This window comes from Phycisphaeraceae bacterium, from assembly GCA_019636655.1.
Lineage (GTDB): Bacteria > Planctomycetota > Phycisphaerae > Phycisphaerales > UBA1924 > JAHBXB01.
Genome location: JAHBXB010000004.1, coordinates 171,689 through 228,254, shown reverse-complemented (window position 1 = coordinate 228,254; position 56,566 = coordinate 171,689). Strand labels below are relative to the sequence as shown.

The window sequence follows — 56,566 nt, the reverse complement described above, 5'->3', positions numbered from 1 at the left end:
TTGGGGCCGCAGTCTACCGAAACCCTGCCGGCCCCTCGCTGGTCCCGGTACACTCTTCTGGCCGAATTAAGACCTCACCAGCACCGGCCTTCTCACCCAGGAACACCCATGTTCAGAACCAACAATCCCGCCCTGCGATCCGATGTCTTCGCCAAGCCCGCGACCTGGGACTCCTTTATGGGTTCCCAGGCCGTCGCCCCCGCCGCCGCCCGTCCGAACACGATGACCGTCGCCGGGACGGCCAGAGCAACCGGGGTCCTCCTGCTTCTCTGCATCGTGGCAGCGGTCGGCGCCTGGACTCTTATCGACAAGAACCCCGCCATGCTGAGCCCCTCGTTATGGGGCGGCATGTTGATCGGCCTTGGTCTTTCGCTCGTCATCGTGTTCAAGCCCCAATCCTCCCCGTACATCGCACCGGTGTACGCCATCGCCGAGGGGGTCTTCGTCGGCGCCATCTCCGCGCTCTACGCCTCTCTCTCCGTCCAGCGTGGATGGTCAACGCTCACCGGAACCGGCATCGTCTTCCAGAGCGCCCTGCTCACCTTCGGCATCGCCGCCGCCCTCCTGGTGGTTTACGCCACCGGCCTCTACAGGCCCGGCCGCCTCTTCCGCACCGGGGTGATAGCCGCCACCGGCGGTGTGTGCCTGTTCTTCGTCGGCACCATGCTCCTGAGCCTCTTCGGCATCAACTTCCCCTCCCTCTGGAGCTCGGGCCCCCTGGGCATCGGCATCGCCGCGTTCATCGTCGTCCTTGCCTCCGCCAACCTCGTCCTCGACTTCGACCTTGTCGCCGTTGGCGCCCGCAACGGCGCGCCGCGCTACTTCGAGTGGTACGGCGGGTTCGCCATCCTCGTCACCCTCGTCTGGCTCTATATCTCCCTGCTCCGCCTCCTCGCCCTCCTCCAGGACCGGAGGTAGTCGTGGCCCAGCGACACAAAGTCGTCGGCGGCAACTGGAAGATGAACACCAACCTCGCCGCGGCGAAGGATCTCTCCCGTGCCGTCTGCGAGGCCCTGCGCGACTCCCCAACCCAGGTCCACCTCTTCCCGCCCTTCCCCTACCTCCTCCCCGTCGCCGGCGTCATCGGCGACGCGGCCAGCCCCGTCCTCCTCGGCGCCCAGGACGCCTTCTTCTCCCCCAACGGCGCCTTCACCGGCGAGGTCAGCGTCGACATGCTCATCGATTGCGGCGTCCGCGCCGTCCTCACCGGGCACAGCGAGCGACGCCACGTCATCGGCGAGTCCGACGACATCGTCAACGCCAAGACCCTCGCCGTCCTCGCCAAGGGCCTCACCTGCGTCCTCTGCATCGGCGAGACCCTCAACCAGCGCGAACGCGGCGAGACCGATTCGATCAACGCCGCCCAGCTCACCGCCGCCCTCGCCGGCGTCCCCACCGACCACCTCTCCCGCCTCGTCATCGCCTACGAGCCCGTCTGGGCCATAGGCACCGGCAAGAACGCCACCCCCGACGACGCTCAGGACGCCCACCACAAGATCCGCGCCCTGCTCCGCACCCTTTTCGGTGCCCCGATCGCCGACGCCACCCGCATCCAGTACGGCGGCTCCGTCAAGGCCTCCAACGCCCGCGACCTCATGGCCATGCCCGACATCGACGGTGCCCTCGTCGGCGGCGCCTCCCTCAAGGCCGACGAGTTCGCCCAGATCGTCCGCGCCTGCGGGTCGTAACTTCACCGCAGAAAATGCCCCGGCACGAAACACAACAACCCCAGGGCTAGACTTCGCCCCGGCTCCCTCTCACCCATTAGGGCCATGATCGGGAGGCCCTCCGAACGCTCCTGGAGCTACCGACGGATGTTCATGACCCTCGCCGCCAACTGGGGACTCATCTGGACCGTGATCGCCACCCTGGCGTTCCTGCTCCTGAGCGTCCTGATGATCCTCGTCGTCCTCATCCAGCGCCCACAGGGCGGCGGGCTCTCCGGCGCCTTCGGCTCCGGTGCCGGCTCCGGTCAGACCGCCTTCGGCGCCAAGACCGGCGACGCCCTCACCGTCGCCTCCATCCTCATCTTCGTCCTCTGGCTCCTCGCCGCCATCGCCCTCAACTACATGATCCGCCCCGGCTTCGCCGCCGAGCAGCCCGCGGTTGCCACCCCCGCCGAAACCCCGGCCCCCGCCCCCACCGGCTCAACCCCCGACTCCACCCCGCCGGTGAGCGCTCCTTCCACCACTCCCCCCTCCACCTCCCCTCCTCCAGCCACCCCGCCCGCCGATCCTCAGCCCCAGCCCGAGCCGCAGCCCGAAGAGCCCGCGCCCAACCGCGCGCCCGGCGCCGGCGACACCCCGCAGGGCCACTGATGCGTCCCTTCCCTGCATCAGGTACAACAATCCATCATCCTGATCCCGACCGCATCACCGGCCGGCGCACAAGGAGCCGCGCGTGATCCGCAGCATGACCGGGTTCGGCGACGCGTCCATGACCGTTGGGTCCGGCCCCCAGGGTTCCCCCGGCGGCGTCCACTACTTCATAGAAGTCCGCTCCCTCAACAGCAAGTACTTCAAGGCCATCATCCGCCTCCCCGAGCAGTTCCAGGCCCTCGAGGCCGAGATCGAGAGCGAACTCCGCCGCCGCCTCGGCCGCGGCAGCGTCTTCCTCTCCGCCCAGTGCTCCGATTCCTCCGGCGAGACCGGCTACACCATCAACGACAAGGCCCTGAGCGCCTACATCGAACAGCTCAAGCGCCTCCCCCAGGTCCAGTCCGGCCAGGTCAAGGTCGATCTCGGCCCGCTCCTCGCTCTCCCCGGCGTCCTCCTCCCCCCGGCCAACGAGGAAGAACGACTCGAACGCGCCCGCCAGGCCCTCACCAAGCTCCTCGCCCAGGCCTGCGACCGCCTCATCGCCATGCGCGGCCGCGAGGGCGCCGCCCTCCGCACCGACCTCCTCCAGCGCCGCGACGCCATCGCCGACCGCCTCCGGCACATCTCCGCCCGCGCCCCCGATACCCTCCTCGAATACGAGCGCCGCCTCAAGCTCCGCATCGACACCATGATTAACGAGGCCGGCCTCAAGGTCGAGCCCGCCGACGTCGTCCGCGAGATCGCCGTCTACGCCGAACGCACCGACATCACCGAAGAGATCACCCGCCTCTCCGGCCACATCGAGCAGTTCACCCAGCTCCTCGAACGCGACGACGGCAAGCCCGTCGGCCGAACCCTCGATTTCCTCTCCCAGGAAATGCTCCGCGAGGCCAACACCATCGCCTCCAAGTGCGCCGACTCCGAGATCTCCCGCCACATCGTCGAGGTCAAGGGCGAGATCGACCGCATCAAAGAGCAGGTCCAGAACGTCGAGTAGCCCCCGGAGCCGGCGCCGATGACCAACCGCTCCGAGCGCATCGCGGCCGGCGAGGCCGCCGTCGTCTGCTCCCATTACGACCTCGGCGTCGTCGAAGAAGTCCGCCGCCTCTCCCGCGGCTCCAGGCACACCCCCAAGGTCATCCTCCGCACCACGCAGGGCCTCTTCCTCCTCAAGCGCCGCGGCGGGCCCGGTGCCCGCACCGACGCCCGGCGCGTCGCCCTCAGCCACGAGACCCAGACCTTCCTCGCCCGCGCCGGCTTCCCCGTCCCCCGCCTCCTCAGCACCAGGGCCGGCAACCGCTCCATGGTCGAACTCGGCGACCGCGTCTACGAGGTCTACGAGGTCGTCCCCGGCGCCGGCTACGACCGCTCCGTCACCTCCACCCTCGAAGCCGGCCGAATCCTCGGCGTCTTCCACCGCCTCCTGGCCGACTTCCACCCCACCATCCAGACCCACACCGGCGGCTACCACGCCCTCAAGGACGTCGGCGCCCGACTCGTCCGCGAGTGCGAATCCCGCGATGCCGGCCGCGTCGCCCGCCGCCTCGCCAAGGACCTCGCCGACGAGTACCAGCGCGCCGCCGCCAAGGCCGATGCCATCGGCATCCGCTCCCTGCCCGAGCAGGTCATCCACGCCGACTGGCACCCCGGTAACCTCGTCTTCCGCGGCCACACCGTCGCCGGTGTCGTCGATCTCGAGACCGTCTGCCTCTCCTGGCCCATCCTCGATGTCGCCAACGGCGCCCTCCAGTTCTCCATGCGCCGCGCCGGCGAACAATCCCCGCCCTCGACCGACACCCCGGCCCCCGCTCCCCCCCTCCCCTCCACCCCCGACGCATGGCCCGTCCAGCCCGATGAAGCCAGATTGTCCGCTTTTGTGCATGGCTGGACCGCCGGTTCCGGTAGAACCCTGAGCGCGGCGGAGTCCGATGCCCTCGCCTGGCTCATGATCGAGGCCCTGGTCGTCGAAGCCGTCGCCGCCGTACGCGGGCTCGGACGCTCGCACCTGCTCGATCCGGCCGGCCTCCTCGCCATGGTCATGGGCAAGGCCGTCTGGCTCCGTGACAACGCCCGGCGCGTCTCCGGGCTATCGTGAGAGGTCCCGTTTGCCCGCCGATGGCGCCGGGCATCTGCCCCTTCGCCGGGGTGAATACAACGCGACGGACCGCGGTTCAGTAAGGGCGGTGGTCACCATGAGCGCGAAACATCCTGTCCTTGCCATCGTCCTCGGCACGGCACTCGGTTTCGTCACCGTCACGACATCTCACGCCCAGGGCCAGCCCTCCCCGGTCGCCGCTTCCCCCGCCGACGGCCCCATGCCCCGCCTCGTCGCCCTCCTCGACGATCCCAGCTACCAGGTCCGCCAGGACGCCAGCGCCCAGCTCGTCGCCAGCACCGACATCACGCTCCCGATGATCGAGGCGACCCTCGCCAACGCAGCCTCTCTCTCCCCCGAACAGCGCGAACGCCTCATCTCCGCGGGCCGCACCCGCTTCGAGCGATCGCCTCGCGGCGCCATGGGTATCCGCCCCATCCTCACCGGGCTCCTCCGCGACCGCATTATCATCGACCAGACCGTTCCGAACTTCCCCTGCGCTCGCCTCCTCGAGGAAGGCGATATCCTCGAATCTGCCGATGGCGCTCGCCTCGTCGGCCCCGAAGCCTGGGAGCTGCTCCGCGCCCTTATCATCGCCCACGAGCCCGGCGAAGTCCTCAGCGTCGTCGTGCTCCGCGGCAAGGATCGTCTCGCTCTCGATATCCCCCTCGGTCGCTACGCCGATCTTGAGGGCGGCGGCGTCGATGCCCGTTCGATCCCTCGCGCCTGGAACCTGCGGGCCTCCCGGCTGCTTACCCGGTCCGAGCCCCCGATCCGCTCCGGCATTACAGCAGCAGACTGGCGGGAGACCGACGCACTTGTCCGCAGCCGCCAGGCCCAGATGATGGCCGACCGGGTCACCGGAAAGTCGCCCCGTTCGCTTGTGGAGAGCGGCGGCAAGCCGCGTGCCGTCATCAGTGAAGAGGCCGCGATGGCCCGCTGGAACATCAACCAGCAGCAGGCCTTCCTCGGCGGCCCCCAGCGGGCGGTCATGTTCAACGGGGTCGTCAACGCCGAGGGTTTTTTCCCGACGATGACCCCCGAAGAGGAACTCGCCGAACTCCAGGCCTACATCGAGGTCATGAAAAGCCAGCTCGATAAGAACCGGGCCGCCGGCGCCGATCCGGTGAACCTCAAGCGAGCGGGCAACGAGTTGGTCGCCGGCGAGGTCGGCGCCGCCCGCCAGATCCGCATCGCCCAGAAACTCTCCGAGGCGATCAAGGCGCACGCTCTGCAGTCGGACGCCGAGGCGCCCCAGCAGCAGTAGCTCCTTTCGAAACCATCAAACAAGCCAGCAGCCCGGATTGACTACCGACGGCGCCGACGCGCGCCCGCCAGCAGCATCCCGCCGGCCAGCATCGCGCCCGCCGCCGGCGCCGGCACGATGATGACCTGATCCTGGAAGTCCGGGTGCGTCAGCCCGCGCAGGTTGCCGATCGGTGTATTGGTCCCAATGAACCCGCGCAGCGTATCGAAGACCAGCACCACATCGGCCGGCGCCGCGAACAGCACCGTGCCCGTGTTCACATCAACGCTCGCGGCCGAGCCGTTGTAGTCGTACACGATGTCCCAGATGAGCATCTGCACCGCCGCCGCGTACTCGTTCGACGTGAACTGCTGCCCCGCCGCGCCGTACCAGATATCCGCGATCGCCTGCGCCTTGAGCGGCCCCATCGCCGGCCCCGGCAGCGGCGCCGCCATCAGCGGAACGATCTCGTACGTCTCCCAGTTGTACGACGACTCCTGCTCCAGATCGGTGCAGAATACCGGCAGGATGCCGTTCAGGCCCGCGCCTTCCCCCGTTCCATTGCGGAAATCATGGGTCAACTGACCCACCAGGAACGTGTACGAACTGCCGACCTGCGAACCATACAACTTCAACGTTCGCCCCAGCCCCTCGCCGACGCGCACCATCTCAACGGTATCGCCAACGGCCGCACCAGCCGCAACAGCCACCACCGCCGCGCACGACAGCATTACTCGCTTCATCTCTCTCACTCCGCGTTAATCGACGCCGCCGGGGCGTGTCGCCTCGCTGACCTGAAGAACCATTCTGATGGCTTCGCGTCGTGGCGCGCCGGTACGCCGACGTCCGATACAGCGCGGGACGTCACCCCCAAATTACCCGCGGCCGATGGTTCTGCAAGCCCAAAGTTGCAAATAGAGCAGCAGCCGTACCGCATCCGAATCATGAGATGAATGTAACCGCTGACTTCGGCTCGCGTTAGCAATCGCGACCGTCCGCGGTCACTCCGGCGCCGAAATCTTCACCTTCGTCGGCGCCGCCCCATGCTCCTCGAACAGCATGAGTTCGCTCGGCCCGGTCCGTCCCAGCATCGACCGCGGGATGTGGTACACGCTCTGTGTCCCGAGCGTCTTGCCGTTCGGATCCGCCACGAAGTACCGCCCGAGGTGCTGACCGTTCACGTAGATCTGCCCCTTGGTCATTCCCGTGAGATCAAGCAGCAGCGGCAGCGCCGAATCATCCGGATTGAACGGGCAGCGCCACCACTTCGGCTGGTGCGATCCCTTCCCCGGCGACTTGGTCCCCGGCTCGTACGCATCGCGCGTCGGGGGCTCCCACTTCGCAAACGCCCACTCGGCCGTCCCGGTGGGGCCGATGTCCTTGACCGCCCCCTTGCCCTTGCCGCGGCTCGGCAGCGACTTGGGGTCCGGCAGCGTCAGGCACTCGTCCCCATCAAACAACTCCACCGCCTCGGTCACGTGCTTCAGGTTCGCTTCGGCCACGCCGTGCCCACCCAGCAGCGCCAGCTGCAGCGAGTTGTTGCCGCGAGAGAGCGACTCGGCGGGAATCGTGTACACCCCGAGCCCTGCTTCGTCGAATGGCTTGAGAGGCACATCATTGAGCACCAGCACCCCGCGAACCGGCATCGGGCCCATCCGCACGAACACAGGACCCTTCGACCGGTGCTGGAACGTCCACGTCGGCCGCATCGGGTCCGTCGCATCCGAGCGGTGAACATTCCAGAGCGGCACGAACGACCCCAGCGGCTCGATCGGTTCGCCCGTCACCAGCTTCGGCGCCCCCGCCTTCAGCGGCGATACCGCCCACAGGTGGTCGTACAGCCCGACGCGGCTCCCCAGCCGCAAACCACCTGAGAACCGTCCGAGGTTCTCCGCCAGGACCACCAGCGTGTGCTCCCCTTTCTTCAGCGACAAGGAGACATCCGGGACCGCGCCCGGGCCGTGCCCTACCACGCCGACGATCTCGCCGTCGAGCGTCAGGTGCAGCCGGTCCGCCGCGCCCGGGAACAGGATCCGCCGCTTCCCCGGGCTCGAGGAGCGGAACTTGATCCGGTACCACCCGTACCCGACCGGCGCACCGAGCGAGTCCAGGTCCGCCGGACCCGCGATCGACGCGAACCGCGCCGAAACCCCGTCCGCGTACTCCTTCGCCGAAGCACCCGACCAGTGGTTGAGCACCAGCCGCGGACCCGGATCGATCTTGCGGACCGGCTCGGGCGCCGTCCCCTTCTTCGCCGAGGCCTTCCCCTTCCCCTTGGCCTTCGGCGCGGGCGCCGCCGGTTCCGGCGCTCGCTCCACCGGCGGCGGCGGCGACGCCTTGTGCGTCGTCACCGCGCCCGTCCCCGTCACGCGCGTGTACGTCTTGTATGTGCCATGCGGGATCGGGTGCGACGAAGCGCCCGCCGCATCCACCGACGCGAGCCCCGATACACCCAGGTACAGCGTGTCGTCGTCCACGTACGCCGCATCGATCTGCTCGGAGGAGCAGACGACCACGACGATCCCCTCGTGCTCGACGATCGCCGGCGTCAGCCCCGTCGGCACGTCGACCTCCAGCCGCGAGCCGTTGATCGACAGCACCCCCCGCGTCCCCGCCGGGCCGAAGCACACGAACACGCGCCCCAGCACGGCGAACGCCGAGAGGTTGCAGTAGTCCAGGTTCGTGCGCCCCGTCAGCCTCGCGTCGAAGAGGCACCACACCACCGACAAGTCACCCAGCGGCACCGGCAGCGTCGTGCCGTCGGGCAGGAGCAGCGTCGTCGAGTCCGGCTCGTTGCGGCCCGCCTCGTCCGCGAACACGAACGCGACCGATCCGTGAATGCCCGTCGCGTACACCACGCTCGGCAGCGACGCCGATGCCTTGGCCTTCGGCGCCGACGGCTCCGGCGACGGGTGCTGCACCACCTGGTGACGCCGCGTCTCCAGGTTCGCCAGCACGCGCGCAAACCGCGATGCGAACATGCACAGCCGGCGCGTCGTCGCGTGCGCCGGCGTCGGCCGCCCCAGCGCATCGATCAGCGCCCCGTGCTCCGTCGTCGTCGCGTAGAACCCGTCGGGAACAAGCCCCTCCCGGCCCGCGGCGAACCCGGGGTTCGCGCCCCCGGCGAACGGCGTCAGGTTGAACTGCCCCCCCGCCGCCACCACCTCCGCCAGCCGCCGCACCACCTGCCCCGGCTCAGGCGGCGCCGACGCCGAGCGCCCCCACTGCAGCGGCTCGCCAAGTTTGAAGTCGATCACGATCCGCGGCTGGTCCGGGCGCACCTCAGCCAGTTGCCGGAGCGTCGCCAGCAAATCCCCGTACCCCGTCCAGCAGTCGATCTGCCCCTCGATCCCCTGCCAGAGCTGGTTCGCGTTGATCGTCGGCACCGTCAGCCCCGCCTCGCGGTAGTAGCGGTTCAGTTCGCCGAGGTAGGCGTGCGCCGCCTCGTCGTGCCCGCAAGTCCACCCCGACTCGTTCTGCACCAGCAGCACCGGCCCACCCTCGCCGGGCGAGGTCACCTGAAGATCCCGGACCTGCTGCGCCACCGCAGTGATGTACCGCGAGCAGGCCTCGAGAAACGCCGGGCCCGCGACCCGCAGGCGGATGTCCGGCAGCGCGAGCAGCCACGACGGCAGCCCGCCCATGTCCCACGCCGCACCCACGTACGGCCCCGGCCGCAGGATGCAGTACATCCCCGCCTGCTGCACCAGTTGGACGAAGTGCCGCAGGTCGTTCTCGCCGGTGAAGTTGAACTGACCCTGCCGCGCCTCGTGCCGCGACCAGATCACGTGTGTCTCGACCGCGTTCAGCCCCGCCAGCTTGGCGGCACGGATCCGCGCCGCCCACTGGTCCCGGGGAATCCGCGCAAAGGGCACAGAGCCGCTGACGACCCAGATCCGACGCCCATCGATCATGAAGGACTGACCGTCGTAGGTGATGGAAGCCATAAGCGAAGATCGCTCCTTGTTCGGGCCCCCTGGAACCCTGCGACACGGTCACTGCGGCGGAAGGCGGTCGAGAAAATATCTGCCGTGGCGGGTCATTTGGTCACTCGCCTCGGCTCGATTATTCGTATACTGTAAGGGCATCCGTACCGGTGTCGGGAGTCGGCGGAAGGATATGGCTGTGCAAACGCACTCGCAACAAACAAGGCGTTCGGTCGGTAGCATCCCGCGAGAAACGCATGCATAGACGATTGATATTCGATAATTGTTTGGACAACATTGACCGGCTCAAGGGGGCATGTCGTCGGGCGTCGGCAACCAGTGTATTTTTGATAGTATTGTGTTCTGGTTGTGCCGACCTGAGTGACATCGACTCCCGAACCGACAGCCTCCTGCGCTCCCGGATGGCCGCCCTGGGGAAGGACACCATCTCGCCGCGGATCACCTCCCCAAACTCCCTCCCCGGGGAGAACAACCCCGCCAACGTCGCCAAGTCGCTCCCCACCACCAACCCGGACGCCGCGGACCTCCCCTTCCAGGCTCAGCAGCCCAACTTCGAAGCCGACGCCGTCGACCGGCGCCTCACCACCATGCAGGAGGCCGTCTCGCAGGGCGCCCGCGAACTCAGCCTCGAGGGCGCCCTCCAGCAGGCCCAGCTGACCGCCCGGGAGTTCATCACCGCCGAGGAGGACTACATCCTCTCCGCGATCCGCCTGCTGAGCGAGCGCCACCTCTGGGACCCGATCCTGACCAACGAAACCACGGCCTCCGTCTCCGGATCGTGGGAACAGGGCCAGCCCGCGTCGGCGTTCAACGTTCTCAACGAACTGCGGCTGGCGCAGCGCCTCCCCTTCGGCGGCCAGGTCGCCGCCCGCTGGCTGTGGAACGCCACCGAGAACCTGCGCGAAACCGCCACCGGCTCCTACACCCAGGCCTCGAGCATCGTCGTGGACGCCAACGTCCCGCTGATGCGCGGCGCCGGCATGATCGCGCAGGAGGGGCTGATCCAGTCGGAGCGCAACCTGATCTACGCGGCGAGGGACTTCGAGACCTTCCGCCGCCGGTTCCTGGTGGACATCTGCCGCGACTTCTTCGGCCTCGCCCAGTTGAAGCAGTCGATCGGCAACACCGAGAAGCGGTACCTCTCCCTGCAGCGCGAGCAGCGCCGCAAGGAGGCCCTGTACGAGGCCGGGCGAGTCGCTCAGACCGAAGTGGCGATCGCCAAGAGCGACGTGCTGCAGGCGGCGTCGAGCGTCGCGGCGCAGCGCGAGTCGTACATCCTGGCGCTGGACCGGTTCAAGATCCGCCTCGGGCTCGGCGTGAACGAGCGGATCGCGGTGAGCGACAGCGCCCTCGCGGCCCTGGACCTCCCGCTCCCCGAGACGACGATGGTGCAGGCCGTGGAGCGGGCCCTGACCTACCGGCTCGACCTGCAGAACCGCCGCGACCAGATCGACGACTCGCAGCGTCAGGTCGCCAACGCGCGCAACCTGATCCTGCCGGAACTCAACGCCGTCGCCAGCGTGACGATCCCCACCGACCCGGGGGACGACGTGGGCGGGATCTACTTCAGCCCTGAGAACTCGGCGTACTTCGCCGGCCTGACCTTCAGCATGCCGCTGGACCGGGAACGCGAGCGGCTGGCGCTGCGGCAGTCGATCATCTCCTTCGAGCAGGCCAAGCGCGAGTTCGAGCGCTTCCGCGACGACCTGATCGTGGGCGTGCGATCGGACGTCCGCGAAATCGAGCGGGCCAAGTACGCGCTGCTGCTGGCCGAGGACTCGGTCAAGACCAACGAACGCCGCAAGCAGGAGCAGGACCTCAAGCCGATCGAGACCACCTCGCAGCAGATCGTGGACACGGAGAACTCGCTGCAGTCGGCCCGCGATGCGCGGGACCAGGCCGCGACGGACCTGCGGCTTGCGGTGCTCAACTACCTGCTGGACACCGGCCAGTTGCGCGTGGCCCGCGACGGGACGTTCAAGCCCCTCGCCGGGATGGTGCTGCCGACGGGCCCGGACCAGCCGGCCGACCCGCCGGGCACGGCCCCTGCCGGCGCGCCCTAGGCCCGGAGCAGGGCGAGGTACACCGGCCGGTGCTCGCGGGCGAGTTTGGCGTACATCTCGTGGTCGCGCCAGTCGCCGTTAATCTTCAGCATCTCGCGGGCCAGCCCCTCGTGCCGGAGCCCGACCCTCGCGGCGAGCGCGATCGAGCGAGTGTTCTCCGGGCGGATGTTCGCCTGCACGCGGTGCAGGGCCAGGCCGACGGGCTCGGGGGCGAAGGCGAGGTCGAGCAGCGCGGTGAGGGCCTCGGTCGCGAGGCCCCGGCCGGTCGAGTCGGGGGAGAGCGACCAGCCGGCGTCGGCGTTCTGGAAGACGCCGCGGACGATGTTATTGAGATTGAAGAAGCCGGCAATGCGGTCGGGGGATTCGCGCGGGGCGGCGACGAGGCGGAAGCCGGTGCCGTCGGCGGCGGCCTCGGCGCTGCGGTCGAGTTCCAGGTCGAAGAAGTCGTCCGGGGTTTCACCGGGCGGGCGGGCGGGGAGCCACCGGGCCTCGCGGGTCCGGAGCGTGGAGACGGTGCGGATGAACTCGGCGCGGTCGTCCGGCCCGAGGGGGCGCAGGACGAGTCGCTCGGTGAAGAGGGGCAGGGCGGAGGGGTTCATCGGTCGCTGAGCGAGTGCACGGCGTCGACCGGGTCGGCCCGGCGGATGTGGCCGATCTGCTCGGCCATGAGCAGTCGCTGGTGGATCGGGAGGAGTTTGAACTCCAGCAGCGGCTCGGGCGCGGCGGGCTCGAGGGGGGCAAAGAGGGAGTAGAGGTCGTGGTCTACGGGGCGGCCGCGGATGTCGAGCGGGAGGCGCAGGGCGGGGGAACGTGGGGCAAAGCCGGCGCAGGTAAGGATCCGGCGCGAGGCGGAGTTCTCGGGGCAGACGAGGGCGTCGAGGCGGTGCAGGCCGAGGCCGCCGGGGTCATGTCCGGTGGCACGCAAGTCGGTGAAGGCGAAGCGGGTGATGGCGGCAACGCCCTCGGTGGCGTAGCCCTGGTTCTGGAACTCGACGCTGACCCAGAAGGTGAGCTCGGCGCGGAACTCGAGGCCGCGGCTGATGGTGTTGAGGTTGAAGGCACCGACCATGCGGCCGTCGTGGGCGAAGGCGGCGCGCCGGAAGTTGGGCCCGTGGGGGATCGGGGTGGTGAGCCGCATCTGACGTGTGAAGACGCGGAGGCTGGATTCGCCGTCGCCGACGATGGGGAAGAACCGGGCGAGGGGGCGGTGGTTGAGGCGGACGACACGGAGGAACTCGACGCAGTCGCCGCTGAGCAGGGGGCGGAGGATCATCCGGTCGGTCGTGATTACCGCTCGGTCGGCGAGGGTGCGGGGCTGAACCGGCACGCGGGTGGCGAAGAGTGAGCGGATGGGTCCTTGCCCCGGGGGGCGGAGCGGCGGCGTGTGCGCGCGGGCGAGGCTCGCGGCGAGGCCGAGGCGATCGAGGTCAGCGATGGAGCGAGTTGGGGGCATTGTGGGTCGGGCGTGCGGTCAGGCGCTGACCTGCGGTCGCTTGGGGTCGGGCCAGTCGAGGTGGAAGAACGTGCCGCGGGGCTGGTCGGTGCGCTCGTAGGTGTGGGCGCCGAAGTAGTCGCGCTGGGCCTGGAGGAGGTTTGCGGGGAGGGTGGAGCAGCGGTAGGAGTCGTAGTAGGCGAGGGCGGAGGCGAAGGCGGGGACGGGGAGGCCCTGGACCGCGGCGCGGGCGACGACGGCGCGCCAGTGCTGCTGGGCCTTGTCGATGACGGAGGCGAAGTAGGGATCGAGCAGGAGGTTGGGGAGATCGGGGCGGCGGGCGTAGGCCTCGGTGATCTTCTGGAGGAAGCGGGCGCGGATGATGCACCCGCCGCGGAAGATGGAGGCGATCTCGCCGAGGTTGAGGTTCCAGTGGTGCTCGCGGCCGGCGGCCTGCATGAGGGCGAAGCCCTGGGCGTAGGAGCAGATCTTGGAGCAGTAGAGGGCGTCGCGGACGGCGTCGATCCAGTTGTACTCGCCCGAGCCGGTGGAGTGGGAGTTGGGGCCGACGTGGGCGGCGGCGAGGATCTTCGAGGCGGCGACCCGCTCGTCCTTGAGGGCGCTGATGTTGCGGGCGTAGACGGCCTCGGCGAGGGTGGCGGCGGGGACGCCGAGGTCGAGCGAGGCGTTGATGGTCCACTTGCCGGTGCCCTTCTGGCCGGCGGCGTCGAGGACGACGTCGACGAAGGGCTTTCCGGTGACGGGGTCTCGCTGGCGGAGGATGTCGGCGGTGATCTGGATGAGGAAGGAATCGAGGTCGCCGTCGTTCCACTTGCCGAAGGTGGCGGCCATCTCGGCCGGCGCGATGGCGAGGACTTCGCGCATGAAGTGGTAGGCCTCGCAGATCATCTGCATGTCGCCGTATTCGATGCCGTTGTGCACCATCTTGACGAAGTGGCCCGCGCCGTCGGGGCCGATGTGGGCGGTGCAGGCGACGGCGCCGGGGGCGGTGATGGGCTTGCCGGGGGCGCCGCCCTCGATGGGGCGGCCGGACTTGGCGTCGACCTTGGCGGCGATGGACTCCCAGACGGGCTTCAGGATCTCCCAGGCCTTGGCGTCGCCGCCGGGCATGAGGGAGGGTCCGAAGCGCGCGCCCGTTTCACCGCCGGAGACGCCGGAGCCGACGAACAGGAGGCCCTTGGCGGAAAGGGCCTTCTCGCGGCGGACGGTGTCGGACCAGAGGGCGTTGCCACCGTCGACGATGAGGTCGCCGCGCTCCAGGAGCGGGGAGAGGGAGTCGATGACGGCGTCGGTGCCGGGGCCGGCCTTGACGAGGATGACGATGCGGCGGGGGCGCTTGATGGAGGCGACGAAGTCCTTGAGGTCCGCCGCGGGAACAAGGGCGCCACCGGGCCCGATGACCGAGGGGGGGTTGTCCTTGATGACCTGCTCGGTGACGGAGGTGGTGCGGTTGTAGACGGCGACCTTGAAGCCGTGATCGGCCATGTTGAGGGCGAGGTTGGTGCCCATGACGGCGAGGCCGACGAGGCCGACATCGGCGGAGTTGGGCGCTGGGGGCGTGAGGGGCATGGCGGGCTCCGGGATGGGGGATATCGGTCCTTGGGGCGGTGGGCGCGTGGAATCGCGACCGGGCGACCGCCCGGATGACATTATCGGGCATGTCGAGCCCCGGATGCGGGGAGGGATCTGACCACTAGCGGGGTGGGGCGCGGCCAGCGGCGGACCCTCGGGCAGCGCGCGCGACCGCCTGGCAGACGGCCGTGGCGATGGCTTGAGGTGAGGACACGGGACTTGTGTCGGGGCCGGCGAGACGGGGCCCGAGGCCGTCCCCGAATCCATCAAGGAGATCGGAGATCGAGTACGGAGTGGCGGCCGCGCGTGGTGGCGGGGCAGTGCGGGGTTGCGGGTTTGGGGCCGTCGGGGTGCTGGTTGTGGACGAGGGCGGGAGAGACGGCGAGGTGGTCTCGGCGGCGGGGATCGCGTCGAGGACGGCGACGGCCGCGAGGCGGGCCTGGTGGAAGTCGCCCTTGGACTCCGCCGCGGCGGCGATGCGGTAGAGGAGGCTGAGGGCGGCGGCGCGTGGGTCGGGCGGCGGCGGCGCGGGATGGGTTACCGGGAGCGTTTCGGCGGCGGTTGGCGTCATGAGGATCCCCCTGTACGGCGGCGTGCAGCGCACCCATCGTGCGCTGCAGCGCTGACGTGAGGACCATAACGCCGGGGCTCGCGGCGGCAAGGGGAAAGCGGTGCATCATCGCGATTCAGCGCACAGGAGTGATCACTCCGCGCCGATTGGGGCAAGAATGCCCCGCGACAAAGGAGGGCTGCAACGTGGGCGAGATGCGTGTGAGTCCGGTGACGCTGGAGCTTGATGGCGGCGTGGCGCGGCTGGAGCCGCTGGCGGAGGAGCACGGGCCGGACCTGATGGAGGCGGCGCGGGAGGAGTCGATCTGGCGGTGGATGCCGTTCCCCGGACCGACGACGCCGGAGTTGATGCGCGGGTACCTCGGACGGGCGGCGGCGGCGCAAGCCGCGGGGCGGGAGGAGCCGTTCGCGATCGTGCTGAAGGGGGAGCGTGGCGCGCGGGATACCGCGATCGGGTCGACACGGTACATGGAGATCATGCCGGAGCACCGGGCGCTGGAGATCGGCGCGACGTGGATCGGCGGGACGTGGCAGCGGTCGGCGGTGAACACCGAGTGCAAGTACCTGCTGCTGCGGCACGCGTTCGAGGTGCTGGGGGCGGTGCGGGTGCAGCTCAAGACCGATGCGCGGAACGAGCGGAGCCAGCGGGCGATCGAGCGGATCGGGGCGGTGCGGGAGGGGGTGCTGCGGAAGAGCCGCATCCTGCACGACGGGTTCGTGCGGGACACGGTGTACTACAGCGTGATTGCGGGGGAGTGGCCCGGCGTGAAGGCGCGGCTGGAGGGGATGATGCGGCGCGGGGGAGCGGGCGGGGCGGCTCAGTCGTAGAGGGCGGTGGTGGCGGGGAGGGGCGCCGAGTGGAGGGTGAGGGAGGTCTCGATGCGGCAGTTGGCGCCGGTGCGGTGCCGCTCGGCGAAGAAGAAGTGCAGGGGGTAGGACTGGCCGTCGACAAGGCCGGGGATGCGGTCGAGGTCGATGGTCTGGGAGACGGGGCCGTGGACGCCGCCGACGTCGATGACGAGGGTGTTGTTGATGAAGACCCAGACGTCGTCGTCGCCGGCGAAGGTGAAGACCTGACCGGAGCCGCGGTTGTAGACGAACGAGGCGTTGAGTTCGAAGGTGAAGCTGTAGTTGTGGCCGCCGGGCTCATCGTCGCGGAGCAGGTCGCCGTCGGCGGGGAAGAAGCCCTCGATCTCCGGGGTCGCGGGGTCGTCCTGGGCCTGGAAGACGTAGAGGTTGGTGCCGGGCTGGCGGACCAGGGTGATGGAGAGGGACTTCGAGGCGTTGAGGCCGGGGATGTCGCGGTACCACTGGGAGAAGGAGGCGGCGCTGGTGATGCAGACGGCGCTGGTCTGGGTGAGCTGGCCGGCGACGTCGCCCTGGGCCGCGTCGAAGGAGGCGGGGTTGATGTTGCGGCCGTCGCGGTCGCGGAACTGGGTGGTGACGGTCTGGCCGAGGCCGACGAAGGAGGGCTTGAGGTTGGCATCGAGGTGGTCGTCGATCATGCCGACGCGGTGGCCGGAGTTGTAGCGACCGAAGTCGGGGTGTCCGCCGGCGACGTCGTACGCTTTGAAGTCGCGGACGACCCCGGTGAGGGAGATCATCGGCGGGAGGTCCTTGTCGGCCGCGGGCGCGGCGGGGGCGGAGAGTTGCTGGGACTCGGGCTGCGCGGCCGGCCGTGCGGTGCCGGTGGCGGCGAGGACGGCGGCAACGGCGGCGGAGACCAGGAGGGTTCGCTGGGGGTTCATAGTCTGCTCCTTGGAGCACAGTGAGAGCGCGCCGGGGGGCGCGGCCAATCGGTCGGGGGGCCTCTCGCGGGCCGCCTGTTGTGGTCGTCATCGACCCCCGGGAGCGGGCGGGCGAGTTCTCAGCACCACGGGGGCGAGAAAGGGCGGAAGCTGTTCCGTCTGGAGGGGTGGCGCGGGCGCCGGACTGGGGAAGAAGTGAGCCGACACCTTGTCCCCCGGATTTCCACTGTTGGCGGGTGCGTGGCGGGGGGTCGGCCTTTGCGGTTCTCGGTCGTCGCGAGTCGATGTATAGTCGCGTCCAAGAGAGCCGCGGGGATCGCACCCCGCGCGGGCACAACGGACTGCGCTCGGAGCGGACATGGATCAGTTTGTCATTACCGGCGGCCGGAGACTCACCGGCCGGGTTTCGATCAAGGGCTCGAAGAACGCGACGCTGCCGCTGATGGCGGCGGCGCTGCTGACCGACCGGCCCGTGGTGCTGCGCGATGTTCCGGCCCTGGCGGACATCATGAACATGCAGCGGCTGCTGGGTGAGCTTGGGTGCGAGGCGACGTACACGCCGGCGGAGGAGTTGAACTCGCCCGGTGGCGTGCTGCGGCTGCACTCGGTCGACGAATCGATGAGCCACGCGCGGTACGACATCGTGAAGACGATGCGTGCGAGCATCTGCGCGCTGGGGCCGATGCTGGCGCGCCGGGGGATCGCGCGGGTGTCGATGCCGGGCGGGTGCGCGATCGGGGACCGGCCGGTAGACCTGCACCTGCGGGGGCTTGAGGCGCTGGGGGCGGAGATCGGGCTGGACCAGGGGGACATCGTGGCGCGGATCCCCGGGGCGCGGGCCGGCGCGGGGTCGGGGCGGCTGCGGGGGAACCGGATCTTCCTGGGCGGTCCGTTCGGCTCGACGGTGCTGGGGACGGCGAACGTGATGTCGGCGGCGACGCTGGCGGAGGGGACGACCATCATCGAGTCGGCGGCGTGCGAGCCGGAGGTGGTGGACCTGGCGAACCTGCTGAACTCGATGGGGGCGAAGGTGTCGGGGGCGGGGTCGCCGCGGATCATCGTGGAGGGCGTGGAGGCGCTGGGCGGGACGCCCGGCACCGGGCACCGAGTGATCCCGGACCGGATCGAGGCGGGGACGTACCTGTGCGCGGCGGCGATCACGAACGGGGATCTGACGATCGAGAACTGCCCGGTGGATGCGCTGCTGGCGGTGATGGACCGGTTGGAGCGGGTGGGGGTGACGGTGTCGGCGGACATCTCGAAGGATCCGATGCGCGCGACGGCACGGGTGACCTCGTCGCGGGTGCTGCAACCGGTGGAGGTGACGACGCAGCCGCACCCGGGGTTCCCGACGGACGTGCAGGCGCAGTTGATGGCGCTGCTGACGATCGCGGACGGGAACTCGGTGATCACGGAGCGGATCTATCCAGAGCGGTTCCTGCACGTGGCGGAGTTGTCGCGGATGGGGGCGAAACTGCTTCGGCAGGGGCCGACGGTGGTGGTGTCGGGCGTGAAGCGTCTGGTGGGGGCGCCGGTGATGGCGAGCGACCTGCGGGCGTCGGCGTGCCTGGTGCTGGCGGGGCTGGCGGCGCAGGGGACGACGACGATCAGCCGCGTGTATCACCTGGACCGCGGGTACGAGCGGATGGAGGACCGGCTGCGGCTGCTGGGGGCGGAGATCGAGCGGGTGAGCACGAAGAGCGAGGCGGCGGTGTCGGCGGAATCCGCGGCGTAGCGCGGGGGTGGCGGGCGCTTTCGCGGGGGACGGCGCGGGCCGTACGCGGTAGCATGGGCCGATGGAGTGCTCGATCTGCAATCGGCTGGCGGCGGTGCGGTCCGGGTCGGAGCCGTTGTTCATCGCCGAGTTAGGCGAGACGGTGGCGGTGCTGCACGAGCACCAGGGGTACGAGGGGTGGAGCGTGCTGTGGCTGAAGGACCACGCGGAGCACCTGAGCGACCTGGCGGTGAGCCGGCAGGTGCGGATCTGGGAGGATGCGGCGCGGCTCGCGGCGAGCCTGAAGCGGGCGGTGATGCCGACGCGGATCAACTACGCGTGCCTGGGGAACGCGGTGGCGCATGTGCACTGGCACCTGATCCCGCGGCACAGCACGGACCCAGACCCGAAGGGGGCAGTGTGGGCAAGGCCGGCGGCGGAGCTTGAGTGCGGGGTGGATCCGAAGCGGCGGGACGACCTGATCGCGCGGATCCGGGAGACGCTGTGATGGCGGGGTATTCGGGGACACCGCTGGCGAAGAAACTGGGGATCAAGGAGGGGGCGAGCGTGGCGCTGGTGTCGGCGTTCGAGGGGTTCGAGGGGCTGCTGGAGGGGATGCCGGCGGATGCGAGGGTGGTGCGCGAGCCGCGGGGGAAGGGGCCGTTCGACGTGATCGTGGTGTTCGTGCGGTCGCGGGCGGACCTGGAGCGGCGGTTCGGGGGTGCGGTGGAGCGGCTGGAGACGGCGGGCGGGCTGTGGATCGCGTGGCCGAAGAAGGCGTCAGGAGTGGCGACGGATATGACGGAGGATGTGGTGAGGGGCGTCGCGCTGAGGGCGGGGCTGGTGGACAACAAAGTGTGCGCGATCAATGAGACGTGGTCGGGGCTGAGGGTGGTTCGGCGGGTGAAAGACCGGCCGGCTACTCCTCCTCGAAGCCGCTCTCGACGAGTTTCTTGAGCAGTTCGCAGGCGGCCTGAGCGTCGTCGCCGTCGCAGGTGATGTCGAGCTCGGTGCCCTTGGTGGCGGCGAGCATCATCATCTGCATGATGGACTTGCCGTCGACGGTGGTCCCGCCGGGGCCGGGGCGGGAGACGGTGACGGAGCAGGTGAAGGCGCTGGCGGCGTCGACGAAGCACATCGCGGGCCGGGCGTGGAGGCCCAGGCGGTTCACGATCGTGACTTTGACGCTCAAGGCTGCCATCTGCCAATCTGCTCCGTGCCCGGTGCGGCGGGGGACCCCGCGCGGCCGTGGCGGCCGCGGGTTGGTGCGGGGACTTCAGGCGGTGAGCTGCTGCCCGTCGGCCTCGTCGAGCAAGGCGACGACCTCGTCGACGGTGGCGGCCTGGCGGAGGAAGCGGCGGAAGGTCTCTTTGCTGAGGTTCTTGAAGATGACCTCCATGGCCTGGAGGTGCTCCTCCGGGTGGTCCTCGGGGCTCAGCAGGAGGAAGACGGAGTAGACGGGCTGGCGGTCGAGGGCGTTGAAGTCGACGCCGGTGGGCGAGAGGCCGATGGCGGCGGTCATGGACTTGACGGCCTTGTGCTTGACGTGGGGGACGGCGACGCCCTTGCCGAAGCCTGTGGAGCCGAGTTGTTCGCGGCGGAGGACGCGGGTGAGCAGTTCGGCGCGCAGAGCGGGGTCGGCGGCGCCGCCGTTGATGAGGGCGTCGAGGAGTTCGGCGATGACGGTGTCGCGATCACCGGAGGAGAGGCGGGGAACGATGGCGGTGGGCGTGACGATCGTGCTGAGTTTCATCGACGCGATGCTCCGCTGCCCCGACCCCGAACGAGCCCCCGCCCGGTTCATACCAGACACAGCCTGTGGCGCCCCGGACTGGAGGCGCCCGTCAGTCAGCGTTTGCCCTGCTTGAGGCGTTCCTTGAAATCGGTCACCTGGCGGGCGGCCTTGTCGACGCAGAGGTCGATCGCCGCGTAGAGGTCCTCGGCGGCGGCGTTGGCGACGAGGTCGTCGTGCTTCTCGACGTCAACGACGACTTCGACGTGGAACTCGCCGTGCTTGTTCTGCTCGACGTAGACGGTCACGAGTTGGGTGAGGTCGAGGAACTTGGTGAGCTTGGCGGCCTTGGACTGGGCGTAGGCGGAGATGGCATCGGTGACCTCGAGATGCTTTCCGATAACGTCGATGCGCATGCGACTTCCTTTCAGCGCTTCCTTGCGAGAACGATGACGAACAGAAGGTGATCGAACGCACCCGGTGCGTGGACCGCCGGGAGCGAGAGTAGGCCGCGCCTCGGGCGTCTGCGAGCGCTGCTAGGCATGTGGATGGGCATCTCCCGGTGGATTCACCGGGGGGTTGTCGAGGGAAGCGTGGACCGGGGGACGAGTTCGGGCGAGGTGGTGGGGAGCAGCACGCCGGCGGTGAGCATGAAGCGGATGGCCTCGTCGACGGTCATGCCGGCATCGCGGGTCTGGGCGCGGCGGACGACAATGGTGAAGCCGGTGAACGGGGTGGGGGTTGTGGGAACGAAGATGGTGAGCAGGTCGTCGTCGGCGTTGTCGCTCACGGTCTTGAGGCCCGGGGCGGTGACGAAGGCGAGCGACCAGAGGCCGGGGCCAGGGAACTCGACGAGCACGACCTGGCGGAAGGCGGCGTGCTTGGCGCCGAAGATGAGGTCGACGAGTTGCTTCACGTGCGGGTAGACGGACCGGACGATGGGGAGGCGAGAGAACCAGTGCTCGATGGCGGCGTAGATGCGCCGGCCGACGAGGCCGCCGAGGAGGACGCCGGTGAGGTAGATCAGGACGACGGCGAAGCAGAGGCCGATGAGGCGGAAATACCAGCGGGAGTTCCAGTACTCCTGGAGGTGCAGGGCGCGGACGTCCTCGCGGACCTGGGACTCGGAGCGTGCGGCGAGGGCCATGACCGCCGCGGGCCCCTGGCGGGAGACGGCGTCGCGGTACTGGTCCAACTCTTCCTTGGTGACCTGGAACCAATCGGGGAGGGCGCGGGAGGCCGAGCCCTGGCGGACGACCAACAGGACGATCGATTGCAGGCCGCGGTTGATGGGCTGGGCGACCTGGGCGTCGACGAAGGCGTAGGCCTGGAAGAGGAGCCAGAGGGTGAGGATGGTGGGCAGAACGATGGCGAGCCCGCGGCTGAAGAAGCGGCGGAAGTCGTCGGAGAACGTGGTCCGGTGCTGTGCCATCGGCGCGAGGCGGCTGGCGGGGGCTGGGGTTGGAGAATCGGGGGGTGATCAGGCGCGCGGGCCGGCGGCGCGGACGGCGTCGGGCATGTCGTACTTCTTGTCGTTCTCGCGGAAGAGGGTGGCGAGTTTCCTGGCCTGGGCGTCGTAGGCGGCGCCGTCCTTCCACGCGTTGCGCGGGTTGAGGACCTCGGCGGGGACGCCGGGGACCGCGGAGGGGAGGGGAAGGCCAAAGACGGGGTCCGGGGTGAACTCGGCCTTGGCGAGGGCGCCGTTGAGGATGGCCGTGACCATCGCACGGGTGTAGGCGAGTTTGAAGCGGGAGCCGACGCCGTAGGCGCCGCCGGTCCAGCCGGTATTGAGCAGCCAGACGTCGGCGCTGTGCTTGGAGACGCGGCTGGCGAGCATGTCGGCGTAGACGCGGGGCGGGCGCGGGAGGAAGGGGGAGCCGAAGCAGGCGGAGAAGTTGGGCTGGGGCTCGGTGACGCCGGCCTCGGTGCCGGCGAGCTTGGAGGTGTACCCGTTGATGAAGTAGTACATCGCCTGCTCTCGCGAGAGCCTGGAGACCGGCGGGAGGACGCCGTAGGCATCGGCGGTGAGGAAGATGACGTTCTTGGGGTGGCCGCCGAGGGAGGGGATGACGGCGCCCTCGATGAAGTCGATGGGGTAGGTGGCGCGGGTGTTCTCGGTCATCTTGGCCGAGTCGTAGTCGGGGACGCGGGTGGTCTCGTCGACGACGGTGTTCTCGAGGACGGAGCCGAAGCGGATGGCGTTCCAGATCTGGGGTTCGCCCTCCTTCGAGAGTTTGATGCACTTGGCGTAGCAGCCGCCTTCGAAGTTGAAGACGCCGCGATCGGACCAGCCGTGCTCGTCGTCGCCGATGAGCGCGCGGTTGGGATCGGCGGAGAGGGTGGTCTTGCCGGTGCCGGAGAGGCCGAAGAAGAGGGCAACGTTGGCCGGGTCGCGTTTGTCGACGTTGGCAGAGCAGTGCATGGGGAACACGCCGGCCTCGGGCATGTCGTAGTTCATGGCGTAGAAGAGGGACTTCTTGATCTCGCCGGCGTACTCGGTGCCGAGGATGACGACGGTCTTGCGGGCGAGGGACTGGGCGATGAGGACGGGACTCTTGACGCCGAACTTGGCCTGCTCGTCCGAGGTGAGGCGGCGGCGGCCGGCGTTGATGACGGTCCAGTCGTGCTTCCATGCGGCGTTGGGGCCCGCGGCGGGAGAGCCCTGGGGGATGAAGAGGGTGCGGGCGAAGAGGATGTGCCACGCCTGCTCGGCGACGACCTTGACGCCGAGGCGGTGGGTCGGATCAGCGCCGACGAAGCCATCGAAGACAAAGAGATCCTTTTGGGCGTTGAGGTGCTCGACGGCGATCTTGTGGGCGAGGTCGAAGTTGGGCGGCGTGATCTTGGCGTTGAAGCCGCCCCAGCCGATCTTGGCGGAGGAGGAAGGCTCGTCCTCGAGGTACTTGTCCTTGGGGCTGCGGCCGGTGCGGTCGCCGGTCTTGCAGACGAGGGCGCCGTTGGAGGCGAGGATGCCCTCGCCGCGAGCGATCGCGAGTTCGACGAGTCGCGCGGGGGAGAGGTTGGAATGGGTGCGGGAGGGCGAGAGGACGAGGTCGGCGATCGAACGGCTGGACATGAAACGGCTCCGAATAGCCCAAGGGCCCGGGCGGCTCACGCCGTTCGAGCGGAGGGCGGTCTGGACAATAGGCTTGGGCCAAACCTCGGTAGTTTGAGGCAACGGGCTTGAAGGCCGGGCACGCGTTGACCCTGGGGGGGGGTCACCTTATCGTTCGGGCTGGGAATCGGGGCCGGGCGGATGGTGGTCGTAGCTCAGTTGGTTAGAGCACAGGGTTGTGATCCCTGGGGTCGCGGGTTCGAGTCCCGTCGACCACCCTTGAAGAGGTTGGGGGGGCAGCGGCTGGAACTTGATCGTAGTTTGATTGGTATGTCGCAATAGGCAGCGGCTGTCACTGCGCGGCATCGGCGAGAAACGCCTGCACGTGGCTCGCGGCGGCAAGTCCGCTGACAAACGCGGCTTCGATGCGGCCCGCCGCGGAGCCTGGAGCGGGAGCGGGGTAGCACCAGTCTCCGCAGGCAACGATCCGGCGGGCGGGATCGGCGAGGCTGGGCGCGGGGATTGGGTTGGCGACCGCCGCGTAGCGCCAGCGGTGAGCGATGGCGAAGATGGGCACGGGGAGGCCGAGGCCGGTGGCCTCGGCGAAGTGAGTGAGGAGGGCGGGGGCGACGGACTCGGGGGAGTCTTCAAGGTGCTGCTGGGACCATTCGTGCGAGGCGTGCAGCACCCAGCATTCGGCGGGCTGCGCATCGGCATCGGGGGCCGACGCGCGGCCGGGCTTGGAAGAATCGCGCGCGACCCAGGCGAGGGGCGAGTTGCGGACCATCGCGGCGTCGAAGGGGGCTTCGATCGTGCGGTCGAACGCGGCCATGACGGCCCAGGTGGGGAGCATGCGGATAGCGGCGACCTGCGCGGCGAGGTCCTTGGCGCCGGCCAGGAGGGGGACAGCCTGCGGCGCGGGGACGGAGACGATGCAGGCGTCGTAGGCCGGCTCGCCCATCGCCGCTCCGGACTGATCGAAGAGTCGCCACGACGGGCCGTCACGGGAGACCCGCCAGACCTGCCCCGCGGCGGGCCCCGAGCCCTCGCCGCAGCGGACGGAGAGATCACGGGCGAGGCGCGCGGCGACGGCGCTCATGCCGGGGACGCCGACGTAGCGGGTGGCGGCATCGGTGAAGGGATGCGATTGACCGCCCTCGATGGTGGCCATTCGGGCGGTCCAGGGGGCGATGACACGGTCGGAGAGCCATGAGGTCGCCGCGGACATGAAGCGGTCATCGCGGACGGTGAAGTACTGGGCGCCGTGGTCGAACTGGAAGGGCGGGTGGCGGCGCGTGGAAGCGCGGCCGCCGGGGGCGCGGCCCTTGTCGAAGACGCGCGAGGGGACGCCGGCGATGGCGAGGGCGCGGGCGGCGGTGAGGCCGGCGATGCCGGCGCCGATGACGGCGACACGGGGTGCGGGTTCGGTGGGCACTGGGGTCTCCGGGGTGTCGCGGTCGGGGGCGATGGTATGTGGACCATGGGGTTGGCGCTACCATTGGCCCCGTTTTTGGTCGGTGGTCACTGCGAGAGGAATGCGCGATGGAAGCCGGGATTGTCGGGCTGCCCAATGTCGGCAAAAGCACGCTGTTCAACGCGCTCACGAAGGCGGGGGCGCTGGCGGCGAACTACCCGTTCGCGACGATCGAGCCGAACGTCGGGGTGGTGCCGATCCCGGATGAGCGGCTGGAGATCATCCGGTCGCACATCGAGAGCCAGAAGGTGGTTCCGGCGATGCTCCGGCTGGTGGACATCGCGGGGATCGTGAAGGGAGCGAGCGAGGGGGCGGGGCTGGGGAACAAGTTCCTGTCGCACATCCGCGAGGTGGACGCGATCGTGCAGGTGGTGCGGTGCTTCACGAAGGCGCCGGGGGGCGAGGACATCACGCACGTCGAGGGGACCGTGGACCCGCTGCGGGACATCGAGATCATCAACACCGAGCTGGTGCTGGCGGACCTGGAGACCGTGAACTCGGGGCTCTCCAAGGCCGAGCGGGCGGCCAAGAGCGGGGACAAGGAGCAGGTCGCGCGGTTCGAGATGCTGAAGAAGGTGCAGCCGGTGCTGGAGGCGGGGACGCCGGCGCGGACGCTGAAGATCGAGGACCCGGAGCAGGCCCGGGCGCTCAAGGGGCTGCAGCTGATGTCGGCCAAGCGGGTGCTGTACGTGCTCAACGTCGATGAGGAGGACGTGAACGGCGAGGGGGAGCTCGCGCAGCGCGTGCGGGAGCACACGGCGAAGGAGTCGAGCGAGTGCGTGCCGGTGTGCGCGAAGATCGAGAGCGAGCTGGCGGAACTGGGGGACGCGGACCGGCTGGAGATGCTGCAATCGATGGGGATGAAGGAGCCGGCGCTCAACCGGCTGGCGCGCGCGGCGTATCACCTGCTGGGGCTGCAGTCGTTCTACACCGCGGGGCCGAAGGAGATCCGGGCGTGGACGGTGCCGATCGGCGCGACGGCGCCGCAGGCGGCGGGCGTGATCCACACGGACTTTGAGCGTGGCTTTATCCGCGCGGAGATCTACTCGGTGAGCGACCTGGTGGAGCACAAGAACGAGAAGGCGGTGAAGGATGCGGGGCGGCTGCGGGTGGAGGGGAAGGCGTACGTGATGCGCGATGCGGACGTGTGCCACTTCCTGTTCAACGTGTAGGGCGTCTTCAAGCCCAATCTCTTTTTCTCACGGGAGCACCGATCGAGGTGCTTGGGCAATCGCTCCAATCACGCAGTGCCTACGCAGTTCCCAGACCCACCAATCTGGCGTACACAATGCGAACCATTGGCGGGCAGTTGCTATAAGTATCGACTGCAACTCTATCTATATCAATTTTGCATCAGATACAATACTAAAACGAACTTTATAATCATGAGAACCGTAGAAGTATGCTGCGCATTCTTCGGAGACACAGCATGCCATTCGAACGAGACGTCCTGTGGGACTTTGGCCGAGAGAAGCTGCATATCGAGAAGATCGAGCTCGCCGAACTCTTTCCGTTTCCCTGGCTGCGCCCATGCACGGTACGGATCCTGATGGTCGTTGACGGCTATCCAGGAAGCACCCTCAACGTCTCCTTCAACCACTCGTACTTTGGCCTGAGCCACGTTCTTGATGCACTTCGGAACGATGAGCGAGGCTGGGTGCGGTTTCAGGTCACCCGGGCCCACCGCCAGACTGATACCGCCAAGCCCAATGCCGCGACGGAACCGGTGGCATGGTCGCGGTATGGCCCGCACTATGAGAACTTCCGGTTCAGTCAGGACGGATTCAACATCAACGACTACGACCAGGTGTGGCTTTTCGGAGCCCGCTCTGAAGAGGCAGGGTTGCAGCAACTCAGCGACGCCGAGTTGGAGGTGCTCGCGCGGTGGATGGATCAGGGTGGAGGGGTCTTTGCCACCGGCGACCACGCGGATCTTGGTGCAAGTCTGTGCTCGCGGATCCCCCGAGTTCGCTCTATGCGTCGCTGGACCGCAGCCCAGGGAGTACCTCCTCCCACGGGCTCTAGCCGGCACGATACGTTGCTAAAGGGTCATGACAGCACCTATACCTTCGACGACGAATCCGACGACATCCCGATGCCGCTCCGCGTTCGGAAGTACGGGCTGCGGTCGTTTGTTCCCTGGCAATGGCGGGCGATGCCGCACCCGGTTCTCTGCGGTCGCACGGGCGTGATCGATATCTTGCCAGACCATCCGCACGAGGGGGATGTGATCGACGCATCCCTCATCAACCTCAATGCCCCGTTCGACGTCGGAACGTTCCATGCGCCGGAGTACCCGGGTTCCGGACCAAGTCAGATCAAGCCGCAGATCATCGCGTGGGCGAGAGTTCAAAGCGACCATACCAACTCAAGTGACACGAACAAGGGCGCCGCGAACGGCAAAGAGTTCGGCGTCATCGGTGCGTACGACGGTCAGGCCGCGGGCATCGGACGCGTCGTCGTGGACTCGACATGGCACCACTGGTTCGATGTGAATCTCATCGGACGGCCGGGGCTTCCCGCGAACAACCCGAAGAGCAGGGGCTTCCTGGATACGCCCGCTGGGCAGCAATCGCTTAGACGACTCGACGACTACTTCGTGAACGTGGCGTTGTGGCTGGCGCCACCGCAACGACAGAAGTGCATGCTGGCCCGGTCGATGTGGAAATGGATACTGCGCTACCCGGCGGTGGAGCGACTCAGCTCCCGCATGCCGATCTGGGAACTCGGCCAGACGGCAAAGGATGCGATCGGCCGCAATGCGGGACAGTGTCTCATCAGTTCCTGGATCCGCGACTTCCTTGTGCCCGATTTGCATCAGTTATTCGAACTGCCGGACCTCATTCCAGACCCGCCCCCAAACCCGTGCCTCACGTGCCCGCCGTGGGACCTGGTCGAGATCTATGTCCTCGGGGGCATCACCCGCACGCTTCTTGAACTCGCGTACAAGGTTCAAGATGGCCCGTCATCACCGAACGAGCAGATGTCGGATGAACTGGTGGTAAAGACGATGCTCCGCGGCAGCCAGACGGGTGGACGTGCCTTGGTTGACGCTTATCGGAAGTCGCTCACACAATCCGGCGAGTGGATTCGACGTGCCCAACCGACGTTGACGCAGGAGATCACCGCCGAGCAGTATCTCCGCGTCAAGCCACTACGCGCTCGTACGACCCGGCAGGCCCGCAGTACCGGGGGCGGCAGGAAGCGACCGAAGAAAAAGTAGAAGCCATCGATCACGACGTCGCCTGGCGAGTTTCAAACGCGGCGCTATGGCGCTAAGCTTCGCCACGCTCCAGCCTCAAAGCCTGACATCGGCTAGGTGTCGGTCTTAGCATCCGGCTGGGTGGCGGAGCTGGCTGTCCCGGTCTTGTGGTTGCGCCCGTAGCTCAACTGGATAGAGCATCGGTCTTCGGAACCGAGGGTTGGGGGTTCGAATCCCTCCGGGCGCGTTTGGGGGCTTTGGGGAGGCAGGGGCGGGGTTTGGGAGGTGGGACGGGGCGGCAGGTGGGTGCGGGCGCCGGGCGCGGGGCCTTGGGGGGGGAAATGGGGAAGTTTCGGCCACCGGGTGCGTGGAACCCCGTGGTTCGGGGGCTCGGATAGAGGGGGCGGCTGGTTTCCGGCCGGTTTCCACGTAGAGTGTAGATTCTGGGCGTGGCGGCCTGCTTTCTGGCCATTCTTCGGCCACCACGCGTCCATGTGTATCCGGGGTAGAGAGACGAGGTCGACCCGGCGCGATCGCGCGGCGGGGCGATGCCGGAGGCGATCGACTCGCCAGCCCGGCCCAAGGAGGCGACGGCGATGGTTCCAGTGCGATTCGCGATCGTGGGGATGACGGCGGCGGCGGGGATGGCGGCCGCGGCGGCGGCGGACACGGCGACGATCTCGTGCAAGCGGGACGTCACGATCCACGAGACGCCTGGGGTGGCGAACGGGGCGGGCGAGTTCTTCTTCGTGGGTCGCAACAGCAGCGGCGGCGAGCGGCGGCGGGCGCTGCTGATGTTCGACGTCGCCTCGGCGATCCCGGCGGGGTCGACGGTGACGAGCGTGCAGTTGAAGCTGCACCTGTCGCGGACGAGCACGGGGAACCAGACGATCTCGGTGTACCGCCTGACGTCGGACTGGGGCGAGGGGACCTCGAACCCCGACGGCAACGAGGGGGCCGGGGCGAACGCGACCCCGGGGGAAGCGACATGGGAGACGAAGTTCTGGCCGAGTGTCATGTGGACCACGCCTGGGTCGGACAAGGTCGTGACCGCGAGCGCGAGCCGGTCGATCGCTTCGACGATCGCGTCGTACACCTGGAGTTCGACGGCGATGCTGGTGGCGGATGTGCAGGGGTGGCTCGCAAACCCGGCGACGAACTTCGGGTGGGTGCTCATCGGCAACGAGGCCACGACGCACACGGCCAAGCGGTTCGACTCGCGGGAGAACCCGACCGAGTCGTTCCGGCCGCAGTTGATCGTGGTGTACACCCCGCCCGCGCCGCCGTGTCCGGCGGACCGCGACGGCAACGGGCTGATCGAGCCGGCGGATGTGTCGGTGTTTGTGACGGACTGGAACAACAGCCTGATCGCGGGGAACCTTGCCGCCGACTTTGACGGTAACGGAGCGGTGCAACCGGCGGATATCGCGGTGTTCGTGACGACGTGGCTGGCAGCGCTGAGCGGGGGGTGCTAGGGGAGGCAGGTATCCGGCTTGCGTTTCCGTTGTGTTCGAAGGGAGCGGCCATGAAGACGATCTGTGCGGGCGTGGTTCTGGCGGCGGCGATGTCGGCCTATGCGGATGTCGTCGTGACGGCGCCGCTGGCGGACAACACCCTCTACCAGGACGCCGCGGGCTCGGTCAGCAACGGCGCGGGGACGAGCTTCTTCGCGGGGCGAAACAGCCAGGGGTCGATCCGGCGCGGGCTGCTGCTGTTCCCGGTGGGGCCGGGGATGGGGATCCCGAGCGGATCGACCATCACCGGAGCGACGCTGACGCTGAGCATGACGCAGACCAACGCGACCTCGGCCGAGGTGACACTGCACCAGGTGCTGAACTCCTGGGGCGAGGGGACGAGCAACGGTTCGGGGAGCGGGGCGCCGGCGACAACCGGGGACGCGACGTGGCTCCACCGGTTCTACAACACGTCGACCTGGTCCACGCCGGGCGGGGATTTCGCGGCGGGGGCCCTCGCGAGCACGACCATCACGGAGACCGGCGTGTACACGTGGTCGTCACCCTTGCTGACCTCGCTCGTGCAGTCGTGGCTGGATCTCCCGACTGGGAACTTCGGGCTGATGGTGCGGGGGGATGAGACCGTCAACACCTCGGCGATGCGGTTCGATTCGCGGGAGAGCGCGGTGACCGAGGTGAGGCCGGCGCTGTCGATCACGTACACGGTGCCGGCGCCGACGGCGGCGGGGCTCGGGCTGGTCGCGGCGGGGGCGGTCTCGCTGCGTCGCCGGAGGTGAGTGGGACCGCCGCGGGATCCGCGGCCGGAGGGCGAACCATGCGTGCAGCGCGGGTGCTGATTCTGGCGGCGGCGGTGGGCGCGAGCGCGGCCGGGGCGCTTGCGGACGTGGTCTCGATCACGGCCTCGCGCGACAACACGCTGTACGAGGATTTCTTCGGGACGCTGAGCAACGGCCAGGGGGAGTACCTCTTTTCGGGGCGGACGCTGCAGTCGAAGAACTCGCTTCGGCGGGCGCTGGTGAGGTTTGACGTGGCCGCGGCGGTGCCGGCGGGCTCGACGATCACCGGGGTCACGCTGCGGATGACGATGTCGCGCGGCATCTCGGATGCGTCGGCCGTGACGCTGCACCGGGTGCTGGCGGACTGGGGCGAGGGGGGTTCCGATGCGCTCGACGAAGAGGGGAACGGCGCGGCGGCGCAGGAGGGGGACGCGACCTGGGACTACCGGTTCTACGCGACTCAGACGTGGACGAACCGCGGCGGGGACTTCGTCGACACCCTGAGCGCGATGGCGATCATCGGGGGAATCGGGGATTACGAATGGGCCTCGACGGCCCTGACCGTCGCCGACGTGCAGGGCTGGCTGGATGCACCTTCCGGGAACTTCGGCTGGGTGCTGGTGGGCGACGAGCAGGGGACTCCATCGACCGCGAAGCGGTTCAACTCGCGAGAGAATGCGGATGTCTCCTCGCGGCCTCGGATCATCGTCGAGTACACGCCGGTGCCGGCCCCGGGGGCAGCGTGGGTGATCGCCGGCGCGGCGACGATCGCGTTGAGACGACGGCGGTAAGGCACGCGGCGGCTGGGATTCCCGAGCCACTACCATTGGCCCCATGACGCAGCCCCCCACCCCCCCCACTCCCCCAACCCCGCCCTCCCCTCCCCATCGCCCCGCTCCCTCCGGCGCGGCTTCGAATCCGGCCGAGGAGCAGCCGCTCAACTTCATCGAGCAGATCGTCGAGGCGGACATCGCTTCGGGCAAGTGGGGCGGTCGCGTGCACACGCGGTTCCCACCGGAGCCCAACGGCTACCTGCACATCGGGCATGCGAAGTCGATCTGCCTGAACTACGGGCTCGCCGCGAAGCACGGCGGGAAGTTCAACCTGCGCTTCGACGACACGAACCCGACGAAGGAAGAGCAGGAGTACGTGGACGCGATCAAGGCGGACGTCAAGTGGCTGGGGGCGGACTTTGAGAACGGAACGCCGCACGGGGGCGGGCTGTACTTCGCGTCGGACTACTTCGATCGCATGTTCGCGTTCGCCGAGGAGCTCATCAAGAAGGGCAAGGCGTACGTCTGCGACCTCTCGGGGGAGGAGGTCAGTGCGCGCCGGGGCAAGCCCGGGGTGCCGGCGACCAGCCCGTTCCGTGACCGGCCGGCGGAGGAGAGCCTGCGGCTGATCCGCGAGATGAAAGAGGGGAAACACCCGGACGGGTCCAAATCGGTGCGGGCGCGGATCGACCTGGCGTCGCCGAACTTCAACCTTCGCGATCCGGTGATGTACCGGATCCTGCACGAGGAGCACCACAACACGGGCCGGGCGTGGTGCATCTACCCGATGTACGACTGGGCGCACGGCTTCGAGGACTCGATCGAGGGGATCACGCACTCGATCTGCACGCTGGAGTTCGAGGACCACCGGCCGCTGTATGACTGGTTCATCGACGCGGTGAACGAGGGGCGCACCGCCGATGGTTCCGGGCCGTGGGGGAAGACGATCCACCACTCGCAGCAGATCGAGTTCGCGAAATTCCGGCCAACCTACACCGTGCTGAGCAAACGCAACCTGCTGAAGATGGTGCAGGACGGCGTGGTGAGCGCCTGGGACGATCCGCGGATGCCGACCATCAGCGGCTCGCGCCGGCGCGGGTACACACCCGAGGCGTTCCGGTCGCTGATGGAGGACGTGGGGGTCACCAAGGTGGAGAGCCACATCGACGTGGCCCGGCTGGAGAACGCGGTGCGGGACGATCTGAACCGCCGCGCGCCGCGCCGGATGGCGGTGCTGAATCCGCTGCGGGTGATCATCGAGAACTGGCCGGAGGGGAAGATCGACATGCTCGACGCCGTGAACAACCCGGAGGACCCCGGCGCCGGGGCGCGGAAAGTACCCTTCGGGCGGGAGATCTTCATCGAGCGGGACGACTTCATGGAGAACCCGCCGAAGAAGTTCTTCCGGCTGGCCCCGGGCGCGGAGGTGCGGCTGCGGTACGCCTACTTCGTAACGTGCACGGGGGTCGAGAAGGACGCGGCGGGGAACATCACGCTCGTGCGGTGCACGCACGACCCGGCGACCCGCGGCGGGGATGCGCCGCACGGCCCGGACGGCAAGCCGATCCGGCGCGTGCAGGGGACGATCCACTGGGTGAGCGCCGAGCACGCGATCAAGGCCGAGGTACGCCTGTTCGACCGGCTCTTCACGGCCGAGCACCCCGGCGACCGCACGGGGAACGCGATGGACGACCTGAACCCGCAGTCGCTGACGGTGGTGAAGGGGGCCCTGCTCGAGCCGTCCCTGGGCTCGCGCGGCCGCGACGAGCCGGAATGGGCCGACGGGATCCGGCGGTTCCAGTTCGAGCGGCTGGGGTACTTCTGCATCGATCGGGACTCGGCCGCGTCGTCGCTGGTGTTCAACCGGACGGTGACGCTGAAGGACACCTGGGCGAAGGTAGCGGGCAAGGGGGGATGACGGTGCCGGCGGCGGACAGGTGAGAACCGAGGCGGGGTCGAGCGGCCCGCCCCGTCCGCTGGTGCGGCGTAAACTCCCGTCCCATGTCACTCATCGTCACCGGCACCATCGGCATCGATACCGTCTACACCCCCACCACCCACGTCGAGAAGGTTCTCGGCGGCTCGTGCACCTACTTCGCCGCGGCGGCCTCGTTCTACGGGCCGGTGCGGATGGTCGCGGCGGTCGGGGGCGACTGGCCCGCGGCGCACAAGGCGACCCTGGGGAAGTTCAAGAACATCGATGCCACGGGCCTTGAGGTGCGGCCCGGCTCCAAGACGTTCGCGTGGGGCGGCAAGTACCTGCAGAACATGAACTCGCGGGAGACGCTCTTTACGGAGCTGGGCGTGCTGGTCGAGGACCCGCCGCGGGTGCCCGAGAACTTCAAGGACAGCCAGTTCGTCTTCCTCGCCAACACCCACCCGGCGGTGCAGCTCGGACTGCTCTCGCACTTCCCGAAGCGGCGGCTGGCGGTGGCGGACACGATGGACCTGTGGATCAACACCGCCCGCGCCGACCTGGAGAAGCTCCTCAAGCAGGTCGACGGGCTGGTGCTCAACTACGATGAGTGCGAACTGCTGACCGGAAAAGCCAACCCCGTCACCGGGGCGCGGCACATCCTGGAGATGGGCCCCTCCTTCGTGGTTGTCAAGAAGGGCGAGCACGGGTGCCTGATCGTCCACAAGGATGGGATCGGGGCTCTCCCGGCCTACCCGGCCGAGACGGTGACTGATCCCACTGGGGCGGGGGATTCGTTCGCGGGCGGGATGATGGGGTTCATCGCGGCTGAGGCCGGCAAGCCCGGGCACGGGGAGCCAGGGAAGCGTGGCGTGCCGTTCGACGTCGTCCGGAGCGCCCTGGCCCACGGCACGGTGGTTGCCTCGTTCAACATCGAGTCCTTCTCCCTGGACCGGCTGTCGAGCCTGACCCGGGAGGAACTAGACCGGCGGTACAACGAGTTCACCGGGATGGTCCGGATCCGCTGATCGCCGCCGCTCCGGGGCGCCGATAATGAGTCTGGCCCGGCGCTTCCGCCGGGCGAAGGGAACGCGCGGCGGAGCCGCGGGGAGTTGCCAATGTCGTCATGGATGGCCCGGGCGAGGCGGTCGGTGTTTCCCGAGGCGCCGGCGGCGGAGACGGCGACGATCAGCCCGGGCGGCTACCTGACCCCCTACCGCGAGATGGTTGATCGCGAGGGCCCGAGCTTCGGCGCCCTGCTGTGGACCAGCCGCGAGACACAGGCCGCGCGGTTCCGGGCGATGTCGGAGATGATCGACCTGGACGGCAAGCGAGTCCTGGATGCCGGGTGCGGGCGGGGCGACTTCGCGGCGTTCCTGCACGCGCGGGGCACGCCGTGCTGCTACACGGGGCTCGACGCGATCGGCGAGATGGTGGAAGAGGCGGAGTCTCGGGGCATCCCCGGGACGGCCTACCGCCGCGGAGACTTCGTGGCCGATCCGCGGGCGTTCGACAGCGAGCCGGGCCCGGAGGTGATCGTCTTCTCGGGCTCGCTGAACACGCTGGACCAGGATGCGGCGCAGGCGGTGCTGGAGCGGGCGTGGCACAGCTGCTCGCTTGCGCTGGCGTTCAACTTCCTCCGGGTGCCCTCCCGGCCCACCCGCGGGCGGGCCGGCGGGGACGGCTACATCAGACGGTTCGATGCTCTGAGCATGCTGGAATGGGCCGCCGAGCGGACGCCGCTGCTGCGCTACCGGCAGGACTACCTGATGGGCCAGGACGGAACGATCGTGATGTGGGTGCGCTGACCCGTCGGCGGTCCGGCTCGCTACCATCGGCCCTATGGCGATCATCGTCTTTCAGCACGGCGGGAGAGCGGTCGGCCCGGGACGCCTCGGGCTCACGCTCCGGGACCACGGATTCAGGCTCGATGTCCGGACGCCGCACATCGCGGGCGCCCCGGGTGTCCCGGCGGATCTGGACAACGTCGAGGGGGTCGTGGTCCTCGGCGGCGAGCAGAACGTCACCGACATCGCCGACCTGCCCTGGATGCAGGCCGAGGCGGACTTCATCCGGAGCGCCCACGCACGGCAGTTGCCGGTGCTGGGGATCTGCCTGGGACACCAGCTCATCGCCCACGCGCTGGGCGGGACGGTGGCCCCGGCGGCCACGCCAGAGTGGGGATTCACCAACGTCACGGTGCAGCAGCCGGGGCAGACCGAAACGATGCTCGCCGGGGTGCCGTGGGACGCGATGATGTTCCAGGCGCACAATCAGGAGGTTGCGACCGCGCCGCCGGGGGCGACCGTCCTTGCCTCCTCCGCCGCGTGCAAGGTGCAGGTCTTCAAAGCGGGGCTGCGGACGTACGGCTTCCAGCACCACTTCGAGTGTGACCGGCCGATGATCGAGGTCTTTATGAAGGGTGCGCCGGGCGGGCCGCCGGCGGACCTCTCGTCGCAGCTCGACGCCCGCTACGACGTGTTCGCGCGGATCGCCGAGCGGCTGTGCATCAACATCGCGGCGTACGTCTTCCCCCTGTCGCGCCGGATGACGGCCTAGGCCGCCGATCCCCATGCCGTCCCGGCTCACCATCAAGCCCCCAGCGGACTACGTGCTGAAGCGAGATGCGTGCTCGTACGGCTACTTCCTGCTGTGGCCCAACAACTGGTCCCCGACCGAGCAGGCGTTTACACGCGTGCTGGATGTCGGCGGGCCGGTCACGGCGCGGATCACCCAGGGAACCGGATCGCGCCGGCCCGGGGCCGGGGCGCCGCTGACCGCCGAGTTCTCGCGAACCCTGACCGCCCGCCAGCGGGCCGCGGCAGGGGGACTGATCACACGGATGCTGCGCCTTGATGAGGACGACGGCGTGGTCCGCGCGTTCCACCGGCTCGACCCGCGGTGGAAAAAATCCGGGCGGGGGCGGCTGATGCGGTCGCCGACGCTGTTCGAGGATGTGATCAAGACCGTCACGAGCTGCAACGTGACCTGGCCGAGCACGGTGAACATGAACCGGCGGCTGTGTGAGGTCGTCGGGCGGGGCCACGCCGACCACGGGCGCGCGTTCCCGACGTTCGAGCGTCTCGCCCGCACCAAGCCGGGGACGCTTCGGGCCCGCTGCTCCGTGGGCTATCGCGACCAGCGGATCGTCGAGTTGGCGCGGCTCTTCGCCGCGGCGGAGAAGAGCCGGTCGCGCCGAGCGGGCGGGCTGGACCTCGCGATGCTCGAGGACCCCGCGACCGCCGACGACGCGGTCTTCGAGGCGCTGCTGGAGTTGCCGGGAATCGGCCCATACGCCGCGGCGAACGTCATGCAGTTGATGGGGCGGTACGCGAGGCTGCCGCTGGACACGGAGTCGCTGCGGCACGCCAAGACGATTTTGGGGTGGAGCGGCACGGACCGGGCGCTGATGAAGCGGATGCACGCGCACTACGCGCCGTTCGGGGTGCACGCGTTCCGGTCGTACTGGTTCGAGTTGTGGGAGTTCTACGAGGCGAAGCGCGGACCGGCGTGGACGTGGGAGCGGGAGACGACGGGGAAGACGTTTACGGCAGCGCAGTTCTAACCTAGCCGCGGCGACTCGAGCACAATCGTCACGGGCCCGTCGTTGATGAGCGACACCTTCATGTCCGCCCGGAATACACCCTGTTGAACATCGACTCCCGCAGCAGAGATGCGGGAGCGGACGAGTTCGACGAGTACTGAGAACTCCCCCTCCGCACGCTCGGGGCGCATGGCCTTGTCGAAGGAGGGCCGACGGCCTTTGCGGGCATCACCCGCAACGGTGAAGTTGGGGACCATCAGGATCCCCGCACCCAACCCGCCCTCCGCCGCGCCGATGTCCTTCACCGACAGGTTCATCTTCCCCTGCGGGTCCTCGAAGATCCGTAGTTCGGCGATCTTCTCGGCGGCCCACTCCAGATCACAGTCCACGTCCGTCTCTTCGAGCCCGGCGAGGACAACCAGGCCACGCGCGATCTCCGCGCGGACCTCGCCGCCCACCTCGACAGACGCCCCAAGGACCCGTTGCACCACGCAGCGCATCGGGGCTACCTCAGTTGCGACGTCGCCTTCTGCACCACCTCGTCCGACAGCAAAGGCGTCGCCGGCCCATCACTCCCGAGTTTCCACTCGTAGGGCACCGGGTCATCGTCGTAGCCGAACCGGCCGTCGCGGTTGGTGTCCTTGACGACATCCATGAGCAGGGAGCCGCGGGCGCTGTTGAACACCACGCTGCGGACCTGCGCGTCCCGCGGCGAGATCACACGCGGATTCCGACCCTCGGCATCGGTGACGATCGCCACTCGCGCATCCAGGTTGTCCAGCGCCTTGTCGTTGTTGGTGTCCGCGATCACGGCGACGAACACCAGGCCGCCGGGCTTCCACACCTTTTCCTCGGTGTTGTACACCCCGAAGATCTGCCACCGGCCGATGACGCCCCGCCCATCCAGAACTGCGTTCTGGCCGCCGTCCACGCGGCACGCGATCGCGTTGTGCCACCGCACCTCGGTTGATGAGTTCCAGTCTCGCGAGACGGATGCGGCTGTCTCGCTGCTCATCCTGTACATCGCACCCGAACCCGACTCCATGCCGCCGCGCGTGTACGGGTCGTCATCCTGGAATATCCCCTTCTGGCTCATCACCGAGAGCGGCACCAGCACCGCTGTGGTACCAGTTATAGGAATGGGCATCCCAAACACCGGGTGCCCCCCGAGTTGCCCCGCGGCGGGTGTGGGAACGATGGTCTCGGTGTTCCGAGGCGGCCGGCCGTACGAGCACCCGGCGATTCCGGCCTGGATTGCCAGCACCACCACGAGGGTCAATCGCCCCACTACGACGCGTGCATCTGATCGCATCATGCCGCCCTCCGAGAAGATTGGTTACAGTTTCTTCAGCGCCGCCACCAGCGAGTCGATGTGCGACCGCTCATGGGCCGCGGAGATCTGGACGCGCAGCCTCGCGTGCCCCTCGGGCACCACGGGATAGCCGAACCCGATCACGAACACGCCGAGTTCCAGCAGCCGCTTGCTCATCGCGATCGCCTTCGCGGTGTCGTGCACGATGATGGGGCAAATCGCCGTCGGGCTCTCCAGGACGTCGAAGCCTGCGGCCTTGATCGACTGCCTCGCGTACGCGACGTTGTCCCTGAGTTTCTGCACCCGCTGCGGCTCGCGCAGCAGGACCTCGATCGCCTTCGCCGCCGAGCACGCGACCGTGACGGGCAGCGCATTGGAGAACAGCGTCGGGCGGCCGCGCTGGATCGTCAGTTCGGTCACGAGCCTCGAACCGGCGATGAACCCGCCCGCGCCCCCGCCCAGGGCCTTGCCCAGCGTGCCGGTGAAGACGTCGACCCGGCCCGGCATTGGCCCCCCCACTCCCCCCGTGCCGCCGTCGATCATCCCCCAGTGCTCGTGCGTCCCGCGACCGGTGGCCCCCATCACGCCGTGCCCGTGCGAGTCGTCCACCACGAGCATCGCGCCGTACTCATCGCACAACCGCCGCATCGTCGGCAGGTCGGCGATGGAGCCCTCCATCGAGAACACGCCGTCGGTGACAACCCAGATCTGCCCCGTGACATCCTTGTTCGCCCGGGCCTCGGCGAGCCGCTGCTCGAGCGAGTTGGGCCCCGTCAGCGTGTTGTTCCGGTACACGCTTTTGAGCAGGCCCTTCTTGATGACGGTCGCCAGCCGGATGGCGTCGATGATGCTCGCGTGGTTGAGTTCGTCCGAGATGATGATGTCGCCCGGATCGCACAGCGTGGGGAACACCGCCTCGTTCGCGTTCCAGCACGACACGAAGGTGTACGAGGACTCCGTCCCCATGTAGCGCGCGATCATCGTTTCCAGGTGCTCGTGCGGCGAGAACGTGCCGCAGATGAACCGCACGCTCGCGGTCCCCGCCCCGAAGTCCTTCAGGCCCCGGAGCCCCGCCTCCACAACCTCCGGGTGGTTCGCCAGCCCCAGGTAGTTGTTCGAGCAGAAGCACAGGCACTCGCCCCGGCCGCGGATGCGGACCGTCGCGTCCATCGGCCCCTCGATCATCTGCAGGTGCTTGTACTGCCCCCCTTCTCGCAGCGATTGCAGCAGGGCCGAGGTGCGGGCGGCAAAGCCCGTCGCGGCGCCGGATCCCGCGGCCGTGCTGGCGGGGTTGGCGTTGGAACCGGCGGAAGGGGTTGATCGGGCGATAGACATGGCGTTCTCCGGGAAGTCGGCGCGATTGTACTCGTGGACCGCACCACCACCCCGATGGCCCGATCAACGGCGTCTACGCAGCGTGTACCGCCAGGCACCGCGAGATCCGCGCCAGCGTGGATTCCCGGCCCAGCACGCCCATGGTCTCGCCGAGCGGCGGCGACACCCCAGTGCCCGCGAGCGCGACGCGGATGGGCTGGGCGATCGCACCCATGCCGACCCCCCGCTCCTTCGCGAACGCCTCCACCATGGCGTTGAGCGCCTGCGGCTCCCAGTCTCGAGCCTGCTGGAGCGCGCCGTGGAACTCCCGGAGCAGCCCCAGCCCCTCTCCGTCCTTGGCCCGCAGGTTCTTCTCGACCGCCGCGGGGTCGTACGTCACGCCGGCATCGGTCAGCATCGCGAATCCCGCCGCCTTGACCCCATCCCGCATCGTCTTGGCCCTGGGTTTGACGGCCCGCGCCAGGAGCGTCCACCGCGGCCCATCGAGCCCCGCCGGCAGCGCCGGCTCGTACTCGGAGCACCACGCCCGCCACGCCCGAGCGAACTCCTCGTCGCTCATCGCCGCGATCGCGTCCCCATCGAACGACAGCAGCTTCGCCCGGTCGAACTTCGCGTTGGTCCTGCCGATGCGGGCCATGTCGAAGTGCCCGGCGAGGAACGCCGTATCGAACTTCTCCAGATCCTTGCCGTCCGCGGCCTTCATCCCCGGATTCCATCCCAGCAGCGAGACGAAGTTATCGATGGCGCCCGGCAGGTAGCCGTTGGCGCGGAAGTCGCTGACCTCCACCTCCGGCAGCGCGATGCCCAGTTTCGCCGCGATCGCCGCCGCCACCTCCATCGAGTCGTTCTCTGCGGCCAGGAACTGCTCGACCACCGCCGGCTCCTGCCCGATCCCCGCGGCGAGCAGCTCGGCGTTCAGGTCCGGGCTCTTCTGCAGCAGCGTCTTGGCCGCCGCGCGGGCGGCCTTGGCCTTGTCGCGCTTGCCCATCTTCGTGCCGTCCATGTTGAAGATCAGCGGCATGTGGCCGTACACCGGCGTGCGGAACCCCAGCGCCCGCTGCAGCACGATGTGCCGCGGCGTGTTGTTGAAGTGCTCCTGCGCCCGCAGGACGTGCGTGATCCCCATCGTCTCGTCATCGACGACCACGGCGAAGTGGTACGTCGGCAGCCCGTCCGCCTTGCGGATGACAAAGTCGTCCACATGATCCGCCGGGAACGTCTTTTCCCCCAGCACCTGGTCGTCGACGACCACCGCCGTCATCGGCGAGACCAGCCGCACCACGTGCGTCTCGCCCGCGAGCGCCCGCGCCCACCTCGCCTCGTTGAAGACCCCGGGTGTCACATCCGCGGGCCGCTCGTACCGGTAGGTCCCCTTCGCCGCGAAGACCGCCTTGCGACGGGCCTCCAACTCCTCCGAGCCCTCGAACGCAGGGTACGCCAGCCCCGCTCGGACAAGTCGCTCGAGGTGACTGTTGTACAGGTCCACGCGCCGCGCCTGGAAGAACGGCCCGACCCCGCGCGGATCGCCGCCGATCTTCCGGCCGTCCGGCGTGGTGAACTCCGGCCCCTCATCCCACTCGATGCCCAGCCAGACCAGATCCTCCATGATGCCGCGGGCAGACTCGTCGGACGACCTCGCCGCATCCGTATCCTCGATCCGGAGCACGAAGTGCCCCCCGTGCCGGCGCGCGAACGCCCAGCAGAAGAGCGCCGTGCGTGCCCCCCCGATGTGCAGGTGGCCGGTCGGGGAAGGAGCAAACCGGGTGATAACGGGCGGATTGGTCATGGCAGGCAAGACTAGGCCAAGGGCTTCCCGCGATTCCCCGGTACACTCGGCCGCTCACCGCGGCGGCGCGGCGGAATCCCGGAGACCACCGCCTTGCACGACGACCCGTCGATCCGCCCGCCCCCGGCTCCTGTCCGCGAGAGCGCCCGCCTGGGCGCCGTCGACACGCTCCGCGGCGTGGCGGTGCTGGGCATCCTCGCCATGAACATCGTGGCGTACGCCCTCCCCGGGGCGGCCTACCTCAATCCGCTGGCCGAGTCGCTCGTCCCCTACGCCGGACCGTTCACCGGAGCCAACTACGCCGTTTGGCTCGTCTGCCACATCGTGTTCGACCAGAAGATGATGGCGATCTTCTCGATGCTCTTCGGCGCCGGGCTGGTGCTGATGAACGATCGGATCGCCGCCCGGGAGCCCGGCACGCCGCGCCGGGCCGCCCGGTTCGCCGGCCTCTACTACCGCCGCCTGATGTGGCTCCTGCTCATCGGGATGCTGCACGCCTACCTGCTCTGGTACGGCGACATCCTCGTCGCCTACGCGCTCTGCGGGCTGCTGCTGTACACATTCCGCGGCGTCCGTCCCTGGATCCTCATCACCATCGGGGTGCTCGTCGTGCTCGTGGCAGTCCCGATCAACGTGTTGATGGGCCTCGGGTTGGGGCACGTCCAGCACATCGCCGACGACGCGCGCGCGGCGGAGGCCGCGGGCCGTGCCATCACATCTCAGCAGCAGCAGATGATCCAGTCTCTGTCGGGCTGGGAGAACGGGGCCAACCCCGATACCGCCGCGGTGCACGCCGAGGTCGCCGCGCTGCGGGGCTCCTACCTCGACGTCCTGCGGCACAACGCTATGTCGAGCCTCTTCATGCAGACGTTCATCATGGCGATCTTCACCTTCTGGCGCTGCTGCGGCCTGATGCTGATCGGCATGGGCCTCATGCGCCTTGGTGTTCTCTCCGCGTCGCGCTCGAACCGCTTCTACGTGACCCTCGCCGCGGCGGGGTACCTCGCCGGCCTGCCGCTGACGATCCTGTCGATCATCATCACGCTCAGGTCGCCCGGCGATCCGATGTGGACCATGGCGGCGGTGTGGCCGTTGAGCGGCATCGGGGGCATCGGTGTGGCCCTCGGCCACGTCGGCGTCGTCATGCTGATCTGCCGCGCAGGGGTACTCCCCGGGGTGATGGGCCGGCTCGCGGCGGTCGGCCGGATGGCCTTCACCAACTACCTCACGCAGTCATTGATCTGCTGCCTGATCTTCTACGGCTGGGGGCTGGGCTATTTCGGATCCGTGGAGCGGGCGCCGCTCATGCTGATCGTTGTGGGCATCTGGATACTCCAACTCCTGTGGAGCCCCTGGTGGCTCGCCCGCTTCCGGTTCGGGCCATTCGAGTGGCTGTGGCGATCGCTGACCTACCTCACCCTCCAGCCCATGCTCCGCTCGCCGGTTCCCAGGGTTTCAAACTAGGGTCAAAACACCCAAACACTACCCTTGCAGATCCCATTCGCGACTGGTATCATCCGCCCCTCGCGCAAGGGAGGTGCCGTCGTGGGAGCTTCGCACCAACTCAGTCGATGGGCATGGCTCGCCGCACTGGTCCTTGCCGTGGTCGCCACCGCGAACGCCCAGCCCCCTCCCGGCGTCGATGACCCCGAGACCCCCACTGCCACGACCCCGGCCACCCCCGGCCGGATGTCGCCGCGCCGGGCCCGGGTCTGGCACCTGAGGGTGCTCGGCGACTTGGATTGTGCTCGCCTCGTGCGGGACGTTTCGGAACTTGTCAACAAAGCCGAGTCCGATGGCGCGACCATGCTGATCCTGGAACTCGACGGTGACCGCTCCAGTCCAGACGTCGTGTGGAGCATCGCTCAGTCAATCCGCTCCTCCGCGATCCCGACCCATGCGTTCCTCGCCGACTCACGCGAGAGCCGCGTCGGAACTGGACAGGCCGCTCTCGCTCTCATTGCGGCCGGGCGGGGCGGGGCCTGCTGGATCCTCCCGGGAACATCGATCTCGCGGCGCGACGGCGACGACCTGAGGCCCGATGAGCCCGACGACATGGACTTTGAACGCATCAACCGCGAACTGCAGGGCTCCGCGTGGGCCCGCCTCAAGGACCGCGGCATCGATACCGAAGTCGCCTCCGTGCTGCTCTCCCCCGCCTCCGCCGGCCCGGCATGGGCCCTTCCGGCCGAACCCCCCGGCGCACCGTGGCGGATCACCAGCATACGCCCGCCCGCAAACGAGACACAGGCCGTTCGCATCGTCACCGTCGTTCCGACGGCGTCCAAGGAATCAAGCGGGGCGTCCCAGGCGGGTGTCGAGATCCCGTACGAAGTCGTCCGCGCCCTCGGGCTTGCCTCCGAGGCTCGATCCGTCGGGGAGATTGGCGTCAAGTCCGGGCTCGGCCGGTACACCACCGTCACGCACGAGGTCCGCAGCGGCCTCAGCGCGGCAAGGAAGCGCGTCGAGGGGGATGCCGCCAAGGTCGATGCCGTGCTGGCCCAGGCTGACCAGGTGCTGCGCGATATCCCGAGTGTCTCCCGGGCGGACTACGCCTTCCGAAAGGCCCGCGCCGGGAAGGATGCCCTCGCGCTGCTGGCCAATGTCCAGCCCGTGATTGATCGCACCGAGCGCCTCATGGTCGACTACCCCGAGTTGCTGCGCAACCCGGTGCCCGGCCGCACGATCGTCGGCGTCACCTCGGGATCGCTGAAGACCACGTGGCGAATCTCGTTTGATCGCCGGCGCGATGAACTCGCACGCCTCGAGTCCAAAGCGCGGCAATACGCGGGAAAGTGACCGCGCCGCGCCAACCGCTCGCCGCGTCAACAATCACCCATATGCCACGATCACCGACGCCGCCCCAAGCCGCTCGCCTCCACCACCCCTCGGTGCCCAACGTGCTGGCGATGCGCGAGCTGTTCTGGCACAACGTGGTCCGCGAGATGCTCACCGCCCTGTCGATGATGCAGGGCACCCGCCCGGAACTGTTCGACGGCCGGACCGCCGTGCTGACGCGCCAGGGCGAGCGCATCCCGATCGCGGAGATCTTCCCGCTCTTTGCCTGCGGCATCCCGGGCACGCCGGCCGTGCGCGAGGCGTCCGTCGCGGTCGAGTGCACCGTGTTCCGCCTCAAGACCCCCGGCGGCGAGGTCTTCACGTTCCCCGTCAGCGAGATCCGCGGCCTGCACTCCCTCACCCCGGAACTGGTCCAGCAACTGGAGCAGGCCGCGTTGTCCGACGAGACCATCGGCGGGCCCTCGGGCCCCTTCGGCTTCGCCGCGTTCGCGCCCCCGAACGGCGTTTCGCCCCCGGCGAACCTGCCGGGCGAACCGCCGGGTGCCGTCCCCAAGGCCCCGGCGCGGCCCGGCGAGAGCCGAAAGACCAGGAAGCGGCCGGCACGCCCCCGGTAACCCGCCGGTAAGCCCCGGCCGCGTCGCGACACCAGGACCGGGCGAACAATCAGGAGAGCCCGCCCGATCGAGAATCCCCGGAGCCGCTGATGCGAGTGCTCGTCGCCATACCGGTGTACAACGAGGAGAAGTACATCCCGCGCGTGATCTCTCACGTGCTCGAGTACGCCGACAACGTGATGGTCATCGACGACGGCTCGACCGATCGCACGCCGTCGCTCCTCGCCAAGTTCCCGGTTGACGTGGTCCGGCACGGCCAAAACCGCGGCTACGGGCGATCCATCCGCGAGGCCTTCTCCCTCGCCTCCTGCCGCGGGTACGACGCCCTGATCACCATGGACTGCGACGAGCAGCACGAGCCGAGCATGATCCCGCAGTTCGTCGGCGCCATCGCATCGGGGAAGTACGACGTCGTCTCGGGCTCCCGCTACCTGCTCCCCGATCCCACGGGCCACAACCCGCCCCCCGACCGGCGGCGCATCAACCAGTTGATGACCCAGGAGATCAACGACCGCCTCGGGCTCGCGCTGACCGACTCGTTCTGCGGGTTCAAGGCGTACACGACGCCCGCGCTGCGCCGGCTGCGCCTCACGGAGGACGGCTACGCCTCCCCGATGCAGTTCTGGGTCCAGGCCGCGGCCCCTCCGCAGGGCGGACCGCCGCTGCGGATCCACGAGATCCCCGTGCGGCTCATCTACAACGACCCGACCCGCACGTTCGGCGGGCCTCTGGATGACGCCGACAACCGCCTGGGCCATTACCGGCGCGTGCTCCACTGCGAGCTGGCAAGGAGCAGCGATCGGCTCCCCGCGCGGGCCCTCGAAGGAATCGCGGCCCCCGCCGGGTGTCGCGATTCGTGAGCGGCAGCGCGCCGATTGGTGATGCGCTCCGCATCGAACCGCCCGCCGGCGAGTGGCCGGCGCTCGTCGCCTCGCACCGGAGCGGGATGACCGAGCAGAAGCGTGCGTTCCGCGCCCAACTGAACCTCCCCGCCGATCGACCGGTGATCATGAGCGGCCACCAGGCGGAGTTCTGGCACCCGGGGATCCTCGCGAAGTGGCTCGCGACAGTCTCGGCGGCCGAGATTACCACCGCGGGCGCCGCATGGATCGTCGTCGACCAGGACGTCAACGACTTGCTCGCGATCCGCTACCCGCGGATCGAGGCCCCCGGACGGCCGGCGCCAGGCGTGTGGAACGCAGCCGACCCCGAAGCGCCCCGCGGCCTGCCGGATACTCCAACCGGCGAGCGCGCTGCGCACCGCCCGCCGCCGCTCCCCGAGGCCGCGTTCGCGACGCCGTCGGTCGCGGCCGGCCTGGAGATGATTCGCGGGGCGCTCTCCGCCCGAGTCTCCGAGGCCTCGGCGGCGCGCCAAGTCGGCTCCGCCACTGCGGATCTTCTGGCGCCCCTTGGCGGCCCGGTCACGCTCGTCTACGCCTCGCAACTCGCCCGCACCAGCCTGATGCGCGACCTGGTCTCCCGGATGCGGAGCGATCCTCGCCGGTGCGCCGACGAGTACAACCGTGCGGTGGCACGCCACAGCGAGGCCGGCATCGCGATGCTCTCGACCTCCGGCGGTCTCGCGGCGACGCACGGGCCCGAACTCCCCCTGTGGCGGATCACCCCCGGCAAGGGGCGGCCGCGCGAGCGCGTCTTCGCCTCGATGCTCGGGTCGACGCCGGACGAACACCTCGCACCGCGAGCCCTGCTCATGACCGGCCTGCTGCGCCTGGCCGGCTGCGACCTGTTCATCCACGGCACCGGCGGCGGCGGGGAGACCGGGTACGACCGCATCGCCGAGTCCTGGCTCCGCTCCTGGCTCGGCGAACCGGCCGCGGACCTAGCGCCGTCCGCATTGGTCACAGCGACGCGGCGGTTGGACATGGGCATCGAGCCCGCCTCGCCCGCCGAGGCGGCGCACGCGGTGTGGCTCGCCCACCACGCGAGGCACCACCCATCACTGCTCGGCGAGCCCGGGCTGGAATCCCGCAAGCGTGACCTGCTCGCAAAGATCACAGCCGCGCGCTCCCGAGGCGAACACCCGCGCGAGGCCTTCAGGGCCATGCACGACCTGCTCCACGCGGCACGCTTCCAGCACGCCGACGACCTCGGGCGCCTCGATCAGACCGCCGCCGACCTGAGGGCCAGGCTCGCCGCCACGGACGTCATCAACGACCGCACGTGGCCATTTCCTCTCTACCCAAGCGAGGTGCTGCGCGATCTGGCTGCGAGCATTTCCGATCGGTTCCGCCGGTGAGGCTCTCGCCGAAATCAGCGGAGACACAGGCCGAATCGCTAGGATTGCGGCGATGCCCCGCGTGGTCGTCATCATGGTGGCCGTGGCCCTCGTGATGGTCACCGCCTGTGAGAGGGCGCCCACCCCCTCCGCTCCTCCCGGCCCCCCGAAGCCCGCTTCACCCCGGCTGGTGGCGCTCTCTCCCGGAATCGCGGCGACCGCTCGCGACGCCGGGCTTGGCGGACTCCTCGTCGGCCGTCACGGCTGGGACGCGTGGTCCGATCAGTCGCTCCCGGTGTGCGGGGACAACGCGGGCCTCGACTACGAGGCCCTGATCCGTGTGCACCCGACCCACATCCTGATCGAACGATCCGCCACGCCCCCGCCGGCGCGGCTCGGCGATCTCGCCGCGGCGAACGGGTGGACCATCGTCGAGTTCCCGCTGCTCGCGCTCTCCGACATCCCGGCCCTCGTAAGCGGGCTCCACGCGCTGGCGCCCGCGGCGGACCCTTCCGAGTTCGATCGTCTCACAGGCGAGATGGCCCGCGCCTGGTCGGTGAACGACCCGAGCCTCGCCCCAATCGGGGGCGTGCTCCTGCTGAGCGCGGCGGCCCCGAAGACGTACGCGCTCGGGCCCGGTTCCTGGCACCACCAGATCCTCGCGAGCCTCGGCGCGACGCCGGCGCTGACCGAGGGCTCTCCGTACGTCTCCCTCGACGCCGAGGACGTCCTGCGCCTGCGTCCCGCCGCGATCCTGCTCATCATCCCCCGCAGGCCCAGCGAGCCGAGCCGGACAGGACCGCTGCCGGTGTCCGAGTTCCCGGCGGCCCTCGGCGTGCTCGCGACACTGGATCTCCCCGCGGTAACGTCGCGGCGCGTCGCCCTGATCGATGATCCGGAGGGGCTGCTCCCGAGCACGGGCATGATCCGCATCGCCGACGACATGCGGACGATCCTCCGGGCGTGGCTGCCCGGCGTGGAACGAAACGCCAGCCCGAACTAGTCCGTCAAAGGGTCCCCGCCCACCTACCATCCGCCCCATGTCCATCGACCCGGTCCAGATCCTGGCAGAGCGGTTCCGGGCGGCGATCGCCGCGGCTTTCCCGGATTCGGGCGCCGATGCCGATCCGCTCATCACGCCCAGCCGCAACCCGCAGCACGGCGACTTCCAGTCCAATACCGCGATGCCGCTGGGCAAGTCGCTCGGCAAGCCGCCGCGTGAGATCGCCAAGTCGATCGCGGCGAAGGTCGACCTGGCGGGGATCGCCGAGCCTCTGACGGACGCCTCGATCGCCGGGCCCGGGTTCATCAACATCCGGCTGAGCACCGAGGCGCTCGCGTCGCTGGTCACGCGCCTGGATTCGGATGACCTGGGCCTGCCGCGGGTCGAGGCCGGCGGGAAGCAGACCGTCGTCGTCGACCTCTGCGGCGTGAACCTTGCCAAGCAGATGCACGTCGGCCACCTCCGGTCGATCATCATCGGCGATGCGATCGCCCGGACGCTGGACCGGGTCGGCCACCGCGTCATCCGCCAGAATCACGTGGGCGACTGGGGGCTCCCCATCGCGATGGTCACGGCGAGGCTCATGCAGGAATCGAAGGCCGGACGGCTCGACCTGGCCCGCCTGACCCTCGACCAGCTCGAGCGGCACTACCGGGCCGCGCAGCGCGAGTGCGCCGCCGATGAGCGCGGCCTGGCCGCGGCGCGCCGGTGGTGGTCGCACCCCAAGGCCGTCGCGGAACTGGAGGAGCAGGTGGCGGGGGCGGCCGAGGAGCTCGCCCGCGCCAAGGCGACTCTCGTCAGGCTCCAGAACCACGATCCCGAGACCTTCGGCGTGTGGCAGCGGATCGCCGACACCACGATGGGCGAGTGCCTCGACGTCTGCCGCCGGCTGCACGCCGACGTTACCGCCGAGGCCTCCGCCGGGGAGTCGTCCTACTCCGAGGAACTCGCCGGGCTGGTCGAGGACCTGCAGAAGCGGGGCGTCTCCGAGGAGTCCGACGGCGCGCTGGTGGTGCGGGTCGAAGGGATCGAGGAGCCGACGCTGATCCGCAAGTCCGAGCGCGGGGGCGGCGGGTACCTCTACGCCACCACCGACATGGCCGCGATCCGTCGGCGGGTGCAGCGCCTCGGCGCCGACCGGGTCATCTACTGCGTCGATGCCCGCCAGAGCCTGCACTTCCGGCAGGTTTTCGCCGCCGCGATCAAGGCGGGGTACGCCACGCGCCCCGGGCAGCCGTCGCCCTCTCGCCTGGAGCACGCCGCGTTCGGCGCTGTGCTGGGCGAGGACGGCCGGCCGTTCAAGACCCGCTCGGGCGAGAACGTCAAGCTCGCCGATCTCATCGACGAGGCGGTCGGGCGCGCCCGCCGGGCCGCGGTCGACAAGAACGCCGAACTGAAAGGGAGCGAGCTCGAGGCCATCGCGGATGCGATCGGTGTGGGCGCGATCAAGTACGCCGACCTCTCGTCCGATCGTGTGCGGGACTACGTCTTCGACTTTGACCGGATGATCGCCTTCGAGGGCAACACCGGGCCCTACCTGCTGTACGCGCTGGTCCGGATCAGGTCGATCCTCCGCAAGGCGGCCGAGCACGCCCAGATCGGCGAGGCGGGCCTTCGTCGCGCCGAGTCCGCGCCGCTGCTGATCGAGGCCAGGGAGGAGAAGGACCTCGCACTGGCGCTGCTGCGGTACCCCGGCGCGGTGCGGTCCGTCGCCGATGCGTTGGAGCCGCACCGGCTCTGCCAGTACCTCTACGACCTCGCCGGCGCGTACAGCGTCTTCTTCACGAACTGCCACGTGCTGAGCGCCGAAACCGACGCGCTGCGCTTGTCGCGGCTGCGGCTTTGCCGGATCACCGAGCGGGTGCTGGCCGAGGGCCTAAGTCTGCTGGGAATCACGGCCCTGGACCGCATGTAGTAGGACGCTACGGCTCGACCGACGCGAAGCGGTCGAGGCTGAAGGTCCAGCCGACGCTGTCAACGGGCGCTGCGAGGCACAACTGACGCTCGCCGACCGCCGAAGGCGCCGGGCCGTTGAGCAGCGCCCACATGCCCGACGGACCGAAATAATCCGCGAGACTGAGCGACTGCCGCTCGGCATCGTCCAGCGAGAGGGCCACGGAGGCGTTCAGCCGCTCCGCGTGACGGCCCGTCTCGGGCCGCGACTGGGGCGAGGCCCCGCCTGCGGTGCCAACGCCGATCAGCGCAGCAAGCCCCGCGATCCAGATGCGGGTGCGGCGAGATGATCGGACGTCAGGCATGACACGGCTCCGGCTGGCGCTGCGCACGGCAGGTCGCAGTGTGTCATGTCGAATGTGGGCGGTCCCGCGGCCACCGGTGATAGCCGCGAGGCACCGCGACGGGGGTGCTGGAGCAGTACAGCCGCGCCAGACGGTACAGACGGACCTGTGTGTTCACCCGCTGGGCGGGTTGGCACTGGCGCATAAAAAACGGCCGGCCATTGCTGGCCGGCCGTCGGGAGTCTCAGGTATTTGGTCGGCCGAGGATCGGCCGCCAAGCGGATTAGAACACCAGCTGGAACTGGAAGCGAACGGTGACCTCGTTCGCCTTCGAGCTGCCGAGCAGGCCGATGTTGGTGTCCGGGAAGAGCGTGGCGAAGGGGTTGGTGGCGGAGCCGGCGCTCAGGTCGGACGTCTGGTCGAGGGCCCAGACCATGTCGACCGTGGCCTTGGCGGCGTTGCCCGCGTAGAACTGCGAGAAACCGATCTGGAGGAAGTTGTAGATGTCCTTCGACTCGGCGAGGAGGTCGTTGTCGGGCATCAGGCCGGTCCAGCCGGCGAAGACTTCCGAGTTGCTCCAGCGGTAGCCGCCCTGGACGAGGACGCCGTAGTTGTTGGTGTAGATGTTGGTGTCGGGGGCGGTGTTGAGGAACGCCGCGTAGTTGCCGACGAACGCGGCGTAGCCGGTCCAGCCGTCACCGTAGATCGAGAAGTCCGCGGTGTAGGTGATGGACTGGATGTCGACGTCGGTCGGGGCGGCGGTGTTCTTGGACTGCTGGAAGTTGCCGGCGAGGCCGAGCATGGCGGCGAAGGGCTGGCCGGGCTTCGCGTTGAAGTCATCGAAGTCCTGCCACTGGCCGGCGAACTTGTACTCAAAGCGGCTGGTGATGGCCCAGTCGTTCGTGAACTCGGTGTAGTCCGTGTTGGCGGTCCGGAGGCCGTCGGAGAAGGCGGCCTTGGCGTTCCAGTCGATGTCGGTGTACGCGATCTGGACACCCTGCGAGTAGCCCTGGCTGAACGCCTCGTTCAGGATCGAGCGGGTGACGAACAGCTGCTGGGTGGAGTCAACGAGCTCCTCGTGCAGCAGGGGAAGCTTGAACTGACCGGCCTTGCCCGACCAGCCGTTGCCGAAGTTGTACGCGATCCACGCGTCCTCGAGGAGGGCGAACCCGTTGTCGCTCGACGAGCTGCTCGGGACGACCTGGTTGGTCTCCGAGTCGATGTCGGGCGAGTAGCGGCCGTTGCCGGCGTTGAGCTGGATCTTGTAGGTCCAGTCCGGGTTGATGATGTTGCCGAAGAAGCGGACGCGGACGTTGCCCATCTGGAAGCCGGAGTCGAAGTCGTCGAAGTTGTTGCCGCCGTTGACCGTCTGGTCCTTGTCGCGGAAGTTCAGGTAGTAGCGGGCCTGGATGTCACCGCCGACGTTCAGACGGTAGTTGCCGTCCGGGCTGGCGATGAAGAAGTTGCCGTCGTTGCCGGAGGTGGCGCCGGCGGCGAGCAGGCTGGAGCGGGTCTCGGCGTCGGCGAGCATCTCAGCGACGATGGCCCGGATCTCATCCTGCTGGGCAGGGGCCGTCGCGGGCTGATCAGCGATCGCGGCGGTCGAGGCGAGGCCGATGGCCGCACCCGCGAGCAACACAAGACTCTTGGTCAGACTCATTCTGAGACTCCTTCAAATCGAGACGCTTGGACCATCTTGGGTGGGACCCCCCGTCTCCAGGCGTCCCAGTGTTCTGATGTGCCATCCTGATTACGGTCTGCCCCCAAGGCAGACCGGTCGCAGGCGGCACGTTCCTTTTCTGCCGGGTGTCGGGTGCTCCGACCACAACCCGGGCTCCTTGGCATTCACTCACTTGCTGGCTTGTGGTCTTCCTTCCCCACACGCCTGTACCGACCCACGGAATCACACTCCGAATCACGGGCGCTTGCAGCCCCACTGGATGTTCGCTGATGCTAGCCTGATCGCTTAGCGAACGCAAACTCCGAAGTCCCGAATTTCGGCGGACCGGCCCCCACTTCCCCATAGATTGGTCAACTTCTTCACTGTTTGAGGATTCTGCTAAACCCCTCATCAGGCCGCCTTGAACCGGGTGCCATCGCTATCCTGAGCCACTGGCTGGCGAACCAGGCGGCGTCGTGCCACACTCTTCTCCATGTCGTAAGCCAAGGGATGACAAGAAGATGCCGACTCCCAAGCGCGTCGTGATCGTCGAAGATGAACGCGACCTGGCTGACTTGTTGGCGTACAACCTCCAGAAATCGGGGTATGAAACCGCGACGGCTCATGATGGTCGTTCCGGCCTCGCCCTGATCCGCGATCGGATTCCGGACCTCGTGCTCCTTGATGTCATGTTGCCCCAGCTCTCGGGTCTCGAGGTCGCCAGGGAGGTCAGGACCAACCCGACCACGGCGGGGATTCCGATCATCCTGCTCACGGCTCGAGCCTCCGAGACGGATCAGTTGGCCGGACTGGGGATGGGGGCGGACGACTACGTCACCAAGCCGTTCTCGACCAAGGTCCTCCTTGCGCGAGTGGATGCCGTACTCCGGCGGGCCCCTGCCACGGGCGCCGCGACGGAGACGGCACGCCTGGGCCCGATCGAGCTCGACCTCAACACCCACGTTGTGACCGTCGACTCGGAGCCGATCAAGACCACGCTGACGGAGTTCCGCATCCTCGTGGCCCTCATCCGGGCCAACGGCAAGACGCAGAGCCGCTACGACCTGATGTCGCGGGTCATGGGCCCCGGCGTCATGGTGACCACTCGCACCATCGACGTGCACATCGCCGCGATCAGGAAGAAGCTCGGCCGGCACGGCCAGATGATCCGAACCATCCGCGGCGTGGGCTACCGCATCTCGGAGGACTCTGAGCTTGGGGAGTCCGCGAGCGTGCACGCGGCGGATTCGCAGGACTGAGGCGCGCTGCCCGCGGGTTTGGGGCGATATGCTCGGCGGCAATGGGGCGATCGCGGAGCATGATGCGTACGGTGGTGTCCGCGTGGGCGATCATGCTCGCGGGCATGGGCGGCGGGGCGGTGTGGATCGTCATCAGCAACGGCAGCCGGGAATCGGTGTGGTTCCTGATCGTCCTCAGCGTGGCGGGGACGCTGGCGGTGGGAATCCGCGGGCTGCGGTGGGCTCGCCAACTCAAGCGGATCGAGGCGTCGGCGAGGTCGCTGGTCGACTGGACGCTGGCGTCGACGACCAAGGAGACCACGGCGGAGCCGCCGGGTGGGGCAGCACGCCTGGAGGACGACGAGTTCTCGACCCTGCGCGCCACCATCCTGGAACTTGGGCGGCGCCTGTCGGGCCACCTCAAGGAACTCGCGAAGAAGAGCCGCAATCTCGAGTCGCTTATTGATGCACTGGACGAGCCGGTCATCGCCACGGACAACCAGGAGCGGGTGCTGCTGTGCAACCGCTCGGCGGAATCACTACTGGGAGCCGGGCCGGGCAGGGTTGTGGGGCAGCCGATCGACTCGCTGTTCACGCAGGATGACCTGCTGCGGATGCACGCGGCGGCCCGCGCCGGCGAGGTGCGGAGAGGTCGGGTGAAGGTCACCACCCCGCTGGGGCCGCGGGTGTTCCAGGTTTCGGCCGCGCCGCTGCAGGCGGCCTGGGGAGAGGGGGTCTTCGGGGCGGTGTTGCTGCTGCGCGATGTGACAGAACTGGACCGCGCCGACCAGGTAAAGACGGACTTTGTGGCCAACGCATCGCACGAACTGCGGACGCCGGTGGCCACCATCCGCGGATCGCTCGAGACGCTACTGGACGGCGCGAAGGACGACCCGGAGATGGGCCCCAAACTGCTGCGCATGGCGCTGAGCCACGCGGAGCGCCTCGAGGAGATGACGCGGGATTTGCTTGACCTCTCGCGGCTGGAATCGCCCGACTTAATCGTCGAGGACAAGGCGCTGGACCTTGATCGCATGGAGACGTCCCTGCGCGGGATGTTCGAGGACATATGCAGCAAGCGCAGGCTCTCTCTCTCGCTGGAGTTTGATGCCGGCCTGCGCGGGGTGAGGACCGATCCCCGGCTGGTCAACCTCATCCTGCGCAACCTGGTCGAGAACGCGACGAAGTTCGCGTACGAAGGGACCACGATCCGCGTGCGCGGCAGGGTCGGCCCGGTAACGCCGGGTGGCGGGCGTGACGCGAGGGGGGTAGCGAGGTTCGAGGTCCTCGACAAGGGGATCGGCATCCCCCTCAACGTGCGGGAGCGCGTCTTCGAGCGCTACTTCCAGGTCGAGCCGGCGAGGACCGGAACCGGGAACGCCCTGCGCGGCACGGGGCTGGGTCTGGCGATCGCCAAGCACGCGGCCCGGGCGCTCGACGGCGAGATCGGGCTGGACTCGGTGTACCGCGAGGGGACCACGGCGTGGGTGGAACTGCCGGTGGTCATCGGCGGGTGACCGCTACTCGGGGAGGGGCGCAAAGTCCCGGCCACGGAGTTCGCGGAGGCGGGCGGCGAGGGCCTCGAGGAGTTTCTTCTCTCGGGCCGGATCACCCATGAGCCCCACGGTGCAGCGCATCGTCATGGTGACGGGGGGGATCGAATCGGCGGGGGCGCGGGGGAATGGCAGCGGCTCTGGACCGGGCTCGGCCGTGATCTCAAGGGTGGCCGGCTCGCCGGCAATGGTACGGAGGCTAAACAGGCGAGGGTTCGTGTCCGGCTCGCTGGCGGCCTCGACGGCGGCTTCGATCGACGGCGCCGTGACCAGCAGCGCCGCGTCGAGGTCGTACCAATCCGCTTCGACTTTCAAGGTAGAAGCGGTGGGGAGCAGCGGGTAGACGTTGGGATCTCGTGCCGGCCAGATCCCTCCCGCGGCGGCCTTGGCCCCATCCGAGGTGCAGGAACCCGACGTCGCGAGCACAAGAGCTGCAAACATCCTAACATATATAGAATACTTGGAGGATTGCGGCTTCACGAGGCGGGTCCGGCTGAGGGTGGAGGTGGGTTTTGGGCGTAGAGTATCACGAGGGGTTCATGGACGCAGGGGTGGTGGGGAAGCGGGGGCATTGGAGCACACACCGGGTGGACGTCACGATACAAGTGCCCGAGGGGGCCGAGCGTGTGGTCATGCTCGGCTTGGGCGATCGGAACCTGAAGATGATCAGGGAGGCCCTCGGGGTGAAGGTCAGTGCGCGCGCCGGGACTGTCACGATCAGCGGGGATCGGGACGCGGTCGCATCCGCCCGCGGGGTGCTGGAATACCTCCGGGATGCATCGGACCGGGGCGACCACCTGGAGCGAGACGAGGTCCTTGAGTTGATCGGCCGCGCCACCGACGGGGCGCGGAGCGGCCGGCGCCGGAGGGCGGACGGAAACGGGTTCGAGGCCGACGGCATGGGGGGACTCCCGGAGCCTGGCTGGCACGACGGTCTGGATGTGTACTCGAGCGGCCAGCGGGTGCGCCCGAAGTCGCCGAACCAGGACCGGTACCTGCAGGCCATCCGCGACAACGACCTGGTCTTTGGCATCGGGCCGGCGGGGACCGGGAAGACCTACCTGGCGGTCGCCGCGGCGGTGCAACTGCTCAAGAGCAACCGGGTCAAGCGGCTGATCCTGGTCCGGCCGGCGGTGGAGGCGGGGGAGCGGCTGGGGTTCCTGCCTGGGGACATCGAGGCCAAGGTGCACCCCTACCTGAGGCCGCTGCTCGATGCGCTGCACGACATGATGGATTATGCGACCATCAAGCGGTTCATGCTCAGCGACGTCGTCGAGATCGTTCCGCTGGCGTACATGCGTGGGCGGACGCTGAACAACGCATGCATCATCCTCGACGAAGCCCAGAACTCCACACGCGGGCAGATGCAGATGTTCCTGACCCGGATGGGCCACGGCAGCAAGACCATCGTCAATGGGGACACGACCCAGATCGACCTGCCGGATCCGACGGCGAGCGGGCTGGTTGATGCGGCCCGGCGGCTCCGACGCGTGCCCGGGGTGGACTTTGTAACACTGGACCGGGCGGACATCGTTCGCCACCCCCTTGTACAGAGGATTGTTGAGGCGTACGGCAACCCGGAGCACCCCGAGCGGGCCGACCTGATCGAGCAGGGTCAGGGAATGGCCAAGACAACACCCGAATCGAGGGGTGTCGACGAGACTGATCTGAGTGTCAGCAATGGGGGCACGCCGCAGGAACGACGATGAGACGGTGAGGACGGTACCTTTCTCGTTGCTGGAGGGACGCAAGCAGACCGCATGGCGCCAGAACCGCAGAAACCTGGGACGAGGATTCTCTCCGAGGAGATCCGTCGGGCCGCCAAGCGGCGTCCGGTGGACCTTGGCGGGCTGATGCGGCAGCCGGGCATCGGGCTGACGGTGCTGGTGTGGGTGGCGTTCGCCGTGGTGTGCACGGTGCTGCTGAACATCACGAGGGAGCAGCCGATCCTGAGCGTCGGCCGTGTGATGAATGAAACGGCGGCGGTGCGGGTGGGGTTCGAACTGGAGGATCGGCCGGCGACGGACGAGGACCGCAAGTCGGTCCGGCAGCAGACGCCTCGCGTGTACGTCGCGGACACCGCGGTGCTGATGGACATCCAGGGGTCGCTGGTGAACCTGC

Annotated in this window: 52 protein-coding genes and 2 tRNA genes (1 of these 54 only partly in view); 34 read left to right on the top strand and 20 right to left on the bottom strand. The window is 68.7% G+C overall.

All coding sequences use genetic code 11. The annotated features are described in order from the left end of the window. Window positions 1–108: 108 nt before the first annotated feature. From KF745_12630 to KF745_12605, 6 genes are all read left to right on the top strand, one after another. Window positions 109–918: a Bax inhibitor-1/YccA family protein gene (locus tag KF745_12630; GenBank protein MBX3359259.1), complete on the top strand. Its 810-nt coding sequence runs from the start codon at window positions 109–111 to the stop codon at window positions 916–918. 41 nt (window positions 919–959) lie between these two features. Further along, window positions 960–1,688, top strand: coding sequence for a triose-phosphate isomerase (gene tpiA, locus KF745_12625; protein ID MBX3359258.1), 729 nt, complete (start codon window positions 960–962; stop codon window positions 1,686–1,688). 126 nt (window positions 1,689–1,814) lie between these two features. Then, a complete protein-coding gene (secG, locus tag KF745_12620; protein ID MBX3359257.1) occupies window positions 1,815–2,318 on the top strand; it encodes a preprotein translocase subunit SecG in 504 nt (167 codons plus the stop codon). An 82-nt stretch (window positions 2,319–2,400) separates the two neighbouring features. Beyond that, entirely contained in the window at window positions 2,401–3,315 is a 915-nt protein-coding gene (locus tag KF745_12615; protein MBX3359256.1) for a YicC family protein, read from the top strand. Between the two features lie 18 nt (window positions 3,316–3,333). Then, entirely contained in the window at window positions 3,334–4,413 is a 1,080-nt protein-coding gene (locus tag KF745_12610; GenBank protein ID MBX3359255.1) for a phosphotransferase, read from the top strand. Window positions 4,414–4,510: 97 nt separating this feature from the next. Further along, window positions 4,511–5,680: a hypothetical protein gene (locus KF745_12605; GenBank protein ID MBX3359254.1), complete on the top strand. Its 1,170-nt coding sequence runs from the start codon at window positions 4,511–4,513 to the stop codon at window positions 5,678–5,680. A 41-nt stretch (window positions 5,681–5,721) separates the two neighbouring features. On the opposite strand, the gene KF745_12600 is transcribed toward KF745_12605, so the two are convergent. Continuing rightward, window positions 5,722–6,402 (bottom strand): hypothetical protein, encoded by a 681-nt coding sequence (locus KF745_12600; GenBank protein ID MBX3359253.1) that lies wholly within the window; start codon window positions 6,400–6,402, stop codon window positions 5,722–5,724. Between the two features lie 258 nt (window positions 6,403–6,660). Continuing rightward, a complete protein-coding gene (locus KF745_12595; protein MBX3359252.1) occupies window positions 6,661–9,606 on the bottom strand; it encodes a beta-galactosidase in 2,946 nt (981 codons plus the stop codon). Between the two features lie 401 nt (window positions 9,607–10,007). On the opposite strand from KF745_12595, the gene KF745_12590 reads away from it, so the two are divergent. Further along, the gene (locus KF745_12590; GenBank protein MBX3359251.1) at window positions 10,008–11,669 is read left to right on the top strand and encodes a TolC family protein; all 1,662 of its coding nucleotides are present in this window, start codon (window positions 10,008–10,010) and stop codon (window positions 11,667–11,669) included. On the opposite strand, the gene KF745_12585 is transcribed toward KF745_12590, so the two are convergent. The 4 genes from KF745_12585 to KF745_12570 all read right to left on the bottom strand — a co-directional run bounded on the left by KF745_12585 (window position 11,666) and on the right by KF745_12570 (window position 15,265). Continuing rightward, window positions 11,666–12,268, bottom strand: coding sequence for a GNAT family N-acetyltransferase (locus tag KF745_12585; protein MBX3359250.1), 603 nt, complete (start codon window positions 12,266–12,268; stop codon window positions 11,666–11,668). The genes KF745_12590 and KF745_12585 overlap by 4 nt on opposite strands. After that, complete coding sequence (locus tag KF745_12580) at window positions 12,265–13,122, bottom strand: GNAT family N-acetyltransferase (protein MBX3359249.1); 858 nt, start codon at window positions 13,120–13,122, stop codon at window positions 12,265–12,267. Before KF745_12580 ends, KF745_12585 begins: the two co-directional genes overlap by 4 nt. An 18-nt stretch (window positions 13,123–13,140) precedes the next feature. Next, window positions 13,141–14,691: an NADP-dependent phosphogluconate dehydrogenase gene (gndA, locus tag KF745_12575; GenBank protein ID MBX3359248.1), complete on the bottom strand. Its 1,551-nt coding sequence runs from the start codon at window positions 14,689–14,691 to the stop codon at window positions 13,141–13,143. A 124-nt stretch (window positions 14,692–14,815) separates the two neighbouring features. Then, the gene (locus KF745_12570) at window positions 14,816–15,265 is read right to left on the bottom strand and encodes a hypothetical protein (protein ID MBX3359247.1); all 450 of its coding nucleotides are present in this window, start codon (window positions 15,263–15,265) and stop codon (window positions 14,816–14,818) included. 185 nt (window positions 15,266–15,450) lie between these two features. On the opposite strand from KF745_12570, the gene KF745_12565 reads away from it, so the two are divergent. Then, on the top strand, window positions 15,451–16,092 hold the full coding sequence (locus KF745_12565) for a GNAT family N-acetyltransferase (GenBank protein MBX3359246.1): 642 nt from the start codon (window positions 15,451–15,453) through the stop codon (window positions 16,090–16,092). Here the strand turns inward: KF745_12565 and KF745_12560 are convergent. Then, entirely contained in the window at window positions 16,083–17,012 is a 930-nt protein-coding gene (locus KF745_12560) for a fibro-slime domain-containing protein (protein ID MBX3359245.1), read from the bottom strand. The genes KF745_12565 and KF745_12560 overlap by 10 nt on opposite strands. A 358-nt stretch (window positions 17,013–17,370) precedes the next feature. On the opposite strand from KF745_12560, the gene murA reads away from it, so the two are divergent. From murA to KF745_12545, 3 genes are all read left to right on the top strand, one after another. Next, complete coding sequence (gene murA / locus KF745_12555) at window positions 17,371–18,747, top strand: UDP-N-acetylglucosamine 1-carboxyvinyltransferase (GenBank protein ID MBX3359244.1); 1,377 nt, start codon at window positions 17,371–17,373, stop codon at window positions 18,745–18,747. Between the two features lie 61 nt (window positions 18,748–18,808). Next, entirely contained in the window at window positions 18,809–19,234 is a 426-nt protein-coding gene (locus KF745_12550; protein ID MBX3359243.1) for an HIT family protein, read from the top strand. After that, the gene (locus KF745_12545; protein MBX3359242.1) at window positions 19,234–19,683 is read left to right on the top strand and encodes a DUF3052 family protein; all 450 of its coding nucleotides are present in this window, start codon (window positions 19,234–19,236) and stop codon (window positions 19,681–19,683) included. The genes KF745_12550 and KF745_12545 overlap by 1 nt, the downstream gene beginning before the upstream one ends. Here the strand turns inward: KF745_12545 and KF745_12540 are convergent. From KF745_12540 to pckA, 5 genes are all read right to left on the bottom strand, one after another. Next, window positions 19,646–19,927, bottom strand: coding sequence for an HPr family phosphocarrier protein (locus KF745_12540; GenBank protein MBX3359241.1), 282 nt, complete (start codon window positions 19,925–19,927; stop codon window positions 19,646–19,648). The genes KF745_12545 and KF745_12540 overlap by 38 nt on opposite strands. Before the next feature lie 75 nt (window positions 19,928–20,002). Continuing rightward, window positions 20,003–20,479: a PTS sugar transporter subunit IIA gene (locus tag KF745_12535; GenBank protein MBX3359240.1), complete on the bottom strand. Its 477-nt coding sequence runs from the start codon at window positions 20,477–20,479 to the stop codon at window positions 20,003–20,005. Between the two features lie 95 nt (window positions 20,480–20,574). Continuing rightward, on the bottom strand, window positions 20,575–20,874 hold the full coding sequence (gene raiA / locus KF745_12530; protein MBX3359239.1) for a ribosome-associated translation inhibitor RaiA: 300 nt from the start codon (window positions 20,872–20,874) through the stop codon (window positions 20,575–20,577). Window positions 20,875–21,026: 152 nt separating this feature from the next. After that, complete coding sequence (locus KF745_12525; protein ID MBX3359238.1) at window positions 21,027–21,890, bottom strand: DUF502 domain-containing protein; 864 nt, start codon at window positions 21,888–21,890, stop codon at window positions 21,027–21,029. 48 nt (window positions 21,891–21,938) lie between these two features. Continuing rightward, window positions 21,939–23,534 carry a phosphoenolpyruvate carboxykinase (ATP) gene (pckA, locus tag KF745_12520; protein MBX3359237.1) on the bottom strand — a complete coding sequence of 532 codons (1,596 nt, stop codon included), beginning with the start codon at window positions 23,532–23,534 and terminating at the stop codon, window positions 21,939–21,941. Window positions 23,535–23,717: 183 nt separating this feature from the next. On the opposite strand from pckA, the gene KF745_12515 reads away from it, so the two are divergent. After that, window positions 23,718–23,791 (top strand) — tRNA-His (locus tag KF745_12515). 74 nt (window positions 23,792–23,865) lie between these two features. Here the strand turns inward: KF745_12515 and KF745_12510 are convergent. Next, window positions 23,866–24,948 (bottom strand): NAD(P)-binding protein, encoded by a 1,083-nt coding sequence (locus tag KF745_12510; protein MBX3359236.1) that lies wholly within the window; start codon window positions 24,946–24,948, stop codon window positions 23,866–23,868. A gap of 107 nt (window positions 24,949–25,055) precedes the next feature. On the opposite strand from KF745_12510, the gene ychF reads away from it, so the two are divergent. The 11 genes from ychF (at window position 25,056) to KF745_12455 (ending at window position 36,693) form a co-directional block, all read left to right on the top strand. Further along, window positions 25,056–26,159, top strand: a complete 1,104-nt coding sequence (gene ychF / locus KF745_12505) for a redox-regulated ATPase YchF (protein ID MBX3359235.1) — start codon at window positions 25,056–25,058, stop codon at window positions 26,157–26,159. A 257-nt stretch (window positions 26,160–26,416) separates the two neighbouring features. Then, entirely contained in the window at window positions 26,417–28,210 is a 1,794-nt protein-coding gene (locus KF745_12500) for a hypothetical protein (GenBank protein MBX3359234.1), read from the top strand. Window positions 28,211–28,362: 152 nt separating this feature from the next. After that, window positions 28,363–28,436, top strand: a tRNA-Arg gene (locus tag KF745_12495). Between the two features lie 349 nt (window positions 28,437–28,785). Next, entirely contained in the window at window positions 28,786–29,664 is an 879-nt protein-coding gene (locus KF745_12490; GenBank protein ID MBX3359233.1) for a DNRLRE domain-containing protein, read from the top strand. A gap of 50 nt (window positions 29,665–29,714) precedes the next feature. Beyond that, a complete protein-coding gene (locus KF745_12485) occupies window positions 29,715–30,440 on the top strand; it encodes a DNRLRE domain-containing protein (GenBank protein MBX3359232.1) in 726 nt (241 codons plus the stop codon). Window positions 30,441–30,478: 38 nt separating this feature from the next. Continuing rightward, window positions 30,479–31,231: a DNRLRE domain-containing protein gene (locus tag KF745_12480; GenBank protein ID MBX3359231.1), complete on the top strand. Its 753-nt coding sequence runs from the start codon at window positions 30,479–30,481 to the stop codon at window positions 31,229–31,231. Window positions 31,232–31,274: 43 nt separating this feature from the next. Continuing rightward, entirely contained in the window at window positions 31,275–33,131 is a 1,857-nt protein-coding gene (locus KF745_12475) for a glutamine--tRNA ligase/YqeY domain fusion protein (GenBank protein ID MBX3359230.1), read from the top strand. Between the two features lie 83 nt (window positions 33,132–33,214). Beyond that, window positions 33,215–34,156 carry a sugar kinase gene (locus KF745_12470; GenBank protein MBX3359229.1) on the top strand — a complete coding sequence of 314 codons (942 nt, stop codon included), beginning with the start codon at window positions 33,215–33,217 and terminating at the stop codon, window positions 34,154–34,156. Between the two features lie 90 nt (window positions 34,157–34,246). Then, window positions 34,247–34,936 carry a class I SAM-dependent methyltransferase gene (locus tag KF745_12465; GenBank protein MBX3359228.1) on the top strand — a complete coding sequence of 230 codons (690 nt, stop codon included), beginning with the start codon at window positions 34,247–34,249 and terminating at the stop codon, window positions 34,934–34,936. Window positions 34,937–34,970: 34 nt separating this feature from the next. Further along, window positions 34,971–35,687: a type 1 glutamine amidotransferase gene (locus tag KF745_12460; protein ID MBX3359227.1), complete on the top strand. Its 717-nt coding sequence runs from the start codon at window positions 34,971–34,973 to the stop codon at window positions 35,685–35,687. Window positions 35,688–35,700: 13 nt separating this feature from the next. After that, entirely contained in the window at window positions 35,701–36,693 is a 993-nt protein-coding gene (locus tag KF745_12455; GenBank protein ID MBX3359226.1) for a hypothetical protein, read from the top strand. Here the strand turns inward: KF745_12455 and dtd are convergent. From dtd to gltX, 4 genes are all read right to left on the bottom strand, one after another. Then, window positions 36,690–37,172 carry a D-tyrosyl-tRNA(Tyr) deacylase gene (gene dtd / locus KF745_12450; GenBank protein ID MBX3359225.1) on the bottom strand — a complete coding sequence of 161 codons (483 nt, stop codon included), beginning with the start codon at window positions 37,170–37,172 and terminating at the stop codon, window positions 36,690–36,692. The two genes, KF745_12455 and dtd, sit on opposite strands and share 4 nt — an antisense overlap. A 5-nt stretch (window positions 37,173–37,177) precedes the next feature. After that, window positions 37,178–37,987 carry a hypothetical protein gene (locus tag KF745_12445; protein ID MBX3359224.1) on the bottom strand — a complete coding sequence of 270 codons (810 nt, stop codon included), beginning with the start codon at window positions 37,985–37,987 and terminating at the stop codon, window positions 37,178–37,180. Between the two features lie 21 nt (window positions 37,988–38,008). Continuing rightward, on the bottom strand, window positions 38,009–39,319 hold the full coding sequence (locus KF745_12440; protein MBX3359223.1) for an aminotransferase class I/II-fold pyridoxal phosphate-dependent enzyme: 1,311 nt from the start codon (window positions 39,317–39,319) through the stop codon (window positions 38,009–38,011). Between the two features lie 73 nt (window positions 39,320–39,392). Next, window positions 39,393–41,105 carry a glutamate--tRNA ligase gene (gene gltX, locus KF745_12435; protein MBX3359222.1) on the bottom strand — a complete coding sequence of 571 codons (1,713 nt, stop codon included), beginning with the start codon at window positions 41,103–41,105 and terminating at the stop codon, window positions 39,393–39,395. A 93-nt stretch (window positions 41,106–41,198) separates the two neighbouring features. Between gltX and KF745_12430 the strand changes: the two genes are divergently transcribed. The 7 genes from KF745_12430 to argS all read left to right on the top strand — a co-directional run bounded on the left by KF745_12430 (window position 41,199) and on the right by argS (window position 49,672). Next, window positions 41,199–42,569 carry a DUF418 domain-containing protein gene (locus KF745_12430; protein ID MBX3359221.1) on the top strand — a complete coding sequence of 457 codons (1,371 nt, stop codon included), beginning with the start codon at window positions 41,199–41,201 and terminating at the stop codon, window positions 42,567–42,569. Window positions 42,570–42,650: 81 nt separating this feature from the next. Next, window positions 42,651–43,904 (top strand): hypothetical protein, encoded by a 1,254-nt coding sequence (locus tag KF745_12425; protein ID MBX3359220.1) that lies wholly within the window; start codon window positions 42,651–42,653, stop codon window positions 43,902–43,904. Window positions 43,905–43,945: 41 nt separating this feature from the next. Continuing rightward, window positions 43,946–44,518, top strand: a complete 573-nt coding sequence (locus tag KF745_12420; protein ID MBX3359219.1) for a hypothetical protein — start codon at window positions 43,946–43,948, stop codon at window positions 44,516–44,518. Between the two features lie 89 nt (window positions 44,519–44,607). Continuing rightward, window positions 44,608–45,378 (top strand): glycosyltransferase family 2 protein, encoded by a 771-nt coding sequence (locus KF745_12415; protein MBX3359218.1) that lies wholly within the window; start codon window positions 44,608–44,610, stop codon window positions 45,376–45,378. Further along, window positions 45,375–46,775 (top strand): hypothetical protein, encoded by a 1,401-nt coding sequence (locus KF745_12410; GenBank protein MBX3359217.1) that lies wholly within the window; start codon window positions 45,375–45,377, stop codon window positions 46,773–46,775. Before KF745_12415 ends, KF745_12410 begins: the two co-directional genes overlap by 4 nt. Window positions 46,776–46,827: 52 nt before the next feature. After that, complete coding sequence (locus tag KF745_12405; GenBank protein MBX3359216.1) at window positions 46,828–47,757, top strand: hypothetical protein; 930 nt, start codon at window positions 46,828–46,830, stop codon at window positions 47,755–47,757. A gap of 37 nt (window positions 47,758–47,794) precedes the next feature. Further along, the gene (gene argS / locus KF745_12400; GenBank protein MBX3359215.1) at window positions 47,795–49,672 is read left to right on the top strand and encodes an arginine--tRNA ligase; all 1,878 of its coding nucleotides are present in this window, start codon (window positions 47,795–47,797) and stop codon (window positions 49,670–49,672) included. Between the two features lie 7 nt (window positions 49,673–49,679). Here argS and KF745_12395 read toward each other — a convergent pair whose 3' ends face one another. Both KF745_12395 and KF745_12390 read right to left on the bottom strand, forming a co-directional pair. Beyond that, on the bottom strand, window positions 49,680–50,015 hold the full coding sequence (locus KF745_12395; protein ID MBX3359214.1) for a hypothetical protein: 336 nt from the start codon (window positions 50,013–50,015) through the stop codon (window positions 49,680–49,682). A gap of 262 nt (window positions 50,016–50,277) precedes the next feature. Continuing rightward, window positions 50,278–51,654, bottom strand: a complete 1,377-nt coding sequence (locus KF745_12390) for a hypothetical protein (GenBank protein MBX3359213.1) — start codon at window positions 51,652–51,654, stop codon at window positions 50,278–50,280. A gap of 521 nt (window positions 51,655–52,175) precedes the next feature. Here KF745_12390 and KF745_12385 point away from each other — a divergent pair. Then, window positions 52,176–52,913: a response regulator gene (locus tag KF745_12385; GenBank protein MBX3359212.1), complete on the top strand. Its 738-nt coding sequence runs from the start codon at window positions 52,176–52,178 to the stop codon at window positions 52,911–52,913. 59 nt (window positions 52,914–52,972) lie between these two features. After that, complete coding sequence (locus tag KF745_12380; GenBank protein MBX3359211.1) at window positions 52,973–54,409, top strand: PAS domain-containing protein; 1,437 nt, start codon at window positions 52,973–52,975, stop codon at window positions 54,407–54,409. 3 nt (window positions 54,410–54,412) lie between these two features. On the opposite strand, the gene KF745_12375 is transcribed toward KF745_12380, so the two are convergent. Beyond that, complete coding sequence (locus tag KF745_12375) at window positions 54,413–54,886, bottom strand: hypothetical protein (GenBank protein ID MBX3359210.1); 474 nt, start codon at window positions 54,884–54,886, stop codon at window positions 54,413–54,415. Window positions 54,887–55,032: 146 nt separating this feature from the next. Between KF745_12375 and KF745_12370 the strand changes: the two genes are divergently transcribed. Together KF745_12370 and KF745_12365 are read left to right on the top strand one after the other, a co-directional pair. Next, window positions 55,033–56,154, top strand: coding sequence for a PhoH family protein (locus tag KF745_12370; protein ID MBX3359209.1), 1,122 nt, complete (start codon window positions 55,033–55,035; stop codon window positions 56,152–56,154). A gap of 51 nt (window positions 56,155–56,205) precedes the next feature. After that, a protein-coding gene (locus tag KF745_12365; protein MBX3359208.1) for an HDIG domain-containing protein crosses the window boundary here: on the top strand, window positions 56,206–56,566 show its beginning. 2,033 nt of this gene lie beyond the right edge of the window; only the first 361 of its 2,394 coding nucleotides appear in the window; the start codon lies at window positions 56,206–56,208; the stop codon falls past the right edge of the window.

What these genes read in the sequence shown, in the direction of transcription:
- KF745_12630 (MBX3359259.1), top strand. Translation starts at nt 109, where the DNA reads ATGTTCAGAACCAACAATCCCGCCCTGCGATCCGATGTCTTCGCCAAG.
- tpiA (MBX3359258.1), top strand. Translation starts at nt 960, where the DNA reads ATGAACACCAACCTCGCCGCGGCGAAGGATCTCTCCCGTGCCGTCTGC.
- secG (MBX3359257.1), top strand. Translation starts at nt 1,815, where the DNA reads ATGTTCATGACCCTCGCCGCCAACTGGGGACTCATCTGGACCGTGATC.
- KF745_12610 (MBX3359255.1), top strand. Translation starts at nt 3,334, where the DNA reads ATGACCAACCGCTCCGAGCGCATCGCGGCCGGCGAGGCCGCCGTCGTC.
- KF745_12605 (MBX3359254.1), top strand. Translation starts at nt 4,511, where the DNA reads ATGAGCGCGAAACATCCTGTCCTTGCCATCGTCCTCGGCACGGCACTC.
- KF745_12600 (MBX3359253.1), bottom strand. Translation starts at nt 6,402, where the DNA reads ATGAAGCGAGTAATGCTGTCGTGCGCGGCGGTGGTGGCTGTTGCGGCT.
- KF745_12595 (MBX3359252.1), bottom strand. Translation starts at nt 9,606, where the DNA reads ATGGCTTCCATCACCTACGACGGTCAGTCCTTCATGATCGATGGGCGT.
- KF745_12590 (MBX3359251.1), top strand. Translation starts at nt 10,008, where the DNA reads ATGGCCGCCCTGGGGAAGGACACCATCTCGCCGCGGATCACCTCCCCA.
- KF745_12585 (MBX3359250.1), bottom strand. Translation starts at nt 12,268, where the DNA reads ATGAACCCCTCCGCCCTGCCCCTCTTCACCGAGCGACTCGTCCTGCGC.
- KF745_12580 (MBX3359249.1), bottom strand. Translation starts at nt 13,122, where the DNA reads ATGCCCCCAACTCGCTCCATCGCTGACCTCGATCGCCTCGGCCTCGCC.
- gndA (MBX3359248.1), bottom strand. Translation starts at nt 14,691, where the DNA reads ATGCCCCTCACGCCCCCAGCGCCCAACTCCGCCGATGTCGGCCTCGTC.
- KF745_12570 (MBX3359247.1), bottom strand. Translation starts at nt 15,265, where the DNA reads ATGACGCCAACCGCCGCCGAAACGCTCCCGGTAACCCATCCCGCGCCG.
- KF745_12560 (MBX3359245.1), bottom strand. Translation starts at nt 17,012, where the DNA reads ATGAACCCCCAGCGAACCCTCCTGGTCTCCGCCGCCGTTGCCGCCGTC.
- murA (MBX3359244.1), top strand. Translation starts at nt 17,371, where the DNA reads ATGGATCAGTTTGTCATTACCGGCGGCCGGAGACTCACCGGCCGGGTT.
- KF745_12550 (MBX3359243.1), top strand. Translation starts at nt 18,809, where the DNA reads ATGGAGTGCTCGATCTGCAATCGGCTGGCGGCGGTGCGGTCCGGGTCG.
- KF745_12545 (MBX3359242.1), top strand. Translation starts at nt 19,234, where the DNA reads ATGGCGGGGTATTCGGGGACACCGCTGGCGAAGAAACTGGGGATCAAG.
- KF745_12540 (MBX3359241.1), bottom strand. Translation starts at nt 19,927, where the DNA reads ATGGCAGCCTTGAGCGTCAAAGTCACGATCGTGAACCGCCTGGGCCTC.
- KF745_12535 (MBX3359240.1), bottom strand. Translation starts at nt 20,479, where the DNA reads ATGAAACTCAGCACGATCGTCACGCCCACCGCCATCGTTCCCCGCCTC.
- raiA (MBX3359239.1), bottom strand. Translation starts at nt 20,874, where the DNA reads ATGCGCATCGACGTTATCGGAAAGCATCTCGAGGTCACCGATGCCATC.
- KF745_12525 (MBX3359238.1), bottom strand. Translation starts at nt 21,890, where the DNA reads ATGGCACAGCACCGGACCACGTTCTCCGACGACTTCCGCCGCTTCTTC.
- pckA (MBX3359237.1), bottom strand. Translation starts at nt 23,534, where the DNA reads ATGTCCAGCCGTTCGATCGCCGACCTCGTCCTCTCGCCCTCCCGCACC.
- ychF (MBX3359235.1), top strand. Translation starts at nt 25,056, where the DNA reads ATGGAAGCCGGGATTGTCGGGCTGCCCAATGTCGGCAAAAGCACGCTG.
- KF745_12500 (MBX3359234.1), top strand. Translation starts at nt 26,417, where the DNA reads ATGCCATTCGAACGAGACGTCCTGTGGGACTTTGGCCGAGAGAAGCTG.
- KF745_12490 (MBX3359233.1), top strand. Translation starts at nt 28,786, where the DNA reads ATGGTTCCAGTGCGATTCGCGATCGTGGGGATGACGGCGGCGGCGGGG.
- KF745_12485 (MBX3359232.1), top strand. Translation starts at nt 29,715, where the DNA reads ATGAAGACGATCTGTGCGGGCGTGGTTCTGGCGGCGGCGATGTCGGCC.
- KF745_12480 (MBX3359231.1), top strand. Translation starts at nt 30,479, where the DNA reads ATGCGTGCAGCGCGGGTGCTGATTCTGGCGGCGGCGGTGGGCGCGAGC.
- KF745_12475 (MBX3359230.1), top strand. Translation starts at nt 31,275, where the DNA reads ATGACGCAGCCCCCCACCCCCCCCACTCCCCCAACCCCGCCCTCCCCT.
- KF745_12470 (MBX3359229.1), top strand. Translation starts at nt 33,215, where the DNA reads ATGTCACTCATCGTCACCGGCACCATCGGCATCGATACCGTCTACACC.
- KF745_12465 (MBX3359228.1), top strand. Translation starts at nt 34,247, where the DNA reads ATGTCGTCATGGATGGCCCGGGCGAGGCGGTCGGTGTTTCCCGAGGCG.
- KF745_12460 (MBX3359227.1), top strand. Translation starts at nt 34,971, where the DNA reads ATGGCGATCATCGTCTTTCAGCACGGCGGGAGAGCGGTCGGCCCGGGA.
- KF745_12455 (MBX3359226.1), top strand. Translation starts at nt 35,701, where the DNA reads ATGCCGTCCCGGCTCACCATCAAGCCCCCAGCGGACTACGTGCTGAAG.
- dtd (MBX3359225.1), bottom strand. Translation starts at nt 37,172, where the DNA reads ATGCGCTGCGTGGTGCAACGGGTCCTTGGGGCGTCTGTCGAGGTGGGC.
- KF745_12445 (MBX3359224.1), bottom strand. Translation starts at nt 37,987, where the DNA reads ATGATGCGATCAGATGCACGCGTCGTAGTGGGGCGATTGACCCTCGTG.
- KF745_12440 (MBX3359223.1), bottom strand. Translation starts at nt 39,319, where the DNA reads ATGTCTATCGCCCGATCAACCCCTTCCGCCGGTTCCAACGCCAACCCC.
- gltX (MBX3359222.1), bottom strand. Translation starts at nt 41,105, where the DNA reads ATGACCAATCCGCCCGTTATCACCCGGTTTGCTCCTTCCCCGACCGGC.
- KF745_12420 (MBX3359219.1), top strand. Translation starts at nt 43,946, where the DNA reads ATGCCACGATCACCGACGCCGCCCCAAGCCGCTCGCCTCCACCACCCC.
- KF745_12415 (MBX3359218.1), top strand. Translation starts at nt 44,608, where the DNA reads ATGCGAGTGCTCGTCGCCATACCGGTGTACAACGAGGAGAAGTACATC.
- KF745_12405 (MBX3359216.1), top strand. Translation starts at nt 46,828, where the DNA reads ATGCCCCGCGTGGTCGTCATCATGGTGGCCGTGGCCCTCGTGATGGTC.
- argS (MBX3359215.1), top strand. Translation starts at nt 47,795, where the DNA reads ATGTCCATCGACCCGGTCCAGATCCTGGCAGAGCGGTTCCGGGCGGCG.
- KF745_12395 (MBX3359214.1), bottom strand. Translation starts at nt 50,015, where the DNA reads ATGCCTGACGTCCGATCATCTCGCCGCACCCGCATCTGGATCGCGGGG.
- KF745_12390 (MBX3359213.1), bottom strand. Translation starts at nt 51,654, where the DNA reads ATGAGTCTGACCAAGAGTCTTGTGTTGCTCGCGGGTGCGGCCATCGGC.
- KF745_12385 (MBX3359212.1), top strand. Translation starts at nt 52,176, where the DNA reads ATGCCGACTCCCAAGCGCGTCGTGATCGTCGAAGATGAACGCGACCTG.
- KF745_12380 (MBX3359211.1), top strand. Translation starts at nt 52,973, where the DNA reads ATGATGCGTACGGTGGTGTCCGCGTGGGCGATCATGCTCGCGGGCATG.
- KF745_12375 (MBX3359210.1), bottom strand. Translation starts at nt 54,886, where the DNA reads ATGTTTGCAGCTCTTGTGCTCGCGACGTCGGGTTCCTGCACCTCGGAT.